General features: G+C 59.5%; 47 protein-coding genes, 1 pseudogene and 1 riboswitch (2 of these 49 running past the window's edge). Of the genes and pseudogenes, 17 read left to right on the top strand and 31 right to left on the bottom strand.

What is annotated here, in order from left to right; translation table 11 throughout:
• From AC1EJ1_RS02300 to AC1EJ1_RS02285, 4 genes are all read right to left on the bottom strand, one after another.
• Positions 1-1,639, bottom strand: the 5' portion of a protein-coding gene (locus AC1EJ1_RS02300; RefSeq protein WP_480295279.1) for a glycoside hydrolase family 31 protein. It extends 953 nt beyond the left edge of the window; only the first 1,639 of its 2,592 coding nucleotides appear in the window; it begins with the start codon at positions 1,637-1,639; its stop codon lies beyond the left edge, outside the window.
• Positions 1,640-1,716: 77 nt separating this feature from the next.
• Entirely contained in the window at positions 1,717-3,630 is a 1,914-nt protein-coding gene (locus AC1EJ1_RS02295) for a S1C family serine protease (protein ID WP_480295278.1), read from the bottom strand.
• Between the two features lie 66 nt (positions 3,631-3,696).
• Positions 3,697-5,373 carry a 2-succinyl-5-enolpyruvyl-6-hydroxy-3-cyclohexene-1-carboxylic-acid synthase gene (gene menD, locus AC1EJ1_RS02290; RefSeq protein WP_480295277.1) on the bottom strand — a complete coding sequence of 559 codons (1,677 nt, stop codon included), beginning with the start codon at positions 5,371-5,373 and terminating at the stop codon, positions 3,697-3,699.
• The gene (locus AC1EJ1_RS02285; RefSeq protein WP_285014777.1) at positions 5,370-6,473 is read right to left on the bottom strand and encodes an o-succinylbenzoate synthase; all 1,104 of its coding nucleotides are present in this window, start codon (positions 6,471-6,473) and stop codon (positions 5,370-5,372) included. Before AC1EJ1_RS02285 ends, menD begins: the two co-directional genes overlap by 4 nt.
• Before the next feature lie 26 nt (positions 6,474-6,499).
• On the opposite strand from AC1EJ1_RS02285, the gene AC1EJ1_RS02280 reads away from it, so the two are divergent.
• The gene (locus AC1EJ1_RS02280) at positions 6,500-6,844 is read left to right on the top strand and encodes a hypothetical protein (RefSeq protein WP_070725357.1); all 345 of its coding nucleotides are present in this window, start codon (positions 6,500-6,502) and stop codon (positions 6,842-6,844) included.
• On the opposite strand, the gene argF is transcribed toward AC1EJ1_RS02280, so the two are convergent.
• Positions 6,801-7,832 carry an ornithine carbamoyltransferase gene (argF, locus tag AC1EJ1_RS02275; protein ID WP_285014779.1) on the bottom strand — a complete coding sequence of 344 codons (1,032 nt, stop codon included), beginning with the start codon at positions 7,830-7,832 and terminating at the stop codon, positions 6,801-6,803. The genes AC1EJ1_RS02280 and argF overlap by 44 nt on opposite strands.
• A gap of 31 nt (positions 7,833-7,863) precedes the next feature.
• Between argF and AC1EJ1_RS02270 the strand changes: the two genes are divergently transcribed.
• Positions 7,864-8,844 (top strand): 1,4-dihydroxy-2-naphthoyl-CoA synthase, encoded by a 981-nt coding sequence (locus tag AC1EJ1_RS02270; protein WP_285014781.1) that lies wholly within the window; start codon positions 7,864-7,866, stop codon positions 8,842-8,844.
• 99 nt (positions 8,845-8,943) lie between these two features.
• Here the strand turns inward: AC1EJ1_RS02270 and AC1EJ1_RS02265 are convergent, their stop codons facing one another.
• From AC1EJ1_RS02265 to AC1EJ1_RS02245, 5 genes are all read right to left on the bottom strand, one after another.
• On the bottom strand, positions 8,944-9,600 hold the full coding sequence (locus tag AC1EJ1_RS02265; RefSeq protein ID WP_285014782.1) for a TenA family protein: 657 nt from the start codon (positions 9,598-9,600) through the stop codon (positions 8,944-8,946).
• Complete coding sequence (gene thiD / locus AC1EJ1_RS02260; protein WP_285014783.1) at positions 9,597-10,397, bottom strand: bifunctional hydroxymethylpyrimidine kinase/phosphomethylpyrimidine kinase; 801 nt, start codon at positions 10,395-10,397, stop codon at positions 9,597-9,599. Before thiD ends, AC1EJ1_RS02265 begins: the two co-directional genes overlap by 4 nt.
• Before the next feature lie 129 nt (positions 10,398-10,526).
• Positions 10,527-11,210, bottom strand: a complete 684-nt coding sequence (gene thiE, locus AC1EJ1_RS02255) for a thiamine phosphate synthase (protein WP_070725352.1) — start codon at positions 11,208-11,210, stop codon at positions 10,527-10,529.
• 13 nt (positions 11,211-11,223) lie between these two features.
• Complete coding sequence (gene thiM, locus AC1EJ1_RS02250) at positions 11,224-12,024, bottom strand: hydroxyethylthiazole kinase (protein ID WP_285014786.1); 801 nt, start codon at positions 12,022-12,024, stop codon at positions 11,224-11,226.
• Positions 12,014-12,101: riboswitch (TPP riboswitch) on the bottom strand. It overlaps the preceding gene by 11 nt.
• 55 nt (positions 12,102-12,156) lie before the next feature.
• A complete protein-coding gene (locus AC1EJ1_RS02245; protein ID WP_285014787.1) occupies positions 12,157-13,629 on the bottom strand; it encodes a L,D-transpeptidase family protein in 1,473 nt (490 codons plus the stop codon).
• Positions 13,630-13,756: 127 nt separating this feature from the next.
• Here AC1EJ1_RS02245 and AC1EJ1_RS02240 point away from each other — a divergent pair, with 127 nt between their 5' ends.
• The 3 genes from AC1EJ1_RS02240 to AC1EJ1_RS02230 are packed head-to-tail and all read left to right on the top strand — an operon-like array spanning position 13,757 to position 16,710.
• On the top strand, positions 13,757-15,073 hold the full coding sequence (locus AC1EJ1_RS02240) for an AMP-binding protein (protein ID WP_285014788.1): 1,317 nt from the start codon (positions 13,757-13,759) through the stop codon (positions 15,071-15,073).
• Positions 15,074-15,955, top strand: coding sequence for a 1,4-dihydroxy-2-naphthoate polyprenyltransferase (locus AC1EJ1_RS02235; protein WP_070725346.1), 882 nt, complete (start codon positions 15,074-15,076; stop codon positions 15,953-15,955).
• A gap of 41 nt (positions 15,956-15,996) precedes the next feature.
• Positions 15,997-16,710, top strand: a complete 714-nt coding sequence (locus tag AC1EJ1_RS02230; RefSeq protein WP_480295276.1) for a hypothetical protein — start codon at positions 15,997-15,999, stop codon at positions 16,708-16,710.
• Positions 16,711-17,120: 410 nt separating this feature from the next.
• Here AC1EJ1_RS02230 and AC1EJ1_RS02225 read toward each other — a convergent pair whose 3' ends face one another.
• The 3 genes from AC1EJ1_RS02225 to AC1EJ1_RS02215 all read right to left on the bottom strand — a co-directional run bounded on the left by AC1EJ1_RS02225 (position 17,121) and on the right by AC1EJ1_RS02215 (position 18,298).
• Positions 17,121-17,789, bottom strand: coding sequence for a histidine phosphatase family protein (locus AC1EJ1_RS02225; protein WP_058237213.1), 669 nt, complete (start codon positions 17,787-17,789; stop codon positions 17,121-17,123).
• A 97-nt stretch (positions 17,790-17,886) separates the two neighbouring features.
• Positions 17,887-17,985: a 30S ribosomal protein bS22 gene (locus AC1EJ1_RS02220; protein WP_003792170.1), complete on the bottom strand. Its 99-nt coding sequence runs from the start codon at positions 17,983-17,985 to the stop codon at positions 17,887-17,889.
• A 94-nt stretch (positions 17,986-18,079) separates the two neighbouring features.
• Complete coding sequence (locus AC1EJ1_RS02215) at positions 18,080-18,298, bottom strand: helix-turn-helix domain-containing protein (protein WP_070725342.1); 219 nt, start codon at positions 18,296-18,298, stop codon at positions 18,080-18,082.
• Positions 18,299-18,459: 161 nt separating this feature from the next.
• Between AC1EJ1_RS02215 and AC1EJ1_RS02210 the strand changes: the two genes are divergently transcribed.
• The 6 genes from AC1EJ1_RS02210 (at position 18,460) to disA (ending at position 26,234) form a co-directional block, all read left to right on the top strand.
• Positions 18,460-19,533, top strand: coding sequence for a LacI family DNA-binding transcriptional regulator (locus tag AC1EJ1_RS02210; protein WP_285014795.1), 1,074 nt, complete (start codon positions 18,460-18,462; stop codon positions 19,531-19,533).
• A gap of 223 nt (positions 19,534-19,756) precedes the next feature.
• Positions 19,757-21,412 (top strand): glycoside hydrolase family 32 protein, encoded by a 1,656-nt coding sequence (locus tag AC1EJ1_RS02205; protein WP_480295275.1) that lies wholly within the window; start codon positions 19,757-19,759, stop codon positions 21,410-21,412.
• 47 nt (positions 21,413-21,459) lie between these two features.
• Positions 21,460-23,001: a TrkH family potassium uptake protein gene (locus AC1EJ1_RS02200; protein ID WP_480295274.1), complete on the top strand. Its 1,542-nt coding sequence runs from the start codon at positions 21,460-21,462 to the stop codon at positions 22,999-23,001.
• Positions 23,002-23,041: 40 nt separating this feature from the next.
• The gene (locus tag AC1EJ1_RS02195; protein ID WP_058237217.1) at positions 23,042-23,710 is read left to right on the top strand and encodes a potassium channel family protein; all 669 of its coding nucleotides are present in this window, start codon (positions 23,042-23,044) and stop codon (positions 23,708-23,710) included.
• 44 nt (positions 23,711-23,754) lie between these two features.
• Positions 23,755-25,125, top strand: a complete 1,371-nt coding sequence (radA, locus tag AC1EJ1_RS02190) for a DNA repair protein RadA (protein WP_480295273.1) — start codon at positions 23,755-23,757, stop codon at positions 25,123-25,125.
• Positions 25,126-25,163: 38 nt separating this feature from the next.
• Complete coding sequence (disA, locus tag AC1EJ1_RS02185; protein ID WP_070725337.1) at positions 25,164-26,234, top strand: DNA integrity scanning diadenylate cyclase DisA; 1,071 nt, start codon at positions 25,164-25,166, stop codon at positions 26,232-26,234.
• An 18-nt stretch (positions 26,235-26,252) separates the two neighbouring features.
• Here disA and AC1EJ1_RS02180 read toward each other — a convergent pair whose 3' ends face one another.
• The 10 genes from AC1EJ1_RS02180 to dacB form a co-directional block, all read right to left on the bottom strand.
• On the bottom strand, positions 26,253-26,921 hold the full coding sequence (locus AC1EJ1_RS02180; RefSeq protein ID WP_070725335.1) for a hypothetical protein: 669 nt from the start codon (positions 26,919-26,921) through the stop codon (positions 26,253-26,255).
• A 101-nt stretch (positions 26,922-27,022) separates the two neighbouring features.
• On the bottom strand, positions 27,023-27,511 hold the full coding sequence (locus AC1EJ1_RS02175; RefSeq protein WP_285014802.1) for a DUF3180 domain-containing protein: 489 nt from the start codon (positions 27,509-27,511) through the stop codon (positions 27,023-27,025).
• On the bottom strand, positions 27,508-29,607 hold the full coding sequence (folB, locus tag AC1EJ1_RS02170; protein WP_285014803.1) for a dihydroneopterin aldolase: 2,100 nt from the start codon (positions 29,605-29,607) through the stop codon (positions 27,508-27,510). The genes AC1EJ1_RS02175 and folB overlap by 4 nt, the downstream gene beginning before the upstream one ends.
• Before the next feature lie 8 nt (positions 29,608-29,615).
• A complete protein-coding gene (folP, locus tag AC1EJ1_RS02165; RefSeq protein ID WP_285014805.1) occupies positions 29,616-30,440 on the bottom strand; it encodes a dihydropteroate synthase in 825 nt (274 codons plus the stop codon).
• Complete coding sequence (folE, locus tag AC1EJ1_RS02160; RefSeq protein WP_058237224.1) at positions 30,437-31,006, bottom strand: GTP cyclohydrolase I FolE; 570 nt, start codon at positions 31,004-31,006, stop codon at positions 30,437-30,439. Before folE ends, folP begins: the two co-directional genes overlap by 4 nt.
• A complete protein-coding gene (ftsH, locus tag AC1EJ1_RS02155; RefSeq protein WP_285014806.1) occupies positions 31,003-33,108 on the bottom strand; it encodes an ATP-dependent zinc metalloprotease FtsH in 2,106 nt (701 codons plus the stop codon). Before ftsH ends, folE begins: the two co-directional genes overlap by 4 nt.
• Positions 33,109-33,162: 54 nt before the next feature.
• Positions 33,163-33,729 carry a hypoxanthine phosphoribosyltransferase gene (hpt, locus tag AC1EJ1_RS02150; RefSeq protein WP_058237226.1) on the bottom strand — a complete coding sequence of 189 codons (567 nt, stop codon included), beginning with the start codon at positions 33,727-33,729 and terminating at the stop codon, positions 33,163-33,165.
• A gap of 135 nt (positions 33,730-33,864) precedes the next feature.
• Positions 33,865-35,046, bottom strand: a complete 1,182-nt coding sequence (gene tilS, locus AC1EJ1_RS02145) for a tRNA lysidine(34) synthetase TilS (RefSeq protein WP_480295272.1) — start codon at positions 35,044-35,046, stop codon at positions 33,865-33,867.
• Between the two features lie 52 nt (positions 35,047-35,098).
• Positions 35,099-35,986, bottom strand: a complete 888-nt coding sequence (locus AC1EJ1_RS02140) for a zinc-dependent metalloprotease (protein WP_480295271.1) — start codon at positions 35,984-35,986, stop codon at positions 35,099-35,101.
• 93 nt (positions 35,987-36,079) lie between these two features.
• Positions 36,080-37,513 (bottom strand): D-alanyl-D-alanine carboxypeptidase/D-alanyl-D-alanine endopeptidase, encoded by a 1,434-nt coding sequence (gene dacB, locus AC1EJ1_RS02135; RefSeq protein WP_480295270.1) that lies wholly within the window; start codon positions 37,511-37,513, stop codon positions 36,080-36,082.
• Between the two features lie 173 nt (positions 37,514-37,686).
• Here dacB and AC1EJ1_RS02130 point away from each other — a divergent pair, with 173 nt between their 5' ends.
• The gene (locus tag AC1EJ1_RS02130; RefSeq protein WP_058237230.1) at positions 37,687-38,193 is read left to right on the top strand and encodes an inorganic diphosphatase; all 507 of its coding nucleotides are present in this window, start codon (positions 37,687-37,689) and stop codon (positions 38,191-38,193) included.
• A 21-nt stretch (positions 38,194-38,214) separates the two neighbouring features.
• Here AC1EJ1_RS02130 and AC1EJ1_RS02125 read toward each other — a convergent pair whose 3' ends face one another.
• The gene (locus AC1EJ1_RS02125; protein WP_227469098.1) at positions 38,215-39,591 is read right to left on the bottom strand and encodes a C40 family peptidase; all 1,377 of its coding nucleotides are present in this window, start codon (positions 39,589-39,591) and stop codon (positions 38,215-38,217) included.
• A gap of 515 nt (positions 39,592-40,106) precedes the next feature.
• Between AC1EJ1_RS02125 and AC1EJ1_RS02120 the strand changes: the two genes are divergently transcribed.
• From AC1EJ1_RS02120 to AC1EJ1_RS02110, 3 genes and pseudogenes are all read left to right on the top strand, one after another.
• Positions 40,107-41,477 carry an O-acetylhomoserine aminocarboxypropyltransferase/cysteine synthase family protein gene (locus AC1EJ1_RS02120; protein ID WP_070725321.1) on the top strand — a complete coding sequence of 457 codons (1,371 nt, stop codon included), beginning with the start codon at positions 40,107-40,109 and terminating at the stop codon, positions 41,475-41,477.
• A gap of 3 nt (positions 41,478-41,480) precedes the next feature.
• A pseudogene (metX, locus tag AC1EJ1_RS02115) lies at positions 41,481-42,630 on the top strand (homoserine O-acetyltransferase MetX).
• Between the two features lie 4 nt (positions 42,631-42,634).
• Positions 42,635-43,798 carry an alpha/beta hydrolase gene (locus AC1EJ1_RS02110; RefSeq protein WP_227469095.1) on the top strand — a complete coding sequence of 388 codons (1,164 nt, stop codon included), beginning with the start codon at positions 42,635-42,637 and terminating at the stop codon, positions 43,796-43,798.
• A gap of 59 nt (positions 43,799-43,857) precedes the next feature.
• Here the strand turns inward: AC1EJ1_RS02110 and AC1EJ1_RS02105 are convergent, their stop codons facing one another.
• Positions 43,858-44,988, bottom strand: a complete 1,131-nt coding sequence (locus AC1EJ1_RS02105; protein WP_350309955.1) for a hypothetical protein — start codon at positions 44,986-44,988, stop codon at positions 43,858-43,860.
• 243 nt (positions 44,989-45,231) lie between these two features.
• On the opposite strand from AC1EJ1_RS02105, the gene AC1EJ1_RS02100 reads away from it, so the two are divergent.
• Both AC1EJ1_RS02100 and mscL read left to right on the top strand, forming a co-directional pair.
• The gene (locus AC1EJ1_RS02100; protein ID WP_058237233.1) at positions 45,232-45,864 is read left to right on the top strand and encodes a hypothetical protein; all 633 of its coding nucleotides are present in this window, start codon (positions 45,232-45,234) and stop codon (positions 45,862-45,864) included.
• A gap of 34 nt (positions 45,865-45,898) precedes the next feature.
• Positions 45,899-46,312 carry a large conductance mechanosensitive channel protein MscL gene (gene mscL / locus AC1EJ1_RS02095; RefSeq protein WP_058237234.1) on the top strand — a complete coding sequence of 138 codons (414 nt, stop codon included), beginning with the start codon at positions 45,899-45,901 and terminating at the stop codon, positions 46,310-46,312.
• A gap of 39 nt (positions 46,313-46,351) precedes the next feature.
• On the opposite strand, the gene AC1EJ1_RS02090 is transcribed toward mscL, so the two are convergent.
• The 6 genes from AC1EJ1_RS02090 to AC1EJ1_RS02065 form a co-directional block, all read right to left on the bottom strand.
• Positions 46,352-46,561 carry a hypothetical protein gene (locus tag AC1EJ1_RS02090; RefSeq protein WP_058237235.1) on the bottom strand — a complete coding sequence of 70 codons (210 nt, stop codon included), beginning with the start codon at positions 46,559-46,561 and terminating at the stop codon, positions 46,352-46,354.
• Positions 46,562-46,564: 3 nt separating this feature from the next.
• Positions 46,565-50,899 (bottom strand): prevent-host-death family protein, encoded by a 4,335-nt coding sequence (locus tag AC1EJ1_RS02085; RefSeq protein WP_480295269.1) that lies wholly within the window; start codon positions 50,897-50,899, stop codon positions 46,565-46,567.
• A 298-nt stretch (positions 50,900-51,197) separates the two neighbouring features.
• The gene (lacZ, locus tag AC1EJ1_RS02080; RefSeq protein WP_480295268.1) at positions 51,198-54,215 is read right to left on the bottom strand and encodes a beta-galactosidase, LacZ type; all 3,018 of its coding nucleotides are present in this window, start codon (positions 54,213-54,215) and stop codon (positions 51,198-51,200) included.
• Between the two features lie 203 nt (positions 54,216-54,418).
• Positions 54,419-55,336, bottom strand: coding sequence for a carbohydrate ABC transporter permease (locus tag AC1EJ1_RS02075; protein WP_285014817.1), 918 nt, complete (start codon positions 55,334-55,336; stop codon positions 54,419-54,421).
• Positions 55,333-56,274 (bottom strand): carbohydrate ABC transporter permease, encoded by a 942-nt coding sequence (locus AC1EJ1_RS02070; RefSeq protein WP_092648818.1) that lies wholly within the window; start codon positions 56,272-56,274, stop codon positions 55,333-55,335. Before AC1EJ1_RS02070 ends, AC1EJ1_RS02075 begins: the two co-directional genes overlap by 4 nt.
• A 129-nt stretch (positions 56,275-56,403) precedes the next feature.
• Positions 56,404-57,671, bottom strand: the 3' portion of a protein-coding gene (locus AC1EJ1_RS02065) for an ABC transporter substrate-binding protein (protein WP_285014818.1). The gene runs 61 nt beyond the window's last position; 1,268 of the gene's 1,329 nt are visible here — the last part of the coding sequence; its start codon lies beyond the right edge, outside the window — the gene reads right to left on this strand; it ends in the stop codon at positions 56,404-56,406.

Genomic DNA, 57,671 nt, shown 5'->3' with positions numbered 1-57,671 from the left:
GATCGCAGGCATCGGCAGTCTCGGGTGCCTGCCAGTACATCGGCTCAACGAGCGGCCGCCCCTCGTAAGCGGTGTGCCTGTTCATCGTGTACAGGTAGGGAATCAGTTGGTGGCGCAGACGAAGTGCCTGGTTCATCACGCTGCGCGTCTCGTCGTGGAAGTTCCACGGCTCCTTTGAGTTGAAAGCTGATTCAGTGGAGTGCAGGCGGTTGATCGGGCTGAAGGTGCCCAACTGGTACCAGCGTGCCTCCAGTTCTTCGTCGCGCACACCGAACATATGTCCGCCGATGTCGTGGCTCCACCAGGAGTATCCGATGTTGGAGGCCGTGGATGTGAAGAAGGGTTGGAACTTGAGCGAGTCCCACGACACGACCGTGTCGCCGGAGAATCCAACCGGGTAGCGGTGTGAGCCTGGCCCTGCGTAGCGCGAGAAGGTCAGCGGACGCTCCCCTGCCTGCGCGGAATTGAGGAAATGCAGGTGGTTGATCATCCATAGCGGGTCCAGGCCGGGCTGACGGGTTGTTCCGCCTTGCTGCCAGTCAAGCCACCAGAAGTCGACCCCTTCCTTTTCCATGGGGTGAATGACTTCTTCGAAGTAGATCTGCATGAAGCGCGGATCTGTCAGGTCAAATTCGGCCGGGTCCTCACTGGCCGGATCGATTCCCATGCGTGTGGCGACCCGCTGGTACGCCTCTTCAAAGGCACGGATCCCGTCGGCCGGATGCAGATTCAGCGTCGTGCGCAGCCCCCGTTGATGGAGCCAATCGAGGAACTGTTCAGGTTGCGGGAACAGGTCACGATTCCATGTGAATCCAGTCCATCCGGTGCCGTACTTCGGGTCAATGTCGTGGACAAGGTGCCAGTCCATGTCGATTACGGCAACGGACAGTGGCACGCGCTCGTCCTCAAAGCGTGTGATGAGCTCGCGGTATTCCTCGTCCGAATAGGCGTGGTAGCGGCTCCACCAGTTGCCCAGTGTGAAGCGCGGCAGCAGCGGGGTCGGGCCTGTCAGCTGATAGAAGTCGCGCACCGCGTCCGCAAAATCATGCCCGTAGGCAAACAGATAGAAGTCGTGGGACGAGGGTGTCGCTCCGGACGGCTCATCCGGATTACGGGGCTGGACCCACGTACCGAATGCGTTGTCATGCCCGTCAACTTCGCTGACTTCGCGGATCAGGTTGGACTGGGAATCATCGATCACAGCCCACCCGTCGAATGCTGCGAGGCCTTCGTCCAGTTCAACAGGACCGTCGATCTGGTCGAGTGTACGGGCGGTGCCGCCCAGGTTGGCCCGAGCCGGTTCCGAGAAACGCCAGGTGGATCCCACGCCCTTGATAAACGCAGACAGCCCGAAACGGGAAAACGGTTTTTCGTCGTAGGTGATACGCACAGCGTCCGTATCGATCAGGACGCGCCCGTCGCGCCGGGTGACGCGGAATTTTGGAGTATCCCCAAAACTGCGGTTCAGAACGATCTGAGTGGCGTCGTCAACGAATTCGTCGGTGTCGGACCATTCGAATCGGATCAGCCGGTCGGTGATGATGCCGATGCGCCAGTGGGGCCCGCTCACTGTTCGCTGCGGATCCATCGAGGGGCGTGCCCCTATTTTGTCCATACTGAACAGTGAGTCGGCCACCATGGCGCTGTATCCTTCCAAGTTCAGGAGATATTGACCCGTTTAACAAGATGTTGACACGAGCATAGATCCTGGCATTTCTATTTCTGGATCTGCGATTGGAGTGTCACATCTGCGCTGGTCAGTTTGCCGTCACGCACATATTCGATGCTGACGTGGTCGCCTCCAGTGTAACGGCGAATGTAGCCGGTCAGAGACTTTCCGGATTCAACCGCATTACCGTCGACGGCGGTAATGACGTCACCAGCTTTCAGCCCTGCCTCGGCCGCGGCTGAGCCATTGTTGACCTCGCTGATGGCGGCACCCATGCGCGTGGTGCCATCGACTGTGGCTGTGCCGGTTGTAATGAGCACGCCCAACACAGCGTGGTCGACTTGTCCGTTCGCGATGATCTGTTCAGCGACAGACTTCACGAGGTCCGATGGAATTGCGAAACCAAGTCCGATCGAGCCTGCAGATGAGGAATCTGAGCCCATAGATGCGATCGATGAGTTAATACCGATGACTTTGCCTTGGGCGTCAAAGAGCGGTCCGCCGGAGTTTCCCGGGTTGATCGAGGCGTCCACCTGAATCGCATTGGTGATGACCGATGGGCTGGTTTCCTTGTTCTGATTTTGAGGAAGCTGTCCGAAGGGGTCACGTGGGTCGATCTGCTGCTGGTTGTCCTGTTGTTCGGTTGCCACCTCGACTGGGCGGTTCAGTGCCGAGACGACGCCGGTGGTGACGGTTGAAGACAGACCCAGTGGCGATCCGATCGCCATCACGTCCTGTCCCACCTGGACATCCGCAGATGACCCGAATGCGGCGACAGACAGGTCTGCGGGAGGATCCACAATCTGCAGCACGGCCAGGTCGGTACTCGAATCGACGCCGACAATTTCGGCGGCATAGATTCGCCCGTCAGACAAGGTCACGCTGATTCGACCATTTGAGGCATTTTCAGCCGCTGATACAACGTGGTAGTTCGTCACGATGTGACCGGCTGAGTCGTACACGACGCCCGATCCGATGTCGGCTGTTTGCCCGCCTTGGACGTTGATGGACACCGTTGCGGGAGAGACCGCTGCGGCAACTTCTGCCCACGTCGCATCACTGCTGATGACAGGTGCAGGTTGTTGCGAGGCGTGCGAACTCTGCGAACTGGTAGCGGTTGCCGTCGAATTATTTGAACCGACGAATTCATTAATCCCCCACGCGCCGCCAAGAGAGAGGGCGACGGCCACAAGCATCGCAGCAGCAACTGCGCCCCAGCCCGGGCCATTCTTCCGCGTCTTTCGTGCACGTTTCGTCGAGGATGCCGGCGCGGCAGTGGCGACTCGACCATAGGAAGCGGATCCGGGCTGAAGGTTCGGTGATGCGTAGGGATTGCGGGAATCGTGCGAGTACTGGTCACCTCGTGACGGACCTGCATACTGGCCGGATTGCGTGTACTGGCCGTTCGCCCCCTGAGCATACTGGCTAGCTCGTGAATACTGGCCGCCCTGCAGGTATTGCGTGCGCTCAGGTGACTCACCTTGGTCATATGACTGCCTGTGCCCGTACGACTGGTTCTGGCCACTCGCCGCACTTTCTCCATACGACTGGGAGCTCGGGGCTACGAAGCCATCGCTGCCGCCTGCGTAGGCCGAAGAACCGCGCCCTGCGTAGCTGGGCCCGTCCGGGCGGATATATTCCGTCGAGTTCGAGGGCGACCCGTAGGCATATCGGGATCCCTGCTGAACCTGCCGGCTCTGCTCGGTTTGCTCACTCGACTGGCCCTGATATCCCTGATCGCCCTGATTTCTCTGATCGCTCTGATAACCTCGCTCCTTGAGATCACTCTGCTCACCCAGATCGCCCCGTTCGGCGCTATCGCTTTTCGAACGCGGCAGGTCACTCGGCGGCATATATGCCGACGAGTGGTCAGAGGTTTCCTGTGGCGCGTAAGCGTCGCGCCCATCTGGTGTCTCGTTCTGATCATTGAATTCAGATCGAGGAAATTGCTCGTTTGTCATACGTCCTTCTTTTTCTGGTCTGTGTGATGCCCAGTATGACAAGGGATCTTCCAGATGACCTGAAGGTTATCTGGAAGTTTTCTGAGAACGTGAAGGTGTGAGAATTCTCCGCATACCGTCAGCATCCCTCGTCAATTTGACATGAATCACAGACGGTTCATCGATGGGGAGCGCCAGGGCCTCTGCCACATCATCCAGGCTCACGGCCGCGCAGTAAGACCACCCGTAGGCTCGGCATAGTGATTCGATATCAACGCTCTGCGCGCAGCCAAACCATCGCTCGTACATCGATTGAGGTGCCTGTCCATGTTCAAGCGAGGCGAAAATGGATCCGCCCTGATCGTCCAGAACAATGATCGACAGCGCTCCACCACCGCGAAGCGCCAGTGCCGACGCATCATGGAAAAAAGTCAGATCCCCCATCACCGCGCGCACGCGCGCACCGTTGGCACTGCAGCCCCACGCCGTGGCAATCGTGCCGTCAATCCCGGCCAGACCGCGGTTCGACACGACGCTCGCCTGGGCAGGCGTACGGATCGCCAGGTCGAAAGCACGCACAGTGTTTGATGCTCCCAGAACCAGTACGTCGGTTCCAGTGTCGCGCCAGATCAGGTCCGCCACAGTGAGCATAGAGAACTGCTCGGGATCGAGCGCATCATCGGCATACCCTGAACGCTCACGCAGAGAGTCACGCCACTCGCCCCCCTCGCCCAGAGGCACATCACACAGCGAGGGCACAACACTGCTCGCCCTGCCTGCAACATCTGGCCATTCCGTATGCTCGCTGACCACTACGATGCGAATATCATCGCGCGCAAGAAGCCTGGAAACAGGGCGCGACAACGTCGGTTGCCCCGTCACGATGACCTGCTCGATCTGGCTGAGCACGTCACTGTCACTGAGAATGCTTTGCTGATGCGGAATCCACGCGGAGCTTCCTGTCAGCCCACTGGTCGGCTCAGCGAGCAGCGGGATCCCGGCGCGCTCAGCCCATGCGGCGCTGTCGCGATGAGCACCGTCGCCGGCAATCATCACAGTGCGCAGATTCGGATCCACCACCTGCCGCCACGGGACCGGCTCACGCTCACATAAGAAGAAGCGGGTCGCAGAAACGGCGGGGTCACCCTCGTTCATCAGGATTTTCTCAAGGTCACCGGCACTGGCAGGTGCAAGAGGATCACGAAGTGCGACATTGAGGTGGACCGGGCCGCGATCGGTGGCTGACCATCCGCGAGCGGCAGCGACGAGGCGTCCAACGCGGGCCGTCAAAGCCCGGTCAGCAGTGGTATCAGCGGGAATGTCACACGTCATCGACACGTGCGAGGCAAAGATCCCCGCCTGCGTCGTCGTTTGCGAAGCTCCCACGGATCGCATTTCGAAGGGACGGTCAGCGCTGACCACGATCAACGGCAGATGGGAATGGTGAGCTTCGGCGATGCCGGCGTGCATCTCGGCAACGGCTCCACCTGACGTCATGATCAGCGCAACGGGCCGAGGCTCATGTGCCGCAGGAGTGAAGTCAGGTGTGGCCAACTCGTCGGCGCGAGACAGGCCGCCTGCAAAGAAGGCGGCATCACGCTCATCGAGCACAATCCACGTTCGGATATCGAGGTGGCGCTCACACGCGTCAAGCGCATAGGCGAACGGGGCTGATCGCGACCCGGGACTGTAGACGAAGTCACGCACACCGTGAGCTGCGAGCGCACGAACGATTCCAAGAGCAAGGCGAAGTGACTGAGTCATTGGCGTTCCTCATTCAGCACGGCGCACATGGCGTCTAATCGGTCGATCCACCTGTCCCGGCATCCGGCCGGCAGGGGGCATGCGTCAATCAATTTCTCATCCACTCTCATGTCATGCATCTGAATTCGGCCTGACTCCACTTTGAGCGGTTCGCGCACGGTGTCAGCATCGAACAGTTGCGCAGTTGCCAGTCCGCACGCCGTTTCGACAGGCAGGCAAGCCGCCAGTTGGAGGCCGCGCGCCAGCCCAATGGATGATTCGAGGGCGGAGGAGACCACTACTTTGATGCCAGCTCGTTCAGCAATCTCACGTGCTGCGCGCGCCCCTCCCAGCGGGGCAAGCTTGATGATCGCCACGTCGGCAGCGTGGGCACGAATAACGGCATAGGGATCTTCGGCACGTCGGATCGACTCGTCAGCGGCTATTGGCACGTCAACGCGGGCCCGCACGCGCGCCAGCTCTTCGACTGTGCGGCACGGTTGTTCCGCGTATTCCAGGCCACCGGCGCTGGCCGCTGCTTCGTGCAGCGCAGTAATCGCCGCGATAGCAGTGGGCACGTCCCACGCCATGTTGGCATCGATGCGCACATGCGGATCATCGCTGATGCGGGCAAGCTCGCGGGCAACAGCGGCAACGCGTTCACAGTCCTGGTCCACAGTCATCCCCGGGTCTGCCACCTTCACTTTGGCGGTAGTACATCCTCCGCTGGCTTGCACACGCTCGGCTGCCTCAGCTGGCGTTCCGACAGGGATCGTGACATTGACGGGGACGCTGGTGCGCCGGGCCGTGGGCGGCGTCTGCGTTGCAGCTTCGAGGGCGGCCATCAGCCACCGTGAGGATTCAGGCGGGCCATAATCCCAAAACGGCGCCGCTTCTGACCAGCCTTCAGGGCCGTGCAGCAGGAGGCCTTCTCGCTCCGTGACTCCACGAAAGCGCGTGATGAGCGGCGTGTGGTAGATCAGGACGGTGTCGATAGCGTCCAGCGTGCGGCGCGTGGCCGGTGCCAGCTCAGCGATGCGGACCTGTTCGATCGCGCATGAAGCGCCCGATCTTTCGCGAAGCGGATCGCCTGAGATTTGAGAGTGGTCATTATGTAACATCGCAGCCCTCCACGTAGGGTGGGATCATGATTCTGATTGCCTTGCTCTTCGGATTGGTGGTGCTGGCAGCGGCACTGTGGCTGCGTACCGATTCTCCGCGTTCACGATGGTGGCAGAACGCGAACGGACTGGTGGATGAGAAAATGGCGTTCGCCACGATCCCGGGCCTGGCTGGCGTGCTGCTCGGCATCAGTATCCTCGCATTGGGGTCGATGATTCCCAACCCCGCTGGCCGCTGGATTACAGGCGCGGCAGGTGCTCTGCTCCTCATAGCCGGTATTGTCGTCTCCATGATGGCCTTTGGACGAAAGCCGTTGCCGTCGTGGCTCACGCCTTCGTGGTATCACTCCGACCCAAAGCGGCGACCATAACAGCTTTAATCGTGTGCATGCGGTTCTCGGCCTGATCGAAGACGATGGAGCGCGGCCCCTCAAACACCTCGTCGGAAACTTCGATTCCATCCAGGTCAAACTCGTCAAAGATCTGCTGTCCGACGGTGGTCTTCAGATCGTGGAATGACGGCAGGCAGTGCATGAATTTCGCATCGGGACCGGCTTGTGCCATGAGCGCTTCGTCAACGCGGTAGCTGCGCAGCAGGTCGATGCGGTGCGCCCACACATCCTTAGGCTCCCCCATCGACACCCAGATGTCCGTGTGGACAAAGTCGACGCCAGCGACTGCGTCGACATCCTCGGTAATGGTCAGACGCGCACCCGACTCGTCGGACCGTGCCTGAGCCGCCTCGATGACGTCTTGCGGTGGCCATAGTTCCTTCGGTGCAATGATGCGGGTGTCCATGCCGAGGATCGCGCCGTTCACCAACAGGGACCGCCCCATGTTGAAACGCGCGTCCCCGACGTAGGCGTAGGCAATGTCATGGTCGTCCACGCCCTCGCTGTGTTCTCTCATCGTGAGTGTGTCAGCCAGCATCTGCGTGGGGTGCCATTGGTCGGTCAGGCCGTTGAATACCGGAACGCCTGAGTACTGTGCCAGCGTGTCCACAACTGATTGGTCGTCACCGCGGTACTCGATCGCGTCGAACATACGTCCCAGCACACGAGCGGTGTCCTCGATGGATTCTTTGTGTCCCATCTGTGAGCCTTGCGGATCGAGGTAAACGGTGTGGGCTCCCTGGTCTGCTGCCCCGACCTCGAATGCGCAGCGCGTGCGTGTCGATGTTTTCGCAAAGACGAGGGCGACGTTGCGTCCACTCATGAGTTGTTGTTCAGTGCCATTCTTCTTGGCTGCTTTCAGCGCTGCTGACAGGCATAGCAGGTTGTCCCATTCTTCGCGCGTGAAGTCAAGTTCACGAAGCAGGGATTGTCCGGGGCGCAGCATGGATGACAGATCTGTACTCATGGCTTCCAGATTAGCCGCTAGTGTGGAGGTCATGAGTGCTCTTCCATTTGTGTCCGACACCTTCGATCCTGATCGCTGGCGTGTTGTCGAGGGGTTCGAGGACCTGACCGACATGACGTATCATCGCGGAATTTCGCGCGGATCTTGCGACGGAGCGGCAGCCGGACAAGATCTGCCCTGGGTTCGTATTGCCTTTGATCGCCCAGACATTCGCAATGCTTTTCGACCGCTGACTGTCGATGAGTTGTACCGCTGTCTGGATCATGCGCGGATGAGCAGTGATGTTGCCGCGATCATCCTGACTGGCAACGGGCCGTCTGCCCGTGACGGTGGCTACGCGTTTTGTTCGGGTGGTGATCAGCGTGTTCGAGGCAACGACGGGTACCGCTACGAGGTGGATGGTGCTGACGCGGACGCCGATGTGTCGAGCCGGCGTGAGCAGATCGATCCGGCTCGGGCGGGACGTCTGCATATTTTGGAGGTTCAGCGCCTGATCCGCACCTGTCCGAAAGTCGTGATCGCTGCAATTACCGGGTGGGCTGCCGGTGGCGGTCACTCATTAGGAGTCGTGTGTGATCTGGCGGTCGCTTCCCGCGAACATGCTCAGTTCATGCAAACGGATGCCAACGTGGGGTCCTTTGATGCGGGGTACGGTTCGGCGCTGCTGGCCCGTCAGGTCGGTGATCGGCGCGCACGCGAGATTTTCTTCCTGGCTCGCCGCTATGACGCGGCAGAGGCGGAAGCGTGGGGAGCCATCAATCGTGCGGTGCCGCATGAGGATGTGGAAAACGTGGCGCTGGAGTGGGCGCACACGGTTGCCGGCAAGTCTCCACAGGCGATCCGCATGTTGAAGTTTGCGTTCAATCTGGCTGACGATGGTCTTGCCGGGCAGCAGGTGTTCGCCGGGGAGGCAACCCGGATGGCGTATATGACGGCGGAGGCTCAGGAGGGGCGTGACGCGTTCCTCGAGCACCGCTCCCCCGACTGGTCGACCTTCCCGTACTACTACTAAAGCCGGCCGGCTGACAGCTGGCCATTCATACTGCTGACGGGTGGCCCGTTGTCGGGTGACCTCACTGCGCCGGCCGACAACTGTCGGTGGCCTCGCGCATTACAGTGGCCACTGCTGACCTGTCCACGCAGCGTCGAAGAACATCCACTCATAGCGCGACGCAACTTCGAAGGCTTTCGCCATACGTTCCCTCCCCGCATCATCGCTGGCCTGCGCATACTGGTCCGCGTAGTCCTTTGCGCGCCGTGTTGCTTCCTCGAATTCTGGCCCCGTGTAGGTTCTGATCCAGTCACCGTAGGGGTGTGCGTCCAGCTCATCCTCGGAGTGGACACCCTCGCGGAGCCGATGCCCGACGAAATCGTAGAGCCAAAAGCATGGCAGCACTGCTGCAATGCCAACCCCCTGCGTCTCGGCATGCGTGCTGGCCAGCAGGAATGACATGTAGGCGCGACATGTGGGGTTCATGATTGCCCCCTCAAGGACGTCCACATGTGAGGCGTGCAGCGAACGCTCATCCACCATTGTCTGATGCGCACACCCCGACCAGAACGTCACTTCGTCAGCGTCACTGGCGCCGGCTGCCAGTGCGGACAAGGCGCGCGAATAGTCGATCAGGTACAACGCATCTTGGCGTAGGTACTCGTGGAATGTCTCCAGCTCAAGCGACCCGTCGGCAAGTGCGCAGACAAAGGGATGCTCACTGATCGCGTTGCGCACCGGTTCGATGCGCTGCCATACCTGGTCGGTAAAACTCATGATTCCTCCTTCCACAGGTCGACAAAGTGATGAACGGGACCGTGCCCCCTGCCCACATCGAGCGAGTCGGCAGCCAGGAGCGCGCGCGTCAAGTAATCTTTCGCCTGAGCAATCGCATCAACCCAGGTGTCTGTGCGGGGGCGTCTGGCCGCTATGGCACTGGACAGCGTGCATCCGGTGCCGTGAGTGTTCTGTGTGTCAACACGCGTCCCCTTCAGGAATGTGACCCCGTCACCATCAATCAGCACGTCTGTGGACGTGTCGGTCAAGTGTCCGCCTTTGATGAGGACGCGGGTCATGCCGCGCGCGAGAAGTTCCTTGCCCTGGTCGGTTGCTTCGTCCAGCGTTGTCGCCACATCGCAATCCAGCAGCACGGCTGCTTCGTGCAGATTCGGGGTAATCAGGTCAGCTTTCATGCACAGGTCGCGTACAGCGTCAACTGCGTCCTCGTCAACCAGTCGGTCACCGGAGGTCGCCACCATGACGGGGTCAAAAATCGTGTTCGAAAGGCGCGGCAGATACTCACCGATTGCGGCCGCAAGTTCCGCGCTTGCCACCATTCCCACTTTCGTGGCGTCCGGAGTGATGTCGTCCAGCAGCGTGTCCATCTGTTGGCGCACGAAGTCCACCGGGACGGGGAACACGCCTCGCACTCCTTGCGTCGATTGGGCGGTCAGCGCCGTAATGACACTCATTCCGTAAGCTCCTGAGGCGCTGAACGATTTGAGATCTGCCTGAATGCCTGCCCCACCGCTGGGGTCCGATCCGGCGATTGTTAGGGCTTTGACTGTTTTCATAAAATGTTCTCCTTCATCGCATGGATGATGCATGTGCTGCCATTCGGGGCTTGAATCATGAACTGGCGGGCGCACTGGGTACATGGCCGGCAAGTGCTGAGTCCCTTCCTCGGGGTCTGAATTGGGTGGTTAGTGACCCGCGCTGCGCAGGCCTTCTGCCCATTGATCTGCCAGTTCGCGTGCAGCTTCGCGCGCGTCGGGTGCTAGGCAAATTGCGGATACGACGGCCGCTCCGTCCAATCCTTCACGTGCCAGCGGTGCCATATCCGGTGCTTTGATGCCTCCGATTGCCACCGACGGCAGGTGTGTGCTGCGTGCGATCTGTCCTGTTCCATCGATGCCATGTTCCTCGGGAGCATCGGTTTTCGTGGAGGTATCACGCACGACGCCAATGCCGATGTAGTCGACGCGCCCCGGGTTCTCTTCGGCTTCCTTCAGTTCCTCAGGGGTGGAGGCCGACAAACCGATGATGGCCTCGGGGCCGATCAGCTTGCGGACAAGGGCAACCGGCAAGTCGGTTTGTCCAACGTGGACGCCTGCAACGTTCGCACCTGCCAGGCGTGCCGCCAGGAATACGTCCACACGATCATTGATCAGGAGTGTGACCGAGTCAGCGACAGCGTCGGCCACTTCCATCACTTCGTTGAAGAAATCCAGTGACTCGGCATCTTTACACCGAAGCTGCACGCATGTCACTCCTCCGGCGACAGCTTCTGCCACCGTTTGCGCAACGGTGCGTCCCGCAGCGTGGCACATGTCTGCGTCCGTGACAAGATAGATGCTCAGGTCGAGGGATGAGACAGCCTTGTTCATCACTGGCCTGGCCTCACTGCGCGATGATGGTGACGCGTTCAAAGTCCTCATCGCGGAAGTTGTCCAGCGCGTCGAGGAACTCCATTTGGAACGTGCCGGTTCCGCGTGCACGCTCCGCCGCGATTTCCGAGGCCGCCGCATACAGTGCGTGAACAGCAACCAAACCGTCAAGCTGGGTCCGAGCCACAGAGGCGAACGCGCCGGCCAGCGCGCCAAGTGAGCATCCCGCCCCAGTGATGCGGGTCAGCATATCTGAGCCACCCTCGACACGCACGATTGCGTCGGCTGAGACGATCGCATCGGACTTGCCGGACACAGCCACCAACGATCCATATTCGCTGTTGATGCGGCGGGCGGCATCGATGGCGGCGTCCACCGCATCAGCGGAGTCAACACCGCGGCCGCCTTCTCCCAGACCTGCCAGAGCAATGATTTCCGACGGGTTGCCTCGCACAATTGACGGGCCGAGGGCGACCAGCTGATGCGCGAGCTGTGTGCGCACCGGCAGTGGCCCGATGGCAACCGGGTCAAGAACCCAGCATGTGCCTGCTTCCTTGGCGCTGGTGGCGGACTCCAGAGCGGCTTCGCACTGAGTCGGCGTCGGGGTTCCCAGGTTGATCAGCACAGCGTTGGCAATTGCGGCAAAGGGGCCGGATTCGCCGGGAATATCGACCATTGCCGGTGCTGCCCCAATGGCAAGCAGGGCGTTGGCCGTAAAGTTCGTGACTACCGAGTTGGTGATGGCTCCAACGAGCGGGTGGTGTGTTCTGACAGCGTGTAAAGCGTCGACGCATTGGGTATGGAAATTCTCCATCGGACATTCCTTCGTCAGCATTATCTGGACAGGTTCAACGGGTTTGATCTCAGCGTGAAGCACCCCGTGTCACTGATCACAATGCTATCAGGTTTATACGAAAAGGTCGAACTGCAATGATGAGCCTGCTGCTCAGTAGTGTGACACCACCACTGTGCCGACAGGGGCCCAGTTATAGATCCACTGCGCACCATCAACCGGCATATTGACACAACCGTGCGAGCCACCTTCACCTGACCAGCCAAAAGAGCTGCGTGAGGGCGCGCCGTGCAACGCGTAGTCACCGTGGAAGTATGACACCCACGGTGTGTATGTGCAGTAGTCGTAGCCGGGGCTGCAGCCCATCATCTGGTCCTGATGCTTGAGGTAGATGCGGAACGTCCCGGTAACGGTTTCCCACCCGGGCTTGCCGGGAACCATCGGGATCGGGCCCTGGACAACAGTTGCACCTTCGTAGGCGGTCACTGATGCGTTCGACAGGTCCACGTCGATCCACTTTTCACCAGGAGCTGCCTGATACACCTTGTCGCCAGCACCATCCGCAATCTCGCGGGTGGTGAATTCGGGTTCGGTCTGGTCGTAGTCAAAATCGCCTTCGTAGGCGGTGCCGTCTTTCAGGGCTGCGAGCAGCTCATCGGCCACCTCGCCAGCGTTGTTGACGGTCCATCCGCTCTTACCTGGATCCGCGACCGCGACAACGTCCCCACGCGAATTGACGTTCTTGACACCCTTCGTGGGCTCTTCGTTGGTGGACAGCGCGGTCGATTCAACCCACGCGCGAACCGGTTTCTCATTCCACGTGACATCAAGTGCGCCTGTGTTGGCGGCAGCACCCTTGCCACCAGCTCCGCCCGCGGCGTTCAGATCCGGCAGCGCGATCCACGTCGAGCGTTCACGCGCATCGGGTGAGTAGGTGTGAATACCGTCAGTAATCGATACAGGAATTTCCAGCATCGTGTTCGCCTTGTCTGCAAGCTGCTGAGCAATTTGCGTGGTCACCGTCGGGCTGACGGCGATCATCGGCAAGTCAATGTCCTGGGTAGTCAGCGTGCGCGCAGCTTCATCGCATGCACTGGCAAGCTGCTCGAGGTCGACACTGTGCCCTTCCTGTGCTTCAATCACGCTGAATGTGCCACCGTCTTCGTTGAACTGGATGGAACCTTCGCGTACGGGCTGGTCAACAGAGGCGGAAACTTTCTGGGTCAATGCCTGCGCAGCCGCATCATCTCGCGAGGTCACCACCTGGACATCCCGCGAGGTAAACAGTGAGGAGATGCGTGACAGGATCGAACCGTTGGGAGCGAACACATCATCCAGCGTGGCGTCGGTGTCGATGGTGATTCCCGCTTCTTCCAGCGTCGCGCTGGTCAGCGTACCGTCAACCGTCACATTGATGCTGGCGTGTGAGGCTCGCTCTTGCAGGCCTTGGGCAATTTCGTCGCGGTTTTGTCCGGACACGGACTGTCCGGCGACAGTGGTTCGCGGCAAGGCGCGGTCAGCGAAGTAGGCCGCGTACGCACCCACACCGATCACTGCAACGAGCAGTGCTCCCAGTAATGCGATCAGCGCCCATGAGGCTTTCGCTGAGAGCTTCCCAATAGTCATACCTCGATAGTAACGAGGCTATCGGTGCAATTCCATGTCGACTTGCCCACGATCTCATCTCCGCACACGTTAATTGACCGATTGGGCATTACGATGGTTCAGAAAAGCCGTTTGTAAAGGAGGACAAGTGCAGACCCCTCGTGTCTTAGTCGTTCCGGGAGGCACTTCCGTTGGAGCAGCGGCTTTGGCTTACGCCTCGCTCAGCAAACTGGCTGAACAGGCACGCACAGCATCAGACGGCGCCATGGACGAGGCACCCTCGTCGCACAAGCGAACAGTCGTGGTCATGCGTCCTCCCAGCGAGATCCCCCATACGTCCTTGCGCCATCTTCAAACCGATGTGTCACACGCTTTTCCTGAACTACCCGAAGACGTCCGCAATGACTTGGCTCTTCTGGACGGCGTCGACGTGGTGATTCCGACGTCGGGGTCATCAACGGGAACGCCTCACCTCGTTGGCCTGTCCACCGAGGCATTAATCGCATCCGTGCACTCCACTCACGCGGCGCTGGAGGGGCCGGGGCGTTGGATTCTTGCGCTTCCTGCCCATCACATCGCCGGTGCTCAGGTCCTCATGCGCAGTGCAGTCGCCGGTTTCAGCCCGATGGTGGTGGACACGGATTCAGGTTTCCGCCCCGCTGACCTGCTCTCTTCCATCGCGGGTGCCACTCAGGATTCACAGGTGCCAGGGTATCTCTCGCTGGTACCCGTGCAGCTGCGAGCGTGTTTGGATGCCGGTGAGGAAGTTATTCGCGCACTGGCCTCGCTTGCCGGTGTCCTCGTCGGCGGTTCTTCCATAACCAAGGAACTCCTGCAGGCTGCGCGCAACCACGGCATTCGGGTGGTCACGACCTATGGCATGACTGAAACGGGTGGCGGCTGCGTGTACAACTCGCGTCCCTTGCCGGGGGTAACGGTCCGCGCTGTCGACGTTGACGGGCAATCACGCCTGGCAATTGCCGGGCCCATGCTCATGACAAAGTACCTGGACGGCCCCTCCCCCTTCATTGACGAGGGTGGCGCACGGTGGCTGCTGACAGGTGATATCGGTCGAATTGCCTCCAATGGCGACGTTCAGGTGCTGGGGCGCAGCGATGATGTCATCGTGACGGGCGGCCTGTCAGTGGCACCTGGTCCGGTTCGTGATGCCGTGTTGTCAGCTCCGGGTGTGCGTGACAGTTGGATCCTCGATCTTGAAGACGAACGCTGGGGGCACGTGGTCACCGCCGCGGTGGTGCGCGATAGCTCGCACAGTGCGGATCTGGATTCATGGGCGCGCTCCATTCGCGATCACGTGGGAGCGCGTCTGGGCCGAGCGCAGGCTCCACGCGTTGTCGTACCGCTTCACACACTGCCCATGCTGGAATCCGGGAAAGTTGACCGGAGCCGTGTGCGGGCACTGGTGATGGAACAGATCGAACACGGGGAGCACTGGCGACGCTAAATGGCAACTGTTCAAGACTGGATTGAGGGCGCCCGCCTTCGCACACTTCCGGCCGCTCTTGCGCCCGTGATTGTGGGAACTGCGGCTGCAGCTGAGCTGGATCAGTTGCACTGGGGGCGCGCATTGCTCGCACTGTGTGTGGCGCTGGCTTTGCAAATCGGTGTGAACTTTTCGAATGACTATTCTGACGGCGTGCGTGGAACGGATGACTTTCGCACCGGACCGCCGCGTTTGACGAGCGGCGGCTCGGTCTCTCCGCGCGTCGTCCTGGCAGTGGCGCTGGCTTGTTTCGCTGTGGCAGGCGTGGCCGGTCTGGTTCTGATCGCATTGTCTGGCCAGTGGTGGTTGCTGGTGGTGGGCGTCGCGGCAGTTGCCGCCGCATGGTTTTACACTGGTGGACGCAATCCGTACGGGTATATGGGTGTGGGGCTGTCCGAGCTGATGGTGTTCATTTTCTTCGGGTTGGTCGCAACTGTGGGCACCACATGGACGCAGACTCTGGGTGCTCCCTGGTGGGTGTGGTGTGCCGGAGCAGGCATGGGGTTCGAATCGATCGCCTTGCTCATGGTCAATAACTTACGTGACATTCCCACGGACAGGGCCTCTGGGAAGATGACGCTGGCTGTACGTTTGGGTGATCCCGCTTCGCGAGCGGCGTATTGCGCGCTCCTCGTGGCCGCAGTTGTGGTGCTGGCGATCAGTGTGCATTCCCCGTGGTGGGCGGTGTGTGTGGCCGCTGTTCTGATGGCCGGCACCGTCATTCCCGGTATTCGAATCGTTCTTAGCGGTGCGGTTGGCCGCGATCTGATACGCGCCTTGAAGTACACGGGGATCGCGACGCTGGCGTGCGCCGTCATCGTTTCAGTGGCCATCGTCATCTAAGTCGTGTCGAGGCATGGTCGTTCCTGACCTAAAATGGTGGGATGGTTCGTATTCTTGCCGTTGTCCTGTGGATTGCCGTCACTATTTACGCAATCGCTGACTGGGCACGCACTCCTGATGATGAAGTGCCTGGTCGTATCGGCCGTATGTGGTGGCTGACGATCATCGTCATCACGATGCCGTTTATTTCCATCGGGTCAATCGTGTGGATCCTGCTGCGAACCATCACGCGCGCCGAATCCGGGGAAACCACGGGGTTGTCGGACTTGACATCAGAATCGAATCCGCTGCGTTCTGGATGGTCCCGGCGACCTGACCGTTCGCAGTCCTCGCAGCGTCGCGAACCACTGGCACCCGACGATGATCCGGATTTCCTGTTCCGCCTGGAACGTGACATTCAGCGCCGCCGACGCGAGCAGGCTCGCAATGAGGAAGCGCACGGAGATCACGCGAAGCCCGTTGACAGCGACTCGAGTTCTCCTGACGAGCCTGGATATCGCGTGCCGCCAGCCGGTTCCACATCAGTTTCTGATTCCGACCAGTCAGATCCGGCTGATTCATTTTCCGAAGAAGCAGACGCGCCAGGGCCTGATTCCGACACCGATGCGGATCCAACAAGCCCTGATTCCTCAACCAATGCAGACGCGCCAGGGCCTGATTCCACTAGCGATGCGGGCCCAGCAGGTCGCGATTCCTTCACCGACGAAGATACGTCCGAGACTGGCGACCCGTTGGATGAGGACCCCGAGCTCTAACACTCACTGTCACTCATCACAGACATCTCCGAGCGCTCTCGTCTGCTCCGTCTCGCACCATCTGCTCCGTCTCGCCCCTCTGTCCGTTCTCTCCCCATCTGTCGATCTCGAGCTCGCTCGCGAGTTCCACACCGATGTGTCTTCACCGTTTGCGCAGTTCAGGCGGGTGCTAGTGAAAATCCCGCCTCGCAGACTGCCTTCAGATCGACAGTTGGGTGCAGAAAGAGACAGGCAGGTGCGGGAGGGGACAGTTGGAGGCAGAGGTACGCGCTAGACCGTTTATTGCGGTGCTGCCGCCCGCGCCTGACCGACTAGACATAGCCACGCACCGCCCGCACTCGAACAGGCCGACATCAAAGGGCCGGTACCGATAGGCTGCCCCAACCAGCCGGATACGCAGATGTCAGTTACTACCGTTTGAGCTGAGCTTCCGACGCACCTGGAGTCATGTCGGCCGCATGAGCCAACATGTCCTTGCATGGTTCGGAATAGTCGAGACCCACCAGCGTCGAGCCGCTGAAATGGAAGCTCGTCACCGATGCCAGGGAACACACACGAGACAGTGGCGAGTGTGCCAACATGCGACCCTGCACGAAACGAGTCAGCGCTGTGATCGGCATTTGGTGAGAAACCACCAACGCTTCATGCCCACGGGCCTTGTCCAGGGCTGAGGAAACTGCCGCACTCATTCGCGACGCAGCATCAGCATAGGATTCTCCCCACGAGGGACGTAACGGATTGAGATAGAGGTGCCAGTAACGCGGATGCAGTAAGAGTGCACGGTTGGCGTTAATGGGCAGACCCTCGAAAGCTGAATCTGCTTCGATCAGGCGCACGTCCGCCTGGACAGGTACGTCAAAGGCCCGCGCGGTCGGAGCAGCGCTCTGCTGAGCACGTTTGAGTGGCGATGCAATAATGGCCGTGACATCGGCGCCCTCGTCAATGAGGTACTGAGCGACCCGTTCCGCCATCGCGTGCCCGAGCTCAGTCAGGCCGAATCCAGGGAGCCTTCCGTACAGAACACCGTCGGGATTATCGACTTCCCCGTGGCGCATCACGTGGATCGTTGTCAGTTCCATGGTTGTCACCCTTCGATGGGTTTGTGCCGCTGGTCGGCTACTCAGGTTGATCAGATATAAAACGAGACCCGACCACGATGGCCGGGCCCCGGTCGCGTCACTTCTTGTTACGACGCTGGTGCCGTGTCTTGCGCAGCAACTTGCGGTGCTTCTTCTTTGCCATGCGCTTACGGCGTTTCTTGATAACGGAACCCATAGGGCCCTCCCTCGTCATTCACAAATTGAATGCAGTCATGATGGTGCATGACAGCTACGGTCTGGGGTACCTCGAAAGATACAACCCTACTATCCTACCCGCTTATTCCACTTTGACGTTCATCGGACCATTGCGCAAGGCCGGCATCGATGATGTGACTCACTGCAGCCTCGGGCACTCTGAAGCTGCGGCCGACGCGAAGAGCAGGCAATTCACCCTTGTTAATCAAGCGGTAGACAGTCATTTTGGACACACGCATGAGATCTGCCACTTCCGCAACCGTCATAAAACGGGGCGCAGGTGAAGAGTCCATTGCGTCTCCCAAAAACAAAGAGGCGGGCAGGTCTGATCACTGCTCCGAGAAGCCTCGAGCCCTATCTTAATGCCATTCAGGACTTTTTCAGCAACTATCGACGAAAAACCTCCTCATCCACTTTCACTCTTTTGTATACACAGAGGTTTATTCTGATCCACATGGAAAGCCGCATTACGATCGCTGATATCGCGCAGCATGTCGGGCTGTCCACCGCGACGGTCAGCATGGCGCTCAATAGCGTTCACAAGTCACGCATCCCTGAGGCCACCATTGAACGCGTCCAGCAGGCTGCTCGCCACCTTGGCTATGTACCCAATCTCACAGCGCGTAATTTACGTACCGGCACGACATCGACGGTTGGATTCGTTTCCAGTGGAGTGACCGTTACTCGATTCGCATCGCAGATGATCCGTGGAATCCTCGACACCGCAGACGAGCATTCCTTCTCAGTCCTCATGATGGAAGTCGACCGAAGCCCCGACGGCATGGCGCGCGCACTGAGCGGCCTCAGGTCCCGCGCAGTCGAAGGATTTGCAGTCGGCCTGATGTCCCCACGCCTGGTCTCCTTGCCGCATTTGACGTCAGGATTGCCCGGAGTAATCATTAACGGCCAGGCCGACGGGTGGCATTCGATCATGCCTGACGAGGAAGACGCGGGTCGCCGTGCCATTGCCTACCTGCGAGCGCATGGGCACCGTCGCGTGGCTCTGATCGGGCGCTATCCGACTGACCCCGCACCCGAAGTATCCATCTGCATAGGAGCCCGCTTGCGCGGTATTGACGCAGGATGCGCTGCGTCAGGCGTACAGATCGTTGATGAGGCTCCTGGGGAAGCATGGGAGTCTCCGCTGGGCTTCGAAGGTGCGAATGCGATCCTCGATCGACTGGATCGCAGCGGCGCAGCGGCCATCGTTGCAGCCAACGACCGAATCGCGATGGGCGTGTACCAGGCGCTCTGTGATCGGAACCTGCGGGTGCCTGACGACATGTCGGTGCTCTCGTTTGACGATGAGCCACTTGCCAACATGATGCGCCCGCCGGTGACGACGCTGCATCTGCCGTACCTGGAGATGGGCGCCCTTGGGATGGAGTTCCTGGTTGACTGTGCCCGCTCACATGGGCGGGCACAGAAGAATGCAGATAATCAGTCATCGCAGTCGGAGCCCCACTCGGAACCAACCCTTGTTCATGTGCCGATCGTGGAGCGGGACTCCGTTCGCACAATTGGGTAGCGCCCTCTGCTGGGCACGGCCTGGCGCCCTCTGCTGGACAATGACTCGCGCCACCAGCGAGGCGGCGCTACCTGGCGCCTTATGTGAAAGCTGCCTCGCAGCGTCAGGTGAACGCTGGCAGGCATCGCCTTGAAGCGCGCCACCGATGCTGTTTACAGTGACGGGGACAGCTTGGATACCTTTTCGCGCCCATTACTGGCGCATCACAGGAGGCTGACACCTGATGAGTACGCCGACGGATTCGCACAATATCGAGCCGACCAATGAAGGCGCACAGATCCCCGAACAGGAAGATCACCTGAACGCTGGGAATACGCATGCCTTGGCACACGAGCAGCATCCCCTGCCCCACGCACCGCTCACCCTCACACACGAGCAGGCGCTGGAACGCGCTGAAAGAGCCTCTGACCAGCTTGAGCGCGCACGCAACGACCGCTGGTACCCCACCTTCCACATTGCTGCTCGAGCAGGGTGGATCAACGACCCGAACGGACTGTGCTACTTCGACGGTCGCTATCACGCGTTCTATCAGCATCACCCCTACGGCTCCGCATGGGGTCCGATGCACTGGGGCCATGTCTCATCTGCTGACCTGGTGACCTGGCAGCGCGAACGAATCGCCCTCGCCCCCAGCATTCCGGCAGATCAGGATGGCGTTTTTTCCGGCTCCGCCGTCGAGGGGCCAGACGGCCTGCTGTATGTGTTCTACACCGGAAATCGCTGGCTTGACGGCCACGCGGACGGTCGCAACGAGCAGACGCAGTGCCTGGCGGTATCCGAGGACGGCCTGACTTTCCACAAGGAAGGCGTCATTATTGACGCCCCTGGCCTCCCGAACTTCCGTGACCCGAAAGTGTGGCGTCAAGGCGACACGTGGTGCATGGTGCTGGGCGCGACCTCTGAAGCTGCTCGCGGCCAGGTTCACCTGTATACCTCACCGGACCTGCGCACCTGGAGCTTTGACCGCGTCCTGTTCGAAGATCCTGATCCGCGCGTCTACATGCTTGAATGCCCTGACCTGTTCCCCTTGGGTGGCCACTGGGTACTGTGCTACGGGCCGATGACCAACGCACGCGCATCCGGCTACGCCATGCGTAACGGGCATAACGCCGGTTACGTCGTAGGCGATTGGACGCTGGGCAGCGATTTCCATCCATTGACCGATTACGCCCTGTCTGATTGGGGCTCAAACTACTACGCTCAACAGACCTTCGAGGCTCCTGATGGCCGACGCATCGCACTGGCATGGATGGGAGGATTCACGATGCCTCTCGCACCCCAGTACAGCGACAACTGGTCCGGCCAGTTCACCGTGCCGCGCGAGTTGACACTCACCGAGGACCTCAAGCTGGCCGCCACTGCCCTGCCTGAACTCAACAGGCTGGAATGTGGTCGGAACACCCTCGGCACTTTTGTTCTTGACGCGAACCGCGACAGGCTCCTGGTTGACGACGGGGACGCATTCGCCATTGACATGGTTGTTGACCTGTCTGCCACCACCTCTGAGCAGGTTGGATTGCGTGTCAACGAAACATCGGACGGATCCTACACGTGGGTGGCGTACGACGATCTGGCGCGCCGCATCGTTGTCGACAGGCGTACGAAGGCAGGAACTGATCGCGGCTACCGCAGCGCCCCCATCGACATGGACGAGGGTGACTCCCACCTGCGGATGACTGTCCTGGTTGATCGCGGATCGGTGGAAGTGTTCGCGGGGCGCAACACGGCGACTCTTTCTGCTTGTGCTTTCCCTTCTGAGGGTAAACGCCGTACCTCGTTGTCCAGCATCTCCGGGATCATCAGCGTTGAGGAGCTGACCGTGCGCCACTTCGACTCCATCTATTCTGATAACGGGTCCAACCCGCGTACGATGGGCTAGCATCACAGTGCTGACCCGCCTCGGGTGATCTGCTTAAAGGAGTTGTTATGGTCCGTTCCTCGCGCCCGCACCGGCGCTCGCTGAAACGGATCAACCGGCCGATCACCACTACATTACTCAGACGGCGACGCTCCCCTATTCGACCGGGTGAACCGCCGAGCCTTGAGTCATCATCAGCGGCACCCCTGGTTCGGCGTGTGGACGGCCCACAGCTCACGCTCCTGCGCAAATCAGGCTGGGACCACCTGCGCGAATGGGTTGAGCAGCGAGCGCGCACGTCACCGGCGCGCCTGGCGATCGCCGTGTTCACCACGATCGCGATAATCATCACATTGCTGTTACTCTTGCCGTTTTCTTCTGCGACGGGACGGCCCGCGTCATTTGTGGACGTGCTGTTTACCGCAGTGTCGGCAGTGTGTGTCACAGGTCTGACAACGGTCGATACTGCAACGCAGTGGTCCTCTTTCGGGCAGGCTGTCATCGCCACCGGTATTGCGATCGGTGGCCTCGGCGTCATGACCCTGGCTTCCATCCTCGGCTTCGCCGTGTCGCGTCACCTGGGGCTCACGCAGCGCATGCTCGCCGCCATGGAAACAAAGTCGTCCGGTATGGGGCAGGTCGGTTCCCTGCTGCGCGCAGTTGTGGGCACGTCGCTGATTGCCGAGGCAATCCTATTCGTCATATTTCTGCCACGTTTCCTGCAGCTGACGGACTCCGTGACAGGTGCAATCGGACACGCATTGTTTCTGTCGATCTCCGTATTCAATAACGCCGGATTCGTCATCATTCCAGGTGGTCTTGCGCCCTTCGTGTCCGACTGGTGGATGCTGTTCCCCATCGCACTGGGCACGGCTGTAGGAGCGGTAGGTTTCCCCGTTGTCACCGATGTGGTCGCGCGGTGGCGCACGCCTCGCCGCTGGACGCTCCACACTAAATTGACCATCACGATGTACCTGCTGCTGCTGGTAGTCGGCTCAGTGCTGATGGCTCTGACGGAGTGGGGCAACCCGCAAACCCTGGGGCCGCTTGATACGAGTTCAAAGGTTCTCAATGTGTTCCTGGCAGGAGTCAATAGTCGCTCTTCAGGTCTGTCCGCCCTGAATGTGGGCGGTATGCAGCCTCAGACACACTTCGTCCAGGACATCCTCATGATGATCGGCGGCGGGTCGGCTTCAACTGCAGGCGGTATCAAGGTCTCCACATTTGCCGTCCTCATGCTGGCTGTCGTGGCAGAAGCTCGAGGCGATCACGATATTGAAGCGTACGGCCGCCGCATCCCGCACTCAGTGGTACGTCTCGCCGTTGCCGTGGCGCTCATCGGCTCAGCAATGGTGGCGACCGCAGTAATCATTTTGCTGTCCGTGACGAACTACTCCCTGGACGTCGTCCTCTTTGAGACGGTGTCCGCATTCGCCACGGTGGGTCTGTCCACTGGTATCACTCCGACCCTGCCGACTTTCGCCAAGTATGTGCTCACTATCCTCATGCTCGCCGGACGTATGGGCACGATGACGGTTGCTGCAGCTCTGGCACTGCGTGAACGACGCCGCGTGATCAGAATGCCGGCTGAGCGGCCCATCGTCGGATAGGTCTGCCTCGTTCATCCCGACGCTGTGGGACAATACCACTATGGCAGAAGAAAAACCGCTCGCGTCCGGCACGTTGGTGATCGGGCTGGGACGCTTCGGATCAGCCGTTGCCGCCACGTTGGATCGGCTCGGGCACGAAATTCTCGGTGTGGAAAAGGATCCACGACGCGTCCAGCAATTTGCGGGTCGTATCCCGCTGGTTGAAGCTGATGCGTCCAATGCGGAGGCGCTCGAACAGCTCGGCGCACGCGAGTTTGCGTCGGCAGTTGTCGGGATCGGCTCTTCGCTGGAAGCGTCCGTGCTCATCACTGCCAACCTGGTTGATATTGAGATCCCCTCGATTTGGGCGAAAGCCATCTCACGTGAACACGGACGCATCCTCAAACGCATCGGCGCACACCACGTGGTCTACCCCGAATTTGATGCCGGTCAGCGCACTGCGCACCTGGTGGGTGGCCGCATGCTTGACTACATCGAAATGGATAAGCAGGGCTTCGCCATCATGAAGCTGCGGCCGCCTCAGGAAATTCAGGGATTCACCCTGGCAGAGCTGGATCTTCGCGCACAGTACGGCGTCAACATGCTCGGTGTGATGCGCCCCGGTAAGCCCTTCGAATACGCCGACTCGTCCACACGCATCAACCCGGAGGACATCATTATCGTGTCCGGCGATGCGATGCTGCTTGAGCACTTCGCCCACAGGCCCTGAGCGGTAGGTCTCCAGATGCACATGACGACCTTTATCGTGTGACCATGGCGAAAGACAAAACCACCTTCGAATGCACTGAGTGCGGATGGACGTCCCCGAAGTGGGTCGGTCAGTGCCGTCAGTGCCATGAGTGGGGCACACTGGAAGAAGCTGGCCGTCCCTCCGCGCTGCTGCCGGCTACCGCCACGCCTTCGCGTCAAGCTCAGCCCATTGTGCAGGTGGACGCTCACGCCGCTGACTGCCGATTGACAGGCGTCAGTGAGCTTGACCGTGTCCTTGGCGGTGGAATTGTCCCCGGTGCGGTGGTGTTGCTGGCCGGTGAACCTGGGGTGGGTAAATCGACGCTTTTGCTCGATGTTGCCTCACGCGCCGCCGCGCTGGCGCGGCGCAATGGTGACGGGCCGGTTCTGTACATCACGGGTGAGGAGTCCGCTTCCCAGGTGCGCAACCGCGCAGCCCGTATCGGCGCACTGGATGATGCCCTGCTACTTGCTGACGAGGCTGACGTGGCCGTGATCGCCGGTCACGTTCAAGCGCAATCTCCTTCACTGCTGATTGTGGACTCCGTTCAGACGGCTTACTCACGCGATGAGCAGGGTGCGGCAGGCGGTGTCACGCAGGTTCGTGCGGTCACTGCGGCGCTGATCAGGCTGGCCAAGGAACGCAACATGCCTGTGCTGTTGGTCGGGCACGTCACCAAGGATGGCGGCATTGCCGGCCCACGCATTCTGGAGCACCTCGTTGATGTGGTCTGTCAGTTCGAGGGTGACCGGCACAATCGCCTGCGTCTGCTGCGCGCTGTGAAGAACCGCTACGGGCCGACCGATGAGGTCGGATGTTTTGAGCTGACCGATACGGGCATCCGCGGGCTTGCTGACCCGTCCGGCCTGTTCTTGTCATCGAACGGGCTGCATGTGCCCGGCTCGTGCACCACGATCACGCTGGAGGGGCGCCGACCGATGCCATTGGAAGTGCAGGCGCTGGTCGCTGCGAGCGCGGGCGGATCGCCACGCAGGACAACCGCCGGAGTGGATCATTCCCGTGTCGCCATGATTCTGGCGGTTTTGCAGGCGCGCCTGGGGCTGGACACGTCGTCGGAAGATGTCTACGTGTCGACGGTAGGTGGCGCGAAAGCCAGCGAGCCTGCGGTCGATTTGGCGTGTGCACTGTCAATCGTGTCGGCCTACCGTGGCGAGCCGCTGAGGGATAACCTCGTCGTTTTCGGTGAGGTGGGTCTGACCGGTGAGGTACGCGCGTGCGTGGGAGTACAACGCAGATTGCAAGAGGCAGCGCGTCTGGGTTTGACGCACGCTGTTATCCCTGCGCGCGGAGCTGACGACGTTCGGCCCGTCGACGGTATCGAAATCTTTCCGGTCAGTGATCTAGCCACTGGCGTTCGTGTCGGACTGCCGTAAACTGCAGGTAGGGTGACTTGAAAGAAGGAAGGTGCGCGATGACATCCGATGAGGCGACGTTGCGTGGCGCGCTTCAGGCGATCGCTCCTGGCACCGCTTTGCGTGAGGGGCTGGATCGTATCCAGCGTTCACACACCGGTGCTCTCATTGTCATGGGGATGACTCCTGAGATTGAAGCGATGTGTTCGGGTGGTTTCGAACTCGATGTCGAGTTTTCCGCCTCGGCACTGCGCGAACTGTGCAAGATGGATGGCGCAGTGATTCTCGAGGCCGATTCATGGCGCATCAAGCGAGCCAACGTTCAGTTGCTTCCTGATCCGTCCATCCCCACCAATGAATCAGGTATGCGTCATCGCACTGCGCAACGCACCGCACGCCAGACTGGCGTGCCCGTGCTGTCACTGTCGGCATCCATGCGTCTGATCTCCATTTATGTCGGCGCACTGCACCACTCGGTCGACGAGCCGGAAACACTGTTGTCGCGAACAAATCTGGCTGTGGATACTCTGGACCGCTATTCGCAGCGCCTCGACGAGGTCCTGCAGACCCTGACGATTTTGGAGATGCGCGATTCTGCAACGGTGCGTGATGTTGCCACGGTGATGCAACGCATGGAGATGATCAGGCGCATCACCTCTGAAATCAACGGGTACCTTGAAGAGCTGGGCTCCAATGGGCGTCTCCTCGCCCTGCAGGTGGATGACCTGGTGCGCGGCTCTGCCTCTGAACGTGCCCTGGTTCTGCGCGACTACATCCGGCACACGTCAGAAATTGCGCGCGCCGAATCACACCTGTCCACCCTGGAGGGTGACAAGCTGGTCGATCTGACTGCCATTGCAAACGTTCTGGGACTGCACGTTGCCGACATGTCTGACCTGGATAACGCCATTCAGCCGCGCGGCATACGCGCACTGTCGATGGTTCCCCATCTGCCGTGGAGCATCATTAAGGTGATCGCCTCTGAGTTCACATCGTTGTCAGAACTGCGCGAAGCAAGTACGGAAGATCTTCAACGCATTGAAGGCATTGGCCCGTATCGCGCTGGTCTGATCGTGGAGAATCTGGAACGTCAGCAGGCTATGGCACTGTCAGGAATCGTCGGCTGGTAGCACCAGGAACATCGGCACTTACTCATAGCGCACCTCGAACGTCAAGGGTGTCTTTGTCAGGACGCGACCTGCGAATGAGAGTCGCGCCGTATACCCGCCGGCATCCGCGATATCTGCTTTCCCATCGGAGTCAGTGTCCACGGCCTGGCAGGATGCGTCGTAGATTCGCCCATCCCAGGCTATGTGCCCCGTCCATGACTGATGAGGTCCGAACAGCAATGGGACCTGCCCTGACTGGGATTCGCATGAGGTCGTGTCGTATACCGTGTACCCACCTGTGTCGACCAGCAGACCTGCCTGATCGAATGTCGTGAAGCACTGACGGTTGCTCTTGTTGGTGAACGTGACGTCGAACGAGGTGCCCTGCCCGATCAGGACTGGCGATGCGCCAAGGGCGATGGTGGCCTGAAATGACTGCGGGTCGCACACAGGCACACCGCCGACGGTGGCACCTGACTGTGAACCCTGGCCCGACTGTGCATATGTGTCGCCCGATTGCGCGTGTGCGGTCTGACCGGACTGCACCGCTGTTTGCACCTGCCCTGCCCGCCGGCTTTCCGGTCCGATCGCTCGAGAGATGAGCGTCACGAGGCCCGCGACAAGCGCCACAACGATCAGGAGCAACACCGTGGTCGAAATGATGCGGCGCGGCCACGGATTACGACGGCGACGCACAGATGACTTCATAAATACGACGCTACCGTTCCAGGCTCGATGGGAAGCCGGTGCCACGCCGGTTCGTCACTCATGAGCGTGCCTGCGCGGCGCTTGCAGTGCTCGGTGTGCGTCTACGCGGGGCTTGCTGACCGTGAGGCCTGCGACGCATTTGAATCGTCGTCATCTGACATGTCCACAACACACCAGCGTTCAACAATCAATGCGATCACAGTCAATGCCAAGGCCGCCACTGCGGCGACCAGTGATCGCGTCACACACATCTGCATTGCGGGTGCGTCGATGCGCGCCAGGCACGGCAGAAGGATGCCAACAAAAATACCCACAGAACCTGACCCCACATATGCGCAGGAGCGGGCTGTGACGGCCACGCGAGCAGCGGTCAGTGCGTCGATCCTGTCACTCTTGCGTGCGCGCCACCGACGCACCAACACACCGTAGTAGCCCAGTAGTGCGGAGATCAGCAGATACAGGATCGCCAGGAAGTAGGACACCAGAAGGGGTGAGAGCCCACGTTGGATGAGCAGGGAGTTGACCACCGCACCACATACAGCCGAAACCACAGCGATAACGATGAGGTGAGCGACTGACACAGGTTTCATTGAGCCTGTCCCTCATCGCGCCTGATGACAGGGATATGCCCCGTCACCGTCGGTCGCACTGTTCGTCCACGCACCACCGAAGTGGTCGTTGTCTCATCGTCTGGCAGTGGCCCATGTGGGAACTGGTCAGCGATATGTGGATCGAGGATTGAACGGCGCCGCACGGGTGCCTCGTCCGCATCGTCGATAATGCGCGCCGGGGAGGAAGACTGGAAATTCCAGTCCGGCAGCGCAGGAACATGCGCCTTCCCGCGTCGGCTCGTACTCCGAGAGGCTGCGCCTCGTCTACCACGAGTATCACCCTCAGGCACAGGATCATCGGCGCCGGCATCAGGGTCAGATTCAGCGTCGGTGTGGGCGCGCTCCCCCTCGCCTGAGTTGTGCTCCGAACGCACAGGCACCCACCGTACAGAGCGGTGCCGAAGCAGGGATGAAGGGATCATGATCTCCGATGTGTCCGACATATCCTCACGCGTGGAGGCAACGGGTGGCTCCGGCAATTCGTATCCGCCCTGCTGCGACCCGGCCACTGGTTCGTCGGCGGCAAGCGGCTCATCGGCTGACTCGTTGATTGGCTGGTCGGCCGGCAGGTCGGCTGGCTCGTCGACTGGCGCTTCAGCGGGCACGTCGTCCTGCTCGCGCCTTGCTGCGTCACTGGGCGCAGGCGGCGTTGGTAAAGCGTCGGCTGACACGTCGGTGGGCACGTCGCTTGACGCTTGGGCAGGCGCTTCGGCCTGTTCATGGCGTTCAGAATTGTCGAGGGGCGAGCTTTGCCACTGTTTCCACAGATTGCGCCACAGGACATCCGTACCGGATTCGCTGGGACGCAGCCCGATCTTGGATTCCGGTGGCAACAGATCAAGTTTCGACAGCGGTTCATCCACCTGTGAGGCAAGGACACGATCCGATTCGTCCATGACGCTGGCTGGATCGTCCAACCAGTCTGTCACCGCATCGCGTATTCCGTTGCGATCCGGTGCAGCTAATGCGAGTTGAGCAACGGATGTGGCATTGCCGTGCGCATCCACCAGTTCTGCAAGCGGATCGGCCATATTCCAGGGAACAAGGACAAACGCGCGCTGATGTACGTATGGATGAGGCAGGGTCAGCGTGGGTGTATGGCACGTCGTGCCTTCCACGGTGACGATGTCGATGTCCACTGTGCGCGGCCCCCAGTGTTCGTGGCGCACTCTGCCCAACTCGGCTTCGAAGCCCTGGCACCGTAAGAGCAGCTCTTCAGCGTCGAGCGTCGTGCGTCCAAGCACAACGGCATTCCAGTAATCGCGCTGCGGGGCTGTCCCCTCGTCAATGACTGCCTGGGTACGCAGCAGCGGCGACACGTTATCAACTTCAAAACCGTCCAAGTCAATGAGCTTGCCGACGGCGGCGGCCAGCGTGACGGGCACATTGCCTTCGTTGCCGCCCAAAGCAAGGACAACGTGACGAGTTTGCGCGGCATCATCCAGTCCGTGAGGCTGGTAGGTGGAGGTGCGACGCGGTGGCAGCACTATCGCGTAGTCCACTCTCCTGTTAGAGCTGCCGGCTGTCTTAGCCTCGCCCGGATGCTCACGTACAGCGGAGGTGTTGTCAGCTACCGGACGCTGCACCAACGATGCGGGCACCGGTGGCAGGGGCGGCAATGTCGGACTGGATTTTTCGAGGGGGCCGCGAGCATCCTCAGCTTCATCGGCTCGCTGCAACGTTTCGACATGCAGCGGTGCCTCATCGCACGTGCCGCGGCGAATCGTGACAAGGACATCCGAGAATTGCTGGGCCAGCGGTGCCATCGGCTTATGGACGGTCACTTCCACGCCTTCGACGCGCGGATGCGCCAGAGCGGCATCGGCTACGCGCTGCGCCAGTGTTTCGAGCAGGGACACAGAAGGCCCGGACAAAACGGCGACTGCTTCTTCAGCTATGTCCGCGTAGGACACTGTCTGGTCGATGTCGTCGGAGTGGGCTGCTTCGGTGGTGTCTACCCACAGGGAGATGTCAACGTGGAAAGGCTGTTCTGATTGGCGTTCGGAGTCGAATACTCCGTGCCGTCCGGCTGCGCTCAAGCCTCGTAAGGTGATGATGTCCAGCTTCCGTGCCATCTCTCCTCCTAGCGGCAAGTGCTTCGAACCATCGTGGCATGATCGTCCACGTGATGCACGCGCACCGCCCACATATTCGCCTCAATCGCCTGACGCGTCACCTCAAGGGTAGCTGCGTCCGGCCCGTCTGGATGTGAGTGGGCAAGGAAACGCTTGCGCGACGCTCCGATGAGCACAGGATAGCCGGATTCGTTCAAGCGCTCCATATGGTCAACGATGAGCCATGATTGCTCGTTCGTCAATGAGAATCCTAAACCTGGATCGAAGATGATTCGCTCGGGTGCCACCCCTGCAGCCACAGCCTTGTCGATCTGTGCGCACGTTTCAGCGATAACGTCCTCGACCACATTGGTGTAGTCGAATGATTCACCAGTGGTACCCGGCAGGCCTCTCCAGTGCTGGACGATATACGCGCAGCCGGTGTTGGCCACAACGTCATTCATATCCGGGTCGAAACAGCCTCCCGACACGTCGTTGATAATGGCTGCCCCCGCCTCGCCGGCACGCCTGGCAGTTGCGGCGTGGAGTGTATCCACGGAGACAACGACCCCCTCGGCGGCCAAAGCAGTAATGACCGAGCCGATGCGGTCCCATTCTTCGTCAGCTGAGATGCGCTGAGAGTGCGGCCGTGTTGATTCTCCCCCCACGTCGATGAGGTCTGCACCGGCGTTGAGCATGGCGTGTGCATGATCGAGAGCACGGTCGGTGTCGTTCCACTGGCCGCCATCTGAAAAAGAGTCGGGCGTGACGTTGAGGATCCCCATGACGAGGGTGCGGTCGCTCGGAAGTGTCATCCCATCTGGAAGTAAAGGAGTGCGCCCGGTTTCAGTCATGGCCGCCCCCTCATGACCAGCGCCATCATCTCTGAGCGGGTGGCGGCATTGTTCATGACGCCGCGCATCGCTGATGTCACGGTGGAGCAGCCCGGCTTGGAAACTCCGCGCATTGTCATACACATATGTTCGGCCTCGAGGATGACGGTAACGCCCTGCGGGTGCAGGATCTCCACCATTGCGTCGGCAATTTGACTTGTCAGGCGTTCCTGCACCTGGGGCCGGCGTGCGTACCCCTCGACAAGGCGTGCCAGCTTCGACAATCCGGTGACTGTGCCGTCAGAGGGGATGTAGCCGACGTGGGCCTTGCCGTGGAAGGGCAGCAGATGGTGCTCGCACAGTGAGAAGAACTCAATGTCACGGACGAGCACCATTTCATTCGTCCCGGTTGTGAAGGTCGTGCGCAAGTGCTCACGCGGATCTTCAGCCAGGCCGCCGACCAGTTCCCTAAAGGAGCGGCCCATGCGTGCAGGTGTGTCTTTCAACCCGTCACGCTCTGGGTCCTCCCCAATTGCCACCAGAAGGTCGCGAATTGCCTGTTCGACACCAGCTTGGTCATACATCAGTGCTGCGTCCCCGCCTCTGGGCCGGCTGCTGGGCCCGTCGAGGGTGGTGCCACGGGTTCACCCGCAGTGGTCGACCCCGGCGTCGGGGTTGACGAGGCAGGCTCGCCGTGAGTATCAGGGGCGAGGGTGGGAGCCTGCTGGGTGGGCGGCTCCTCGGTGTTCACGCCGATCGGATCACCAAAACGGGCACCTTCGATCGCAGCGTCCGCCTGGTAGTTCCAGACTTCTCGCTCCGGCTGCTTGATGACAGGTTCGAAGATCTGAGCCAGTTCCTTTTCGTTGAGGGTTTCCTCGTCGAGCAGGCGCTGCGCCAGGTCGTCAAGGACATGACGGTTCTTCGTCAGGATCTGCCACGCTTCACGCGTCGCGTCATCCAGGAGCCGGCGCACTTCCTCGTCAATGATGCCCGCCAGTGTTTCGGACACGTCGCGTCCTTCACCTCGTCCCATCTCGCGACCCACGAACGGGTCCGTGTTGGACTGGCCGAGTTTGACCAGGCCGACACGATCCGACATGCCGTAATCCGTCACCATCGCACGCGCGGACTGCGTCGCCTTCTCAATGTCGTTGGCGGCACCTGTCGAGGGGTCACGGAATACCAGCTCTTCAGCAACGCGGCCACCCATCGAGTACACGAGGTCGTCAAGCAGCTGGTTGCGTGTCTTGTTGAAACGGTCCTCAGTTGGCATCACCATCGTGTAGCCCAGTGCGCGTCCACGCGGCAGGATCGTCACCTTTGTCACCGGATCCGTATAGCGCAGTGCCGCCGCGCACAGCGCGTGGCCACCCTCATGGTAGGCAGTGACTGCCTTATCGTGATCATTCATCACTCGGGTACGCTTTTGCGGGCCGGCGATGACGCGGTCAATGGCCTCGTCGATCGCGCGATTGTCAATGAGGTCCGCATTCGAGCGGGCCGTCAGCAATGCGGCCTCGTTGAGCACGTTCGCCAGGTCAGCGCCGGTGAAACCGGGGGTGCGTTTGGCGATCTGCTGCAGATCCACATCGTCCGTCATCGGCTTGCCGTGAGAGTGAACCTTCAGAATTGCAGCGCGGCCCTTCAGATCCGGTGCCTCCACTGCGATCTGGCGATCAAAACGCCCCGGACGCAGCAAGGCAGGGTCGAGGACGTCAGGTCGGTTCGTCGCGGCAATCAAGATGACGTTGGTGCGTTCATCGAAGCCGTCGAGCTCAACCAGCAGCTGGTTCAGCGTCTGCTCACGTTCATCGTTTCCACCGCCAATGCCGGAGCCGCGATGACGCCCAACTGCATCAATCTCGTCGACGAAAACGATGGCAGGAGCCGATTCTTTGGCTTTATCAAACAGGTCGCGCACACGCTTGGCCCCCATGCCGACATACAGTTCCATGAACTCCGAGCCTGCAATGGAGAAGAACGGCACGTTGGCCTCGCCGGCAACTGCCTTGGCAAGCAGTGTCTTACCTGTTCCGGGAGGCCCGTACAGCATGACGCCACGCGGAATTTTCGCACCGACCTTATGAAACTTTTCTGGTGCGACCAGGAACTCACGGATCTCTTCAAGTTCCTCAACGGCTTCATCTTCACCGGCCACATCATCAAATGTGATATCAGGGCGTTCCTGGTTGATTTCGCGCACGCGGGACTGGCCGAAACTGCCCATCATGCGTGTGCCCATCATGCGTGATGCGAAGAACCAGATCAGAGCGAAAATCAGCAGGACCGGCAAGAAGAGCTGCAGCATCGTCATCCAGGCGCTGGGCTGCGGGTAGTACGCGTTCCACCCCTTCGTCGGCTCCAGATCCTTCACCGTTGACAAGATGTCATCAGCCTGGGCACGCACGTAGGTAAAGGAGATTTGGGTCCCGAGGTTGCGCTCGCGGTCCATCTCGTCCACTGCCTTGTGCGTGTACGGCTCGGACAACGTGAGGTTGATCTGCTGGGTCGAGTCATTGACCACGACGCGTTCAACAGTGTTGCCTTCAAGGATCTTCAGCCCTTCAGAGGTGTCAACAGTTGACGGTCCGAAAAGTCTTCCGAGCATGGAGGCAAGAATGATGACCGCGAGCACGGGGATGATCACGTACAGCCAGTTGATTTTCTTCTTTTTCTTTTCAGCCACTGCAGTTGCCTTTACCGAATATTCTTGTCAGTTCCGTGATGGTCGCGCGCGGCCTCAGTGCCGTTCGGTCCCGCCGTACACGTGAGGTGCGAGGGTGCCGACGAAGGGCAGGTGGCGGTAGCTTTCAGCAAAGTCGAGTCCGTATCCCACGACGAACTCGTTGGGAATATCGAATCCCACATATGTCACATCGACATCGACTTTCACCGCGTCCGGCTTGCGCAAAAGGGTTGCGATTTTCACCGAGGCCGCGCCTCGCGTCTCCAGGTTGTCCTTGAGCCACGACAGTGTCAGTCCAGAGTCGATGATGTCTTCAACGATGAGGACGTGACGGCCGTGAACATCAGTGTCGAGGTCTTTGAGGATCCGCACCACACCCGATGATCGAGTACCGGAACCGTATGACGACACTGCCATCCAGTCCATTTCGAGGGGGCAGTGAATCTTGCGTGACAGGTCCGCCATCACCATGATGGCGCCGCGCAGCACACCAACCATCAAGATCTCTTCGCCCTCATAGTCGGCGTCAATCTGCGCCGCCATTTCCTCGAGCCTGTCGCTGATCTGCTGCTCGGTTAAGAGAACCTTCTCGAGGTCTTCACCCATGTCTTGAGCGTCCACGCGCCTGGTCTTCCTCTCGGTTACACGACTAATAGTCCAAGAGTGCCACATTTCGCGCTCAAGGTGACACTCAACGTGGGCAGTCTCGCTATCGGCTGACTTGCTGCACCACCCAGCGGCGCTGGCGATTCGCCTTCACTCGACACGTTCCACGATCAGGCGTCGCATCGATCGACGAGGTCCGGACCGCTCCACCCTCGCGTGCCCACCCGGCACGTCGATACGGGTCCCGTGAGCGCCGCTAAGCGCCATCTCGTCAAGCTGCCTGACGTGGACAGAAGAGACGGAACCTGGTGAGTTCGACACCTGTGCCAGGAGTCGGTGCAAAACGCGCCTGCGGATAGGAGCTGCCAGGTCTGCCAACTTGGTGCAGTCAACGATCCAGTGTCGCCCGCGGCCACGCGAAGCTTTGCCGCGAGCACTGTCATTGTCCTCTGACTGCTCACAGGCATCTACCTGCCCGCGTTCTGCACCCCGGACGCCCTCAGCTTCCGACGACCGTCCGTCTCGAGCTCCCTCGCTTTCGCGCACACACGCATCGAACAGGTCGCCGGCCTGTGCGCTGAGATAGGCGTCATCTTCTCCGAGCATGTCGGCGCTTCGTGCAAGCGCCGGAATCGGATCAACTCCCAGCGCACGTTCCAGAGCAGGCAGTGCCCACTGGCGCACTGCAGCACGACGCAGCGCACTGCCATCAGATGCACGCCACGGCCCATCGACCGCATTGGTCGGATCATCGACCCACGCGAGCTTAAGATCCCGACACACCTGGTGAGTATCAACGCGACGCTGATCAAGCAGGGGCCGCAGCCACGTGATCGCTACCCCACCACATTCCATCAGGTCACGCCTGCGCATAGCAGATAAAGAATGCGCACCCGATCCGCGGGCCAGGCGCAGCATTACTGTCTCGGCCTGGTCATCCATTGTGTGACCGAGAAGAATCGTCGCTGCTGTCGTGCCGCTTTCTCGTGCCCATTGCGTCGCATAGCGGACGAGGGCGTCCCGCCGCGCCGAACGTGCACGAGCCTCTGGTCCGCCTTCGCGATACGCCTCCATGTCAGCATCCATAATTGCCGGATGTGCGCCCACAGACTGCACCACGTCATACACATGGCGAGCCTCGTTGGAGGATTCAGGCCGAATGCGGTGATCAACGTAGACACCCGCTACCGGGATATTCCACCGTCTGCACAAATCGGTGGCGACTACCAACAAGGCCAGGGAGTCTGGTCCGCCGGATACTCCAACCACAACGGCGGTCGGGACGCCCTCGTCAATGATCTGCTGCAGGCAGCGGCGTGTCGCTAGCGACAATCGCCGGACGGCACCTGTCGGGGTCGAGCCAACCAGGCGTGAGGCGCGGGACTCACACGACACGGTCGCGCCACGATTCGTAGGAGACAAGCTCTTCGCGCGTGGGCATATGGGAGCGGTCAGACAACAGTGTGGCGACCTGACCATCGAGGACGACGTGGCGGGCGAAGGAGAACGCTCCCTGGCGTTCTGCCTCAATGGAACGCACAGATGCGCCCAGGCGCCGCAGCTCCATCAACCCAGTCATACCGGCAGACTCAGGCGCATTGTTGCGGATCCAGCGTGCCGAGGAGATCTGGCGCGGAGAAATCTGTTCCATCTGCGCGCGCACGATCCCGTCCATCATCATGACCAATCGGGCCAGCTGCGCTGTGGACGAGGGGAACTTCGCGGCAGTGATTGACAGCTCGTCACGCAGCCAGGGTGCGGATGAGAAGAGGATGCCCCACAGTCCGGCACGGATCGCTACCCATGAGCTGAAATCCTTGTGGTCGAGTGTGCCGCGCTGGGCGGCTTCAAGAACGGAGGGTGCGATGAAGATGCGTCGCTGTCCGAATGGGTCCCAAATTCCTTTCACGTGCGGCGCAACGGTGCGGAGCACGCCGATTTCGCTCAGGGTAGTCAGAGGCGATGCAAGGAAGGATCGCGATGAGGGGGCCTGGTCAGTCAGGTCCAGTCCGGCGGTAATAAACTGGTCAGTGATCTGGGAAATGATTTGGACGGCGGCGCGGCGATCCACGATCAGCACGGGCGCTGAGGCCACGTGCTCGGCAGCTTCGGGAAGGCTGGATAAGCCAGCAAGCAGGGGGTTGGTGCGTGAAATTGCTCTGCGTAGTCTGCCTACTGTTGCCGCTGCAGCTGAATGGCTGACGGTCGGGCCGGCCAGGGTCGCGCTGGACATGAGGCGCCCCAAGCGGTGCCATTGTGCTGTCCGATTCATGGTGTCATCCTACCGACCTAGCGGCGCGCTGGCTAAAAGGTGCGGCATGTGTGCCGGCTGCATGCAATTTTCCGACGAGGCGAGGCGTCAGAATCACTGAGCTCGAAGAGCGGCCAGGCCGGCTACGAAGTCGTCCAGAATCGGTCGAGTGGAGTACGCACCATCGTTTGGAACATTGTCGTGCCCGATGGCGAACAGAAGCTGACGACCATCAGCAGTGCTGACCGCTCCTGCCAGCGTGGCAACAGTGGACAGGGATCCCGTTTTGGCCTGCAGGTTCCCGCCTGCCGGGGTGTCGGGGAAGCGTGCCCGAACAGTTCCTTCCAGTCCTCCCCACGGTAGGAATCGAATGACGTCACGCACCTGAGAGTTTTCGGAGGTCATACTCGCGTGGAGCGTGTCGACCAAAATGTGCCCCGTCAAGCGGTCGTTGCTCGACAGGCCGGAGCAGTCCTCAAGGGACAGGCCGGTTGTGTCGATTCCCATCGTGGCGATCGTATCGGACACCATCTGCGTTGACCCTGTATAGCTCGCGTCATATCCAGCCCGGCGCGCTGCGATTCTGCACAGTTGGTCGGCCAGCGTGTTGTCAGAGTCGTGCAGCATCGTGCGAATCTGCTGCCCGAGCGTCGCCGAATACACGACTGCCAGTTCATCGGACTTGCTTGCCTGAGCGGGTGCATCTGCTGTAGTGGTTCCCGACGACGCGGTGTCGGATGGGCTGACGGTTGGTGGCGGTGTGGAATCACCGTCAGATCCGAGTTCGACGGTAATTCCTTCGTCGCGTAGGTGCTCGGCGAACGTGGTGGCAACGTCCCGTCCAGGATCGAAGGTGGGATCAAATCGCGCATAGCCGTAGGAGCCGCGGTCGATCGCGAATGCACCGACCTGACCTTCGTAGGAAGCCACTTCCTGCGTTGTCCACGCACTCAGGCGTGCCGGGCCGTCGAAAATGTCGTTGTTCCAGTTCAAGGTCACCGAGGTGACGCCGCGTTCCTTCAGGCCGTCTGCTGTCCGGCGAGCCAGGTCAGCCAGCCCTGCGTGGCCATCGATAGCGGTCGGGTCGCCCTCGTCAGAAGACAGCAGCAGGTCGCCCTCGCCCCACAAGTGCAGTGTTGTGTCGGTCAGGAAGGTTTCGGTGCGCAGGCGGGTGTTCGCATCGATGTGCGTCAGGATTGTCGTTGCGGTGAGGATTTTTGTTGTCGAGGCTGGCACGTGCACGCCCGTGCCGTCAGCGTCGAGCAGCACCTCCCCTGTCAGCGCATCCATCACCACTGCCCACGCTTTCCATTTGCCCTCCTGCGCGGCCTGCGCAACTGGTGACCACAAGGTCTGGATCTGCGCGGCGGTGGGAGCGGGAGCTGAGGCAGAATCGGTGATGTTCAGAGTCGATGACTGGCCATCAGACTGGCCGGTGGCATCGGGAATGTTCAGCCCCGACTGGGATGCCAGATCTGGTGGCGCGACGGCCTGAACTGGCGCGGAGATCGTCAGGAGGCCCGGCACGACATCGTAGACATCGCCCACTGCGTACGCCCCACACGCTAAAGTGCATAGTGAAGCGCATACAATCGCACCTATAGTTCGACGTTGCACGCGCGTCTCCTTCGCCTTGGGTGAGTCGGTCTCGACCCACGGCTCCACAGTAGTGGACAATGGCGGATGAGACAGATACGGCCACTCAGGAGGAACACAAATTGATGGAATTCGACGTGACGATTGAGATCCCGAAGGGCAATCGTAATAAATACGAGATTGATCACGAGACCGGTCGTATTCGTCTGGATCGCATGCTGTTCACGTCGACCCGCTATCCCGATGATTACGGTTTCATTGATGACACGCTCGGCGAGGACGGCGACCCTCTGGACGCATTGGTGTTGCTCGAAGAGCCCACATTCCCGGGATGCGTGATCCGCTGCCGCGCTTTGGGCATGTTCCGCATGCGCGACGAGAAAGGCGGCGACGATAAGGTTCTGTGTGTTCCAGCTTCCGATCAACGCGCGTCGTGGCGCACAGAAATTGAAGACGTGTCGGAATACCATCGTCTTGAAATTCAGCACTTCTTCGAGGTGTACAAGGACCTCGAACCCGGCAAGTCGGTCGAGGGCGCACACTGGGTGGGCCGTGAAGACGCCGAGGAGGAAATCCGTCGCTCCTACGCGCGAGCCAGACAAGCCGAAGCTGGCGAGCACGCGCACGAGTAGCGACTAGCTCACCAAGCAGTTTCAGAGGCGAACGACGTACGGCATCAGGGAACCGCTCCAGCCATAGATGCTGGTGACGCGCACCGTGGTGCCAGGATACGGCGCTTCGATCATCTGGTCGCCGCCAAGGGCGATCGCCACGTGGTAAATACCGCTTTGGGAACCGTCGCTGGACCAGAAGAGCAAATCGCCCGGTTGACGCTGGCTCAGCGGAATACGGGTGCCATATCCATACTGTGAGGCAGAGTAGTGTGGCAGGTACACGCCCGCCTGCCTCCACGCCAGCATGACCAGGCCGGAGCAGTCCACACCGGCGTATGATTCGCCAGCCCATACGTAGGGGACGCCCAGGAAGCTATACGCAGCGTTGACCGCTGTCTGCGCTCCGCCGCTGCCGCCGTAGGACGGTGCGGGTGCCGGATCAGGAGTCGGCGCTGGGGTCGGCGTAGGAGTTGGCGTTGGGCGCGTCTCACGCGAAGGCGGAGTATACGTCTCTTCCTGTCGACCCTGAGTAGCCGCTTCTTCTTCCTGGCGCGCAGCCAAAGCCGCCAGGCGAGCTGATTCTTCTTCGGCCGCCTTGCGCGCTGCTTCCACGCGACGACGTTCCAGTTCGGCTTCACGCTGATTAATCAGCTCAACAGTGGTGTTTTCCTTGCGTGCCAGCTCAGCCACAAGTTCACTGCGGCGCGCTTCAGTGGCCTGCTGAGAAGCCAACGCCGAGTTGGCAGCATTTTGCGCAGCATCGGTGCGTTCCTGCACCTCGTTTGTCGCCTTTTGCTGACGCTGTTCGGCAGATTCAGCCGATTCCTTCATCACCGATGCTACTTTTTCGAGGGCGGCCACCCGTTGCATCTTCGTATCGGCATTATTGGCGAATGAATCGAGTGTCGTCTGTTTGAACTCAACGGAGCGCAATCCGTCGGCCTGCAAATATGCTGCAGCGGCATCAAGAGACGAACCTTCAGAGCGGTAGGCAGTCTGCGCTATAGCAGCCAGCTCCTGACGACCTTTGTCAAACTCAGCCTGAGCCTTATCCGCATCATCGCGAGCTTTATTTGCCGCAGCAGTTGCAGCATCAAGATCCAAGCGTGCTTTGTTGAGCTCTTCGCCGGCAATCTGCGCATTGCGCATGGCATCTGAAGCGCGCTGAGAGACCGCGGCCAATTCGACTTCGATCTGCCCCACTGACATCTTGGCGGCATCGGCTTCGGCACGCGCCTGGTTGATGTCATCTTGAGAGGGCGTGTCATCTGCATATGACGCCGGCATCGCAACGCCGGCACTGACAGCAAGCAAACCTGACATGAATAGAGCGGTCAGTGCGTATCGGCCAGATGCGCGACGCGGAGCCTTCTGGCCAAAGTGGCTCAACACCTTACCGTAAACCTGTCTTTTCACCTGATCCACCTAATGACACTCTGACTTTTCCCGCACGCTCCCCCACGCCATGTGGACATCGCGCACGACATATAGCACTTACGCTAGCCCATCGTCGAACACTTTGGCAACAATTTCACCATTTTTCACGTTATTCACATCAGTCACAGTTTTCACATTCGTCACACCAGACACATCCCCCTCGTTCATCTTTCGCACACCCCACCATCCACATCGTGGACACGCCTCTGACCTCATCTTGCATGATCACGATGAATCTCTTACTGTGATGGACATGTTCCAACGAATGCGAATGTCCAACTGACTGCACGCTCGTCACACGACCAGCTGTGCAGCACCGCCCTCATCTAGCGCGGGACGTTGGACGCTGCCATTCGTTTTCAAGTTTCAGACATCTGTTGATTGCGTCAAAGACTGACTTGTCGACAACTGGCTCACCAATTCACCACACCACAAGTGTGAGTCCAGCTCATCGCGCCCCCAAAGATTCTTGACACTATTAAAGGAGCACACTCATGTCTGACCGCACCGAAATCGAACGCACCTGGGCTTTTGAAACCCGCCAGATTCACGCCGGATGGGATCGCGATCCTCAAACGGGCGCAACCAGCCTCCCCATTGTTCACAGCTCATCTTTCGCCTTCGAGACACCCGAACAGGCAGCGAACCGCTTTGCGCTGCGCGAACTCGGCCCCATTTATTCCCGTCTGACGAACCCCACCAACGACGCCGTCGAAGCCCGTATCGCCTCGCTCGAAGGCGGCGTGGGAGCACTGTTGGTGTCCTCGGGCCAATCAGCTGCAGCTCTGGCTATTCTCAACATCGCTCAGGCAGGCAATAACGTCGTGGCGTCACCCTCGCTGTACGGCGGATCGATCATCCTGCTGAAGAACTCACTGGGACGTTTGGGAATTGAAACACGCTGGGTGGATGATCCCGCAGATCCGGCTCAGTGGGAAGCACTTGCCGATGACAGGACGGTCGCATTTTACGGCGAGACGATCCCGAACCCCAAGGGCGACATCCTCGATATCGAGCCAGTCGCGCAGGCAGCGCACCGAGTCGGAGTTCCGCTGATTGTGGACAACACGGTGGCCACGCCTTACCTCGTGCGACCACTGGAATGGGGCGCCGACATCGTGATCCATTCGGCCACGAAGTACTTCAGTGGGCACGGCACCTCAGTGGCAGGCGTCATCGTCGATGGCGGCACCTTCGACTTCGGATCAGACCCTGCCCGCTACCCCGACTTCAATGAACCCGACGCCAGCTACAACGGCATAGTCTTTGCGCGCGATCTCGGAAAAGACGGGCAGTTCGGCGTGAACCTGTCCTTCATTCTTCGAGCCCGCACCGTCGGACTGCGTGACTTCGGTTTCACGCTCTCCCCGCTCAACACGTTCCTGATTGAGCAGGGCATCCAGACACTGTCACTGCGAGTTGAACGCCACGTCGACAACGCGCTGACGATTGCCCGATACCTGGAGGCACACGCAGACGTGGAATCGGTCAACTACGCAGGCCTCGACGCTTCGCCCTACCACCAGTTGCAGCTCAAGTATGCGCCGAGGGGTGCCGGTGGCTTGCTCTCCTTCGTCATCAAAGGTGGCGCCGATGCGGGGCGCACCTTCGCTGAGTCACTCGAATTGATTCCCACCGTCGCCAACATCGGCGACGCAAAGACTCTGGTGATTCACCCAGCCTCGACCACGCACTCGCAACTCACGGAAGAGGAGCTGCGCAAGTCAGGAATCGAGGGCGGCACGATTCGCCTGTCCGTCGGCATTGAAAACGTCGACGACATCATCGCTGATCTGGAGCGAGGTTTCGCAGCTGCTGACGCGGTGAGCGGCGAGGAGTCGAGTGCACGAAAGACACAGGAGTGACACATGAGATCCAAACCGACATGCCCTGGCGGGCGGCACCTGTGCGATATTGGGCCGCTGCGTCTTGAAAACGGAGACGCACTGCCACAGGCACATCTGGCATACGAAACGTGGGGCACCCTGAATGCGGAGCGCTCCAACGCCGTGCTGGTCCTGCATGCACTGACCGGTGATTCTCACGTGACATCCTCATCCCACGATCCGACACCAGGATGGTGGGAGGGCATCGTCGGGGAAGGATCTCCTATTGACACGCGCGAGCACTTCGTGGTCGCTGCAAATATCCTCGGAGGCTGCCAGGGGTCCACCGGCCCCTCCTCCCCTGCTCCCGACGGCACACCGTGGGGGTCGCGTTTTCCTCTCATCTCCACTCGCGACCAGGTCCATGCCGAAGCGCGGCTGGCTGACGCACTGGGAATTGATCGCTGGTCACTCGTGATCGGCGCGTCGATGGGAGGTCACCGAGCGCTGGAGTGGGCCATCACCTACCCGCAACGCGTCGAACGCCTTATCGTCGTTGCCTCGGGTGCGCAGACAACTGCTGATCAGGCGGCATGGATTCACAGTCAGCTGGGCGCAATCCGCCTCGATCCCCTGTGGAAGGGAGGCGACTATTACGGTGGGCCGCCTCCCGCGCAGGGACTGGGGCTGGCCCGGCAGATTGCGCACACAACGTATCGCAGTGCGCCGGAGCTGCAGGAACGCTTCGGCAGGTTCCCGCAGCATGAAGAAGATGTGCTCGAGGGGGGGCCGGCTGGCTATCCAGTCATACCTGGATCATCACGGTGTCAAGCTGGCCAACCGTTTCGATGCAGGCTCCTACGTCGCGCTATGCCACGCCATGTTGACGCATGACGTGGGGCGGGATCGTGGCGGCATTGCGCACGCGCTGCGTTCAGTGACGGCCCGCACGCTGGTGATTGCCGTTGATTCGGATCGTCTGTTCCATCCCAATGAGTTGTGGAACATTGCGGACAACGTGCGCGGCGCGTTCTATCGAGAGGTGCACTCCGACCACGGTCATGACGGTTTCCTGATTGAACGTGATCAGGTGGCACGACTGATCCGAGAGTTCATTGATCGGTATCGCGGCGGGCATGAGGAATACGAGCCTGGCTCTGCATCAAACCGATGGGTCCAGTCGATACAGTAGGAGTGTGAGTGAGCATTTGAACGATCGCGATGAACTGACTGAACAGGACGAACCCGTAGTTCGGGATCCCCTGGCACCGTGGGGCACAGACGGGCCACCGCCATCGGGCCAGTGGCGCACTGACGTGCTGGGCGAAGGATTTGTGTCACGAACCATCGATCTTCTGCCCGACGATGAAGGCCCGGTTGTGGCAACGTTGGTGCGTCACGATCCAGAAAACGACCCGAACGCAGATGACCTGCGTTTAGTCGACCGGCCGATTATCCGCCTCGAGAACCCCGTGACTGTCCTGTACCTGCATGGCCGAAATGACTATTTCTTCCAGCGGCACCTCGCACGCCATATTTCGGCGCTGGGCGGGCGCTTCTACGCACTGGACCTACGCAAGTACGGCAGATCACTGCGCCCGTGGCAAACAATTGGCTTCATCAGCGATATTGACGACTATGACGAGGACATGGGTGAGGCGCTCGACATTATCCGCGGCGAATGCTCTGACGGCCCGCTGATCGTGATGGGACATTCGACGGGCGGCCTGATCGCAACCTTATGGGCGTGGCGTCACCCCGGAGCGCTCGATGGACTGGTTCTGAATTCGCCGTGGCTGGAGATGCAGACGCTTGCAGCGGTGCGTTCGGCTGTCCAACCCGTCCTTGGCCGCATCGCTGCCCGCACTCCCCTGTGGGAAATTCCTGCATCAACAGGGCCGGATCATTATGGCCGTTCCCTCATGGAGGGCTGGTCGACTTCGGGTTTCGACCTGCCAGAAGAGCTGCGTGATTTTCCTGACGACGACCCTGCTTTCACAGGGTGGGACTACCTGCATGAATGGAAGCGCCCAGAAGGCTACCCGGTGTACGCTCAGTGGCTCGATGCCATCCTGGTGGGGCACGAGAAGATCGAGCATTCTGTCTCGATTGACTGCCCGATTCTGTCGATGATGTCCACGCACAGTTATTTTGACGAGAAGTGGAGCCCGGAAGTTTTCCGTTCTGACACGGTGCTCGATGCCGATGTGTTGGCTACGCGGTCAGCCCACCTGGGTTCTTTGGTGACAATCGCGCGCTTTGACGGGCGCCATGACCTGGTGTTGTCGGATCCTGATGTTCGTCAACGCGTCTGGTACACGATGGATTCCTGGCTGGAGTTCATGGCTCACGCACTGTAGCAGTGAACTGCGGCAGCACTGTCGGGCACACGTCAGGCGTTCCCTCGTTCGAGCGGCATTCAGCGAACGGCGCGAATTTCTGCGAGCGCTTCTGCCAGCGTCGGACCTTCAGCGTTGTCGATATGCCAGGCGTGCCACCCGTCAATTCCGCTCAGACCCAAACTTGCCAACGCATCTGTCGGGTCGGAGAACTCCGCTTCAGCCACGACGATCACGCCCTGTTCGGTCAGGTGGGCACGCTCCTCGCTGACCTGCGTATCTGTAGCCAGCTCAGTATCCAGAACCAGTGCGATCTGTTCGCCCACCATGTGCGCAACGAGTTCGAGCGCTTCATCGTCTGCGCTCACGGATACCGCTTCTGAAGTGTCGTCGTGGCGTTGCTGCGCGTGCCTGGCATGACGTCGCTCGGATCGAGACGGCAGATGCGGGGCGATAATGCTGATCGCGCCGGTTTCGGGATCCTCCTGAGCAGTGGCGTCATCAAAATCAGCACGCAGGTAATCCTCGTCCCCCTCTGATGGGTCCCACGAAGTCTCGCCGCGCGCGTACAGCCCATTGTCTGCCGAGGGGGCCGGGCCGATCGTGGCCTGCGACTGAGCATCCGACACGAGGACATGCGGGACGTGCCCGTACAAGCGTGGCCCCACTGTCTGAACGTCCAGGAAAATGCGGCCAGATGACAGGGCCCGCATCGACAGTTCGTGCACTTCCACACCTGAGGAGGCGAGCACATCCAGGGCGGGCCGCACCTGGTCGTCGATGGATCCGACCACCAGGATGAGGCGTGGGCCAGCTGAAATGGTGGGTGGCATGGAATCGCGGAACCGTAGCCATCCGGTCCGGAATGCTTCCACCCCGCCTGCATATTCGCGTGCCAGGTCAGTCCACGACAATGCTGCCGAGTCTGACAGTCGCGAAAGGGAGGCGATCAGCAGATCTGAATCCAGATGTGAAGTAACTTCCACGCACACCACTTGGCCGGTTGCGTCCAGCGCAGTCAGGCGAGGGGTGCCGGCCGCGTCAGGATGGTGGGAGGTGTCTCGCCATGTAATCGGAAACAGTGGGCGCGAGACAATCTCCAATACCTGGTTGCGCACCGAGTCCAGCACATCCTCGCCTATTGGCCCCTGAACAGGATGGCCGAACTGTGCTGCCACCAGGCGCCCGTTTTCGACCTCAAACAGTGCCATTCAATGCCACCCCCGGTCCTCTGCTGCGTTCCGCTCGCCGCAGTGTTTCTTATGTCAGTCTACGGCAATCGTACAGTGATCTGCCTCGATCAACAGAACGGCCGCAGTGGCCCTGACAATGCGGCGGCATCCACAGGAGTGGGTCGAAACTGTGTTATCCACACTGTCGACGTGAATCTCGCGCGATCCACAAGTGGAGCCACTGCGCTTTGGGCGAGTGCACACCCATGATGAGGTGATCGTATGGATGATCTGACACGAATCCGACGATGGAACTGGGCCGTCCGTATCACAGTGGCTGTGAGTATGTGTCTGGCCTTGTGCGGAACACTGATGTATCTGCGTCCGCCTCCCCCAGGGGTTGACGTCCTCGTCACGTCAGCCCGTCTGACATCTGGAATGGCGAGCAGTTCCGCAGTTCACACAGTCGCAGTGCCACCGGCTGCGGTGCCAGCAGATGCGCTGAGCGCTGACGCGGATATCCCGCCTCGATGGGTGGGTGCCGACATCGAGGCGGGGACGGTGCTGACTGAATCGAATGTGGCAGGATCTGCGGATTCTCGCGCTCTGGCAGATGACGAGGCTCAAGTCACGATCGAGCTGCCTGTCGATCAGCTGACTCGAGTGTCGGCTGGAGACACGGTGCAGCTGTGGGCATCTGACTCATTCTGCGCCGATGAACAGCGAAAATGCCCGGCGACCCTGCTTGCTGATGGTATCCGTATCGCCTCGATTTCCGACCATGATTCGGGGCCACTGGCCGATTCGCCCACCCAATCGGTATCGATCATCATGAAAGCAGACGAAACTGAGCGGATCGTCGGGCACGTTACCTCAGACATCATCACGCTCGTATTACGATCTCCTTCGGGGTAAGAATCCCCTTTGTCTATTTTTCAAGGAGACGATCATGATCCAGGGATTCAAGGAATTCATTTCCAGAGGCAACGTCGTCGACCTGGCAGTTGGTGTCATTATCGGCGCCGCGTTTTCACAGATTGTGACCGCCCTCGTTGATGGCGTGATCAATCCGCTGATTGGCGCCATCTTTGGCCAGCCGAACTTTGACGACGTCCTCAAGTTCACCATCGGCACGTCCGAGATCAAGCCAGGACTCGTTCTGACTGCCCTTGTCAACTTCCTGCTCATCGCATTCGCCATCTACTTCTGCATCGTGATGCCCATGAATAAGCTGGCAGAGCGTCGTCAGAAGAAGACCGAACAGAATGAAGCCGAAGAGCCCGCTTTGACCGATGAAGCAAAACTGCTTGTCGAAATCCGCGACCTGCTCTCCACAAATGGCTCAACGCCATCCGTACGCTAACCTCGCTTCTGACCCTGGTGGCGGCCTGATGGCCATCACCTAGGAATCGGATCGCACCTGCCAATGCGGCGGGACATTGTCAAGGAGCCTGGCGTCATTTTCATGATCATTATGACGCTGGGCTCCTTCGCGTTCACGGTCACGTGAGGTTACTTTCTCGTCCCACGAGGGTGCCACGCCGTCATCGATCAGCCGCTGATCAGTCGGGCTGATGCGTATGACGCGCCGACGTCTGGAGTGCTCTGCCATCGCCTATTCCTGAGTTGGCTGGGTACGCCTGACAACGTTACGCAACACTGCATCGGTTTGCGCTCCACGACGGGTTAGCCCCACAGCGAAACGCAGTTCATCAATCAGCTCGTCTTCCGTGCGTTCCTCACCATCAGCGCGCACCCAGTGTGCCAGCTCATCGAGCTGATCATCACCGTAGGCGGCCAGAGGAAGGCCTTTGGCGATAGCTGGTCGCGGTCCACGCTTGTCAGCATCCGCCGATTCCTTCGCCGCTTCAAGATCGATTCGGGAAATCTCTGCGGTCAGTCCCAGCTCGATTTCGTCAGCTCGGGCACGAGCCCGATCCTCACTGCTCATTGCCGGTGATGGCGAGTCCAGTGCTCGCGCACCTTCGGAGCCTTCCGTCCCGCTCTCGACGCGCGTACCACCAGCATCCTCATCATCAGTGATGCTGCCGGTTTGACCATCTGCGCCGGGCGCGCCGGAATGGGCACCGCGATCAGACTCTGAAGAACCGTTAACTGGCTCGGACGAGGCGTCAGCGTTCAGTGAGCGATCCAGACCAGGCGCGTCATCGGAGCCTGCCTCGTCGATATCAATGATGTCGGGCACCGTGATATGCGCTGCCGGCCCGTTGGCCTCATCAACTGCATCAAGGACGAGCTGCACAATCGCGTCAGTTTCGCGTTCGGGATCAATGAAGACTGCCATGGACAGTTCGGTTCGTACTTTCCATCCCTGGGCCTCCAGGAGTTTAGGCCAGATCCGATCGCGCACCCGCAGTGAAGGCTCGTTGACATATGCATCATCATCAGTGAGCACTGCGACGAGCAGGCGACCAGGTACTTCGGGATGACCGATTGCCAGCGGAATACGCATTCCTCCGGGCACACCCACGTTCGGTACCACTTCCAGACCAAGTGAATACAGCCGCTCAGCCAAGTCGATCAGCAGCGGATCGGGGGCATCCTGCAGGGTCGGCCATGTTGCATCTCTTTCGTCCTCTTCTGCCCCTTCAGCTACTTCCAACAGATCGAGCAGCAAGTGGGCTCCCTCGGACGTGACACGTGAGCGATCAAATTCTTCGGGACGAATTGACGAGAATACGGTCAGTTCCGAACGCACCGTGCGCAGCACATCAATAAGGACGGGCAGGCCCGACGCAGCGCTGATCTGGCCAAAATCGTGCAGGACGCGACCGTGTGGTGTCTTCGCGTAGCCCACCGTGAGCATAATGTGATCCCGACTCAGGCCACGCGCGTCTTCGGGGCTCACCACGACGAAAGGTTCAAGAGCATCAGGATCAAAGAATGATGTCAGCCCCGGAGACGATGCCACTTCCCGTTCGAGGGCTGCGCGGATACGTGTGGCATGCCGTTCATTGAGCGCGATCACAGCAAGGGAGCGGTCGGGGTGCTCGAGTGCGTGGCAAATGACCTGCTCGACAACTGCGTGGACTTCGGCGGCCGACGACTCGACTGCAGCTACACCCGGTGCAGGCATACCTGAGCCATCGGGCCAGATCGCCTTGATCGGTGAACTGGTCGTGCTCCAGGGAACCGGGATACCCATTTGAGCTGAATCGTATTGGCTCACCAATTTGGCAACACGGTCATTGAGATGACCCGGCAGCACGCTCAAACGCGTGTGAGGCAAAATCTGAGCGAGCGCGCTCACGGCTCCCTGCGGTTTGCTGAAATCCGACTGCTCGGAAGCGGTGCCGCTGGTCGACAGGTCGGCGATCACCACGATCTGTCGCGCACGCGCGATGATGGGAATAAGTTCTGCCAACGGCAGGCTATCGACATCATCGAGCACAACGAGGTCAATGCGGTGTCCATGCGGCACAAGGAGCGGTACCAGAGTCGGGACGGTCAACACCAGCGGAATGAGGTGCGAGGACAGGAGGTGTCGCGCGAAGAGGTCAGTCCCGCTGGCACCAGCTTTCAATGAGGCAACCAAGTCGGCGTGCTGTTCAGGTCGCGTGGCAAGAGCCTGCTGGCGCAATCGGCGTGCACGCTGGAGCGCAATCGGAGCCAGCGATTCGATTTGTTCTTCGTCCAGCCGGCGACCTTCAACAATGAGGTCTTCAAGTTTTGTCGGGTCGAACCCGCCGAGTTTGGGTTCTTGTGCCAGCATCAGTCCAAGAACGGATGCCCACCACGCCAGATCGAGTTCACTATCCAGCATCTCATCGACGACACTACGTTTACGGAGGTCAGCGACGAGGTCATCCAGTCCGATCTGAGCCAGTTCCTTCAGAACAGCGACACGTTGCGGAAGTTCGCGAGCACCATCCGGATCTGCTGCCAGACGATCGAGCAGTCTGCCCAGATCGGTCATATTCATACGGGCAAGGTCAGGGTGAGAGGTGCCAAGAATCGGCGCCAGACGGTTCAGGTCAGCACGCACTGATGCGGCCAGCTCAATGATCTCATCCATGCGTTGCGGCAGTGTGGGCCAACCGTCGGAATCACAATGCTGTCGCCACACATCACGGCGCTCCTGCACGAGCAGAAGTTCACGGTGAAGGTCTTCAACGTGACGTCCGGGCCGCACATAATCGCGTGCCTGTCGGATCAGGCGCTGACGCTGCGAATGTTTCATGGAGATGCCGTGCGAGCGACGCCATTGCTTCGACGCGGTTGCAATCACCATATCGGCTGCGCTGCGTTCAAAAATGGCCGGCTCGAACACGTCGAGGACATCGCGCACGCCTTCGAGCATTTGAAGCTGAGCTTCCCACTGAGTCAGGCTGGTGGCAGGGACAAGCCCCGTTTCGCCGGCAACCGTGCCCATCTGCACTCGCATCTCAGGCAGGGATTCGGTGGCGAGCCTCCTGACTCGTTTCAAGACATCGGGAACCTGTTCGGCTGCGTTGATGACCGCTCCGCGCCACGCGCCACGCTGCGTGAATGATGAGAACAGATTCAGGCCGCTGGCTCGGTGCAGCAGCGTGCGGGCGCGCTGTCCCTGATCCTGCGCAATGTCTAGCAGGACATCCTCGCGCAGCCTGACGCGGGTGCGTGGAGCAGGGTGCATGCTGGTCAGATCTGTCAACACCTGTAGGGCATCGTAGGCGGATACGCCGAAACGGTCGAACGGCTTATGGAGGTAGGTCGTATGTGATGACAGGGCCTCCCGGACGCGACGCAGTCGCGTCCGCACCGCTTCGATCTGCGTGGGATCGGTGATCACATCGGACGTGTCGGCCATGGCGAATTCGAGGCGCTCACGCACAATCTGCGCCGACTGCGCACTGCCATCGACGCGCACGGAGATTTCACTGACTCCGTGCTGGTCAAGATACGTTTCCACTCGCGTGGTGCGCGACGGGGATCCTGCAATATGCATGGTGGAACGCCCTCGTGACGCAGCATCTGTCATGATGGCAGCAATCACGGCGGTATCGTCCGCACCGTGCGGAATATCGATCATGAGGGATGCGCCGTCAGCAACTGCCTCGACGATGTCCTGCTGGGCAGGAGCCAGGTCACCGATGCCTTTTTCATCCCACGGGTCACGATCCGCGGGGTTCGCGCGAGGCAGTTCCTGGCCGATTTCTCTGACCGCTTCTTCATCGCCTGCCAGCGCTCGAATAATCGGGTGGTTCACCAGGTCCTGCTGGTGGTCAAACTCGCGCAGCAGCACACTTGCCGGATGCTCAAAGATGCCGAGAACCAGGCCTTCCCTCAGGTCAAAGCGCTCCAGACTGGCACCGATGTCGCGTAGCTGCGCCAGTGCACGGGTGGGTGAAAACCCGTGCAGCGACGTTGCGTCATCCAGGATCGCGTGCGGGTCCACGTTGAGATGAGCTGATTCAAATGCCTGCGACAGGCTAGGTCCAATCGATGCTCCCTCACGCAGGGAAATGACGATATCGCCGTCATCAGTTTCTTCAACAGTGACTGGTCGCAGCAATGCCGGGGAGCCTCGCCGTACCCCCGCATCTGTCCACGATGCCTGTCCGATCGCCAGGTGGATGGGGCCGATTCCGTGCGTCGCAGCCAGCTGGCGCGCGCGTCGTATCACCGTCAACGTTTTTTCGCGTGCCCGCTCGTACGCGCTTTTTTCCCGTACGAGGTTCGACAAGCGCGTGGGGTGCTCTGCGTACAGTTGCGCCAGACCTCCGGGGTGGGCCTGTCCGAGCGCAAGGCGTGGGGCTGCTTCGTTGGTTCCTGCAACGGTGGGTTCATTCACCGTGAGTGTGGATAGATCCTGACGCCATTGCGCCAATACGTCTGTCAGCTCGTCGGCGATCGGCGTGTGTTGGGCGCGCACGTCGTCCGCGGCTTCGGAGCGCCGGCGAGGGCGGGACGAAGCCGAATTTGAACGGGAGAAGATACTCGGAACCACTCTCCTAAGCTAATTGCTAATGGCCACGCTTTTGTGGAAGCGCCGCGGTATGCCCCCAATTGCCACGAGGATGACGCCGACGCATTCCGGAGCTGGCCAGCTGGCAGGAATCGCACGGACGGTAAGTCTCATGTGAGGGTCTACTCCGCTTGTCCGAGATTGATGTCCTTAGTCGCGGCAATGAGTGTGTCTTGAATCTCAAACCTGTTCGATATGACTGATGACCTGTGGTGCGTACCGAGGGCAGACACCACAGGTCATCAGGTCACGGTTTATTCAAGCCGGTTGATGCAGCCGTTCAGTACGAGGCGTTCACAACGCCACAGAAACTGAAGGTGAACTGGAGTTTCTCACCTCGCGGCAGCTCATATTCAGGGTGGGTGCGAGCACCCCACGTATCATCGCCGGCCACGCCGCGACGCATCAGCGCCGGTCGGGCCACAGTCTTGATCGGGGCGGGCAACTCGTTGGGATGGGCAGCGTTTTCGATCTCAAACGGGGTCCACGGCAAAGCGGAGAACTCCATCGGCTCGTCAGCCTCGAAACGGATGCCCCAGCCATCCTCGTCGATCAATTCCGCCCAGCGCACGCCCGTGCGTGAGCCTGCTTCCTGCGGACGCAGGTACGGGGTCAACGCGTCGGCCACTTCCAGGTCGTAGACACCCAGGCGCGCCCCCTGACGACGGTCCACGTAGCACTCCTCAGGCCCTTCGCCGTACCAGCGCATGTGGGTCAGACGGTCCGACAGTTCAAACAGTGCACCATATTCAGGCATCGACGGCAGCTTCGCGTCAGGCGTTGTCGTCATCGTGACCGTGATACGACCGTTTCCGTCAACCCTGTACGCCACGGTGAGCATGGCACCCGGAGTGGTCAGCAGGTCGTAGCGGAACGTGATTGTTGCCGATGTGGCGTCTGTTTCCACCTTCGCTTCCTCGTCGACCGGTCTTGCATACCGTGAGGCAATGAGCCAGGGAGCGCATTCGCGCTGCATGTTCCACCCGTTTTCATTCGAGGTGGGCGCATGCCAGAAGTTCGGGCGCACTGTGCTGTGGAGCAGTTCGCGCCCGCCCTCGCTTGTCATGCCGTACCGGTAGGACGTCAGTCCACGCGCCGAGGTGAACAGAGCGGAGAAATGTTCGCCGTGCACACCGATATTGCGCACGCCTTCCACTACTCGAGGTGCAGGAATGCCCGTAGCCGGAGCCGCAGCTCCTTCTACAGCGAAGACTCCCTGCCCGTAGGCGACGACGTGTCCACGCTCGGCCCATTCGGTGTCCTCACGCAGGCGCATTTCCACGTTGATGACGTATTCGCCTGCTTCTTCAGGCAGGCTGAACGGCAGGTCGTAGGTGGCATTTTCTCCCGGTTCAACATGAGTGTTGAGGGCCCCCTGAGCCAGCGTGGCACCTTCATGTTCCAGGCTTACCACGCATATGAACGCATCGGAGTTCGTGAACATGCAGCGGTTTTCAATTGTCACTTTCGCACGCTCAACTGTGATGTCGAAATCCTGGAACAGATAGCTGACTTCCTGAATCTTCGGGGTAGGCGTGTGATCAGCGAAGTAGATGCCGTTGCCGCAGAATTCGTAGTCCGTTGGCGCCTCGCCGTTGTCCCCGCCGTATCCGAAGAACGGGCGGTTGTATTTGTCGCGCATGGCGATTGCCTGGTCAGCGAAGTCCCAGATGAATCCGCCCTGGAAAAGTTCCTCGCGGCGCGCTAGGTCAAGGTACTTGTCAACGGCGCCGAACGAGTTGCCCATGGCGTGCGCAAACTCGCAGAGGATCATCGGCTTGTCGCGGTGCTGAGCCAAGAATTCTTCGACTGTTGCGGCCGGTGTGTACATCTCTGAGTGGATGTCAGTGGAGTTCGGGTAGCGGTTGTCGTGAACGACACCTTCGTAATGTACGACCCGCGAGTCGTGTTCGCGGAAATAGTCGGCCACCGCTGCGATCATCGAACCGCCGTAGGACTCATTGCCGCATGACCAGATTACAATGCTGGCATGATTGCGGTCGCGCATCAGCATTGACGCTGCGCGGTCCAACAGTGCGCCTCGCCACTCTTCACGATTACCCGGCAAGGTGTGATCGATCGGTTCACCGCGCAGCAACATCCTGTCCCACACGCCGTGCGCTTCAAGGTTCATTTCGTCGATGACCATCAGTCCGTAGCGGTCACACAGTTCATACAGGAACGAGTTGTTCGGGTAGTGGCTGGTGCGGATCGCGTTGATGTTGGCCTGCTTGAGCATGATGATGTCGCGTTCAGTTTGCTCGCGGCTCATCACGCGACCATCAAGGCCGAATTCGTGCCGGTTCACTCCAGTAAAGATCACGCGTTTGCCGTTGAGTTTCATCACGCCGTCTTCGATGGCGAAGCGTCGAATGCCCACGGTCTGAGGGATCACTTCACGCAGTTGCCCATCGTTGTCACGCAACTCCAGCGTGAGGTCATACAGGTACGGATCTTCGTGGCTCCACAGGTGCGGCTGCTCAATGGTGATCTCGTAAGTGCCGTCGTCGGAGCGATTGAGCTCCCCCACGTCGTCCAGCGCCACGGTCAGGTCACCCTCGCCAATGACGACTGGTTTGACGCGCACGATGGCACGTGAGTAATCGTCAGTCAGCTCGGCGCTTACACACAGGTCTTCGAGGTGGACAGCGGGCCGCCGGTAGAGCACGACGTCGCGGAACAGGCCGGAGAATCGATAGAAGTCCTGGTCTTCAATCCATGAGGCGGCGCACCATTTGATGACCTGTACTGCGAGCTTGTTGCTCCCCTCGACCAGCGCGTCGGTAATGTCGAATTCACTGGGCGTGAAGGTGTCGGTGGCGTATCCGATGTATGTGCCGTTCAGCCACACAACCAGTGCACTTTCAGCGCCCTTGAAGGAGACGGAAATTCGCTCCCCTTCTTCGAGCGGCCGGTCAAGGGTGAAGGTACGCACGTAGGAAGCGACGGGATTGAAACGCTCGGGAGCGCGGCCTTCATCGACATCCTCCTGACCATCCCACGGATACTGTACGTTCACGTATTGCGGATTGTCGTATCCGTGCATCTGAATGTGCGCGGGGACTGGGATGTCATCCCACGTTGAGCAGTCGAATCCAACGGCTTCGAAGCCCGGCACAGTTGCCGCTAGGTTTTTTGCATAGTGGATTTTCCACAGTCCGTTCAGGCTTTGCTCGTATTCAGAATTGCCGAGGGCAGCGCTGCGCGCACTGTTGAACCATCGGTGGTCTGAGTGAGCAGGCATCCGATTTTCAGCGAAAGACTGCGGGTTGTTGATCTTTGCGGAAATATCAATCACGAAAAGCTCCTCTTGTTCCTTCCTTTGGAGCTACATGCCGAGCATGCACGAGCCCAATCCACCCACGTGTGCGTTGTGTGGGACGTTTATATGTGTTCAAGCTTATATGGTTACGTAACCGGATGTGATCTCAAGTGAACTCCTCGCTCACCTTCGTGGACGAGCGTGATCTCGTCCCCACGCAAGGACCTATACGCTGAGGTTTACCCCTTGACGGCCCCTGAGGCCAAACCTGCTTGCCAATAGCGCTGCAGGCCAATAAAGATAACGATAAGCGGAATAACACCTAGGAGCGCCCCCATCATGACCGCGCCCTTTTCCGGATTGAAATAACTCATCATGCCGTACAAACCCAAAGTTACGGGCTTGATCTCAGGACTAGACACCATAATCAAAGGCAGCAGGAAGTTATTCCATGTCGCTACGAAGATAAACAAGAATATGGTGACGAGTGCAGGAGCTAAGAGACGCATGACGATATCGAAAAAGATTCGAGTCTCGGAGGCGCCGTCGATTCGAGCAGCCTCAATAAGCTCAGTCGGAACCGATGAAGCGGAATAGACACGCGCGAGGAAGACACCAAAAGGTGACACTATTGACGGAATGATAATCGCCAACATCGTATTCGTGATGCCTAGGCGTAGAAACATGATGTACATCGGTATCGTCAGCAGGGTCGCGGGCATCAAAAGGCCTGCCATGATAATTCCGAACGAAATGCGTTTGCCCGGAAAAGAGAACTTCGCAAGCGCATATCCTGCCATCGCTGACAGTAAAGTTCCCAAGGCCGCTGAGACGATCGAGTATATAAGCGAATTGAGAATCCAACGCCAAAAATATCCTTGGGTCCACTCCATCAGTCGGCTGTAACTGGCAACGATCGCGTTGGGCAGATTTTGCAGGTCTGTCGCAAACCACAACCCATTACTTGATACGAGCTCGCCATTCGTCTTAGTTGAAGAGATGATGACCCAGTAGATTGGGAAAAGGAAGTAGATCAAAACGAGCGTTAGTAGAACTAACGTCAGGATTCGCGACAACGGCTTGGGAGCTAAAGCTCTCGGAATCGAAGCCTTAACTTCGACGTTGCGTCTCTTTTCAACACGACTTGAAGAAATCACTTGTTTATCCTCCGCTCAACCAAGGCATACGTCACTGCAAGAACACCTGCAATCAAAGCCATAACCACAGCAGTCGCCGATGCCGGACCGTCACCCGAAGGAGTCATCGTTCCCATCATCGTGTTATAAGCCATCATCATCGGGGTGAAGTCTTTTGGTATCCAAGTCTGACTCGTTGCCATAACAGTAGGTTCATTAAAGAGCTGGATTGTTCCTACAATCGATAGAAGAACAGTCAGCAGTGCTGCTCCGCGAACCATTGGGACCTTAATCTTGACTGCAATTTGGAAGCCGCTCGCTCCGTCGATTCTACCTGCTTCATATAGTTCCCGCGGAATTGCTTGCAAGGCCGCGAGGAAAATGAGCATGTTATAGCCCGTGAAAGTCCACGTCGTCATATTTGCCATCGACGCGAGGATAATATTCTTTGAGAAGAAATCTACGTTCACACCCAAATAAGAAAAAGCGCGCACAATCGGCGAGACCTCTGGCGTGTACAGATACATCCATATCATCGCAGCCACCACACCTGGAATCGCATATGGCAGAAAATACCCGAGGCGATAGATCGCCACATGCCTAACCAAAAATGAATCCAGCAGGAGCGCCAAGAATAGAGCAGCGCCGATCATGATGGGAACTTGGAACAAGGTGTAGATTCCAACACGCAAAACGCCATGCCAAAACCCTGCACTCGTAAGAACGTACGCGTAGTTACCGAAACCTACAAAAACATTCTTCAGCTCTCCGCCACCAAAAGCACTGCCACCGGACGTCATCTGCTGAAAGAAACTGTAGTAAATAGCAACACATATTGGGAGCAGGAAGATTAGCGTGTAGCCCAACATAAACGGACCAAGGAACTTCCAGCCCGTCTTAGTATCTGCAGCTCTGTATTTTCGAATCTTTTGAGTAGCCGACTTCTCACCCTTGAGCATCAGAGTTCTTGCCTCCTATTTCCTAAGCTGCTCTTAATGGACTCCAGCCTTTTTTCTCCAGCCTTAGCGGTAAAGATTGGCTTGGAGAGCCTGTTTCTAGGCTCTCCAAGCCGTGGTATGAAACTTCACCTACTCAGCTACCTCAAGCCCAAGATTCTGCAAGGTTGCTTTCGACTCGGTCGTGGCAACATCAAGCAGGTCTTTAGCCTTGAGCTTGCCTGCAATCAGATCGCTGGCCGCTTGATTGATCTTCGGCATTACAGAGGAATATCCGGGAATTGTCAAAACGTTCGAAGCCATGTTGTTATTGGCCTGAAGCAATTCACTCATCACGTCCTGGCCTCCGTAGAAAGCCTTCATTTGCTCCGGGGTATCAGGAGTTTCTTTAGATGACGCGACAACCAATCCCTGGCTAGCCAAGGAGGCGGTTTGCTGATTAAACCAATCGTTGAACTGCATCGCTTCTGCTGGATACTGGCATCCCTTCAACACCGCTACGCCAGAACCACCATTAGGTCCAGTTACCTGGCCGTTACCAAAGTCAGGAAGCTGGGTTACGGCCCACTCACCCTCGTTTTCTGAGCCGGTCATGTCGCCTTGCAAAAGAGCTGCATCCCAAGCAGCTCCGATTGTTCCAATTATTTCCTTGGAGTTCAGAGCGGCTTTGAATGAGTCATCCCAACGCGGGAGCGTAGATGTGAGTTTCTCGTCAAGCATCGTCTGCCAAAAATCGGTTACCTTGACGGCACCAGGCCCATCAGCATTGATGACCCATTTTGATCCGTCGATCTCGTACCAAGGATTACCAGCAGCGGCAGAAAGTGCAGGCAGGATGCTGCCAGCCTCATCCGGAGGCAGGTTGACGATGTACTTACCAGCGGCTGCCGCCTTGGCAGCAGCCTCATGGAATTCGTTCAGATCCGTAGGAGGCGCAATTCCTAACTTGTCAAATTCCGCCTTGTTGTAGAAGTAAACGAGAGGACCGGTATCTTGCGGAATTCCAAAGTACTTGCCGTCAATTGACATTGCATCGAATGCACCTGATGCGTATCCATCCTTGTATTTTTCTGCTTCAGCAGAAACGTCTTGAACAAGTCCTTTTACATACACTTCAGCCAGTTCACTGTATCCAACTTGAGCAAGACATGGAGCATTATCGGCTTTCACATCTGTCTCAAGCTTCTTGATCAGTTCATCTGCCTTGCCGTCAAACTTGACCGAGTCGACCTTAATGTCGGGATGTTCCTTATTCCATTCTGCGACGATGTCTGCAACCTTGACCATACCTTCCCCGTCAGGCAGGCGGTGAACGTAGGTGAGCTCAACAGCTCCCCCATTCGAGGACTCGGCACTAGCAGACTGTTCACCCGAATTGCCTTGCGAGGAACATGCTGTCA

The sequence above is a fragment of the Pauljensenia sp. C0170B4 genome (genome assembly GCF_056590235.1).
The sequence above is the reverse complement of the archived record's forward strand: the minus strand, read 5'-3'. Positions and strand labels throughout refer to the sequence as shown.

What these genes read in the sequence shown, in the direction of transcription:
- AC1EJ1_RS02295 (WP_480295278.1), bottom strand. Translation starts at nt 3,630, where the DNA reads ATGACAAACGAGCAATTTCCTCGATCTGAATTCAATGATCAGAACGAG.
- menD (WP_480295277.1), bottom strand. Translation starts at nt 5,373, where the DNA reads ATGACTCAGTCACTTCGCCTTGCTCTTGGAATCGTTCGTGCGCTCGCA.
- AC1EJ1_RS02285 (WP_285014777.1), bottom strand. Translation starts at nt 6,473, where the DNA reads ATGTTACATAATGACCACTCTCAAATCTCAGGCGATCCGCTTCGCGAA.
- AC1EJ1_RS02280 (WP_070725357.1), top strand. Translation starts at nt 6,500, where the DNA reads ATGATTCTGATTGCCTTGCTCTTCGGATTGGTGGTGCTGGCAGCGGCA.
- argF (WP_285014779.1), bottom strand. Translation starts at nt 7,832, where the DNA reads ATGAGTACAGATCTGTCATCCATGCTGCGCCCCGGACAATCCCTGCTT.
- AC1EJ1_RS02270 (WP_285014781.1), top strand. Translation starts at nt 7,864, where the DNA reads ATGAGTGCTCTTCCATTTGTGTCCGACACCTTCGATCCTGATCGCTGG.
- AC1EJ1_RS02265 (WP_285014782.1), bottom strand. Translation starts at nt 9,600, where the DNA reads ATGAGTTTTACCGACCAGGTATGGCAGCGCATCGAACCGGTGCGCAAC.
- thiD (WP_285014783.1), bottom strand. Translation starts at nt 10,397, where the DNA reads ATGAAAACAGTCAAAGCCCTAACAATCGCCGGATCGGACCCCAGCGGT.
- thiE (WP_070725352.1), bottom strand. Translation starts at nt 11,210, where the DNA reads ATGAACAAGGCTGTCTCATCCCTCGACCTGAGCATCTATCTTGTCACG.
- thiM (WP_285014786.1), bottom strand. Translation starts at nt 12,024, where the DNA reads ATGGAGAATTTCCATACCCAATGCGTCGACGCTTTACACGCTGTCAGA.
- AC1EJ1_RS02245 (WP_285014787.1), bottom strand. Translation starts at nt 13,629, where the DNA reads ATGACTATTGGGAAGCTCTCAGCGAAAGCCTCATGGGCGCTGATCGCA.
- AC1EJ1_RS02235 (WP_070725346.1), top strand. Translation starts at nt 15,074, where the DNA reads ATGGCAACTGTTCAAGACTGGATTGAGGGCGCCCGCCTTCGCACACTT.
- AC1EJ1_RS02230 (WP_480295276.1), top strand. Translation starts at nt 15,997, where the DNA reads ATGGTTCGTATTCTTGCCGTTGTCCTGTGGATTGCCGTCACTATTTAC.
- AC1EJ1_RS02225 (WP_058237213.1), bottom strand. Translation starts at nt 17,789, where the DNA reads ATGGAACTGACAACGATCCACGTGATGCGCCACGGGGAAGTCGATAAT.
- AC1EJ1_RS02220 (WP_003792170.1), bottom strand. Translation starts at nt 17,985, where the DNA reads ATGGGTTCCGTTATCAAGAAACGCCGTAAGCGCATGGCAAAGAAGAAG.
- AC1EJ1_RS02215 (WP_070725342.1), bottom strand. Translation starts at nt 18,298, where the DNA reads ATGGACTCTTCACCTGCGCCCCGTTTTATGACGGTTGCGGAAGTGGCA.
- AC1EJ1_RS02210 (WP_285014795.1), top strand. Translation starts at nt 18,460, where the DNA reads ATGGAAAGCCGCATTACGATCGCTGATATCGCGCAGCATGTCGGGCTG.
- AC1EJ1_RS02205 (WP_480295275.1), top strand. Translation starts at nt 19,757, where the DNA reads ATGAGTACGCCGACGGATTCGCACAATATCGAGCCGACCAATGAAGGC.
- AC1EJ1_RS02200 (WP_480295274.1), top strand. Translation starts at nt 21,460, where the DNA reads ATGGTCCGTTCCTCGCGCCCGCACCGGCGCTCGCTGAAACGGATCAAC.
- AC1EJ1_RS02195 (WP_058237217.1), top strand. Translation starts at nt 23,042, where the DNA reads ATGGCAGAAGAAAAACCGCTCGCGTCCGGCACGTTGGTGATCGGGCTG.
- radA (WP_480295273.1), top strand. Translation starts at nt 23,755, where the DNA reads ATGGCGAAAGACAAAACCACCTTCGAATGCACTGAGTGCGGATGGACG.
- disA (WP_070725337.1), top strand. Translation starts at nt 25,164, where the DNA reads ATGACATCCGATGAGGCGACGTTGCGTGGCGCGCTTCAGGCGATCGCT.
- AC1EJ1_RS02180 (WP_070725335.1), bottom strand. Translation starts at nt 26,921, where the DNA reads ATGAAGTCATCTGTGCGTCGCCGTCGTAATCCGTGGCCGCGCCGCATC.
- AC1EJ1_RS02175 (WP_285014802.1), bottom strand. Translation starts at nt 27,511, where the DNA reads ATGAAACCTGTGTCAGTCGCTCACCTCATCGTTATCGCTGTGGTTTCG.
- folB (WP_285014803.1), bottom strand. Translation starts at nt 29,607, where the DNA reads ATGGCACGGAAGCTGGACATCATCACCTTACGAGGCTTGAGCGCAGCC.
- folP (WP_285014805.1), bottom strand. Translation starts at nt 30,440, where the DNA reads ATGACTGAAACCGGGCGCACTCCTTTACTTCCAGATGGGATGACACTT.
- AC1EJ1_RS02140 (WP_480295271.1), bottom strand. Translation starts at nt 35,986, where the DNA reads ATGAATCGGACAGCACAATGGCACCGCTTGGGGCGCCTCATGTCCAGC.
- AC1EJ1_RS02130 (WP_058237230.1), top strand. Translation starts at nt 37,687, where the DNA reads ATGGAATTCGACGTGACGATTGAGATCCCGAAGGGCAATCGTAATAAA.
- AC1EJ1_RS02120 (WP_070725321.1), top strand. Translation starts at nt 40,107, where the DNA reads ATGTCTGACCGCACCGAAATCGAACGCACCTGGGCTTTTGAAACCCGC.
- AC1EJ1_RS02105 (WP_350309955.1), bottom strand. Translation starts at nt 44,988, where the DNA reads ATGGCACTGTTTGAGGTCGAAAACGGGCGCCTGGTGGCAGCACAGTTC.
- AC1EJ1_RS02100 (WP_058237233.1), top strand. Translation starts at nt 45,232, where the DNA reads ATGGATGATCTGACACGAATCCGACGATGGAACTGGGCCGTCCGTATC.
- mscL (WP_058237234.1), top strand. Translation starts at nt 45,899, where the DNA reads ATGATCCAGGGATTCAAGGAATTCATTTCCAGAGGCAACGTCGTCGAC.
- AC1EJ1_RS02090 (WP_058237235.1), bottom strand. Translation starts at nt 46,561, where the DNA reads ATGGCAGAGCACTCCAGACGTCGGCGCGTCATACGCATCAGCCCGACT.
- AC1EJ1_RS02070 (WP_092648818.1), bottom strand. Translation starts at nt 56,274, where the DNA reads ATGCTCAAGGGTGAGAAGTCGGCTACTCAAAAGATTCGAAAATACAGA.